Origin of the sequence: Rhodococcus sp. NPDC059968, assembly GCF_042738615.1 — a bacterium.
In the GTDB taxonomy this organism is placed as follows: Bacteria; Actinomycetota; Actinomycetes; order Mycobacteriales; family Mycobacteriaceae; genus Rhodococcus_F.
In genome coordinates this window covers 57,672-102,571 of sequence record NZ_JBHWUE010000034.1, presented here as the reverse complement: position 1 = coordinate 102,571, position 44,900 = coordinate 57,672, and the positions used below count along the sequence as shown (strand labels likewise).

Annotated in this window: 36 protein-coding genes and 1 pseudogene; 10 read left to right on the top strand and 27 right to left on the bottom strand. The window is 63.8% G+C overall.

From position 1 onward, the window contains the following. Positions 1 to 378: 378 nt before the first annotated feature. Positions 379 to 3,690 carry a protein kinase gene (locus ACFWAY_RS25535; RefSeq protein WP_378512626.1) on the top strand — a complete coding sequence of 1,104 codons (3,312 nt, stop codon included), beginning with the start codon at positions 379 to 381 and terminating at the stop codon, positions 3,688 to 3,690. A gap of 431 nt (positions 3,691 to 4,121) precedes the next feature. On the opposite strand, the pseudogene ACFWAY_RS25530 reads toward ACFWAY_RS25535, so the two are convergent. Together ACFWAY_RS25530 and ACFWAY_RS25525 are read right to left on the bottom strand one after the other, a co-directional pair. Further along, positions 4,122 to 4,806 (bottom strand): annotated as a pseudogene (locus tag ACFWAY_RS25530) (IS6 family transposase); the annotation flags it as partial. 269 nt (positions 4,807 to 5,075) lie between these two features. After that, on the bottom strand, positions 5,076 to 5,918 hold the full coding sequence (locus ACFWAY_RS25525; protein WP_378512625.1) for a hypothetical protein: 843 nt from the start codon (positions 5,916 to 5,918) through the stop codon (positions 5,076 to 5,078). 262 nt (positions 5,919 to 6,180) lie between these two features. On the opposite strand from ACFWAY_RS25525, the gene ACFWAY_RS25520 reads away from it, so the two are divergent. Further along, the gene (locus ACFWAY_RS25520) at positions 6,181 to 6,987 is read left to right on the top strand and encodes a crotonase/enoyl-CoA hydratase family protein (protein WP_378512624.1); all 807 of its coding nucleotides are present in this window, start codon (positions 6,181 to 6,183) and stop codon (positions 6,985 to 6,987) included. 389 nt (positions 6,988 to 7,376) lie between these two features. Here ACFWAY_RS25520 and ACFWAY_RS25515 read toward each other — a convergent pair whose 3' ends face one another. The 18 genes from ACFWAY_RS25515 to ACFWAY_RS25430 form a co-directional block, all read right to left on the bottom strand. Continuing rightward, positions 7,377 to 8,033: a TetR/AcrR family transcriptional regulator gene (locus tag ACFWAY_RS25515; RefSeq protein WP_378512623.1), complete on the bottom strand. Its 657-nt coding sequence runs from the start codon at positions 8,031 to 8,033 to the stop codon at positions 7,377 to 7,379. A 176-nt stretch (positions 8,034 to 8,209) separates the two neighbouring features. Then, positions 8,210 to 9,244 (bottom strand): ABC transporter ATP-binding protein, encoded by a 1,035-nt coding sequence (locus tag ACFWAY_RS25510; protein ID WP_378512622.1) that lies wholly within the window; start codon positions 9,242 to 9,244, stop codon positions 8,210 to 8,212. Between the two features lie 72 nt (positions 9,245 to 9,316). Beyond that, entirely contained in the window at positions 9,317 to 10,297 is a 981-nt protein-coding gene (locus ACFWAY_RS25505) for an RDD family protein (RefSeq protein ID WP_378512621.1), read from the bottom strand. Beyond that, positions 10,294 to 11,088, bottom strand: coding sequence for a hypothetical protein (locus ACFWAY_RS25500; RefSeq protein WP_378512620.1), 795 nt, complete (start codon positions 11,086 to 11,088; stop codon positions 10,294 to 10,296). The genes ACFWAY_RS25505 and ACFWAY_RS25500 overlap by 4 nt, the downstream gene beginning before the upstream one ends. Positions 11,089 to 11,122: 34 nt before the next feature. Further along, a complete protein-coding gene (locus ACFWAY_RS25495; RefSeq protein ID WP_378512619.1) occupies positions 11,123 to 11,872 on the bottom strand; it encodes a hypothetical protein in 750 nt (249 codons plus the stop codon). Next, positions 11,869 to 12,546 (bottom strand): hypothetical protein, encoded by a 678-nt coding sequence (locus ACFWAY_RS25490; protein WP_378512618.1) that lies wholly within the window; start codon positions 12,544 to 12,546, stop codon positions 11,869 to 11,871. The genes ACFWAY_RS25495 and ACFWAY_RS25490 overlap by 4 nt, the downstream gene beginning before the upstream one ends. Continuing rightward, positions 12,546 to 13,967: an MCE family protein gene (locus tag ACFWAY_RS25485; protein WP_378512617.1), complete on the bottom strand. Its 1,422-nt coding sequence runs from the start codon at positions 13,965 to 13,967 to the stop codon at positions 12,546 to 12,548. Before ACFWAY_RS25485 ends, ACFWAY_RS25490 begins: the two co-directional genes overlap by 1 nt. Then, positions 13,964 to 15,109 (bottom strand): MCE family protein, encoded by a 1,146-nt coding sequence (locus ACFWAY_RS25480; protein WP_378512616.1) that lies wholly within the window; start codon positions 15,107 to 15,109, stop codon positions 13,964 to 13,966. Before ACFWAY_RS25480 ends, ACFWAY_RS25485 begins: the two co-directional genes overlap by 4 nt. After that, positions 15,109 to 16,386: an MCE family protein gene (locus ACFWAY_RS25475; RefSeq protein WP_378512615.1), complete on the bottom strand. Its 1,278-nt coding sequence runs from the start codon at positions 16,384 to 16,386 to the stop codon at positions 15,109 to 15,111. The genes ACFWAY_RS25480 and ACFWAY_RS25475 overlap by 1 nt, the downstream gene beginning before the upstream one ends. 2 nt (positions 16,387 to 16,388) lie before the next feature. Next, the gene (locus tag ACFWAY_RS25470) at positions 16,389 to 17,636 is read right to left on the bottom strand and encodes an MCE family protein (protein WP_378512614.1); all 1,248 of its coding nucleotides are present in this window, start codon (positions 17,634 to 17,636) and stop codon (positions 16,389 to 16,391) included. After that, positions 17,633 to 18,655, bottom strand: a complete 1,023-nt coding sequence (locus tag ACFWAY_RS25465) for an MCE family protein (protein ID WP_378512613.1) — start codon at positions 18,653 to 18,655, stop codon at positions 17,633 to 17,635. Before ACFWAY_RS25465 ends, ACFWAY_RS25470 begins: the two co-directional genes overlap by 4 nt. After that, the gene (locus tag ACFWAY_RS25460; RefSeq protein WP_378512612.1) at positions 18,655 to 19,848 is read right to left on the bottom strand and encodes an MCE family protein; all 1,194 of its coding nucleotides are present in this window, start codon (positions 19,846 to 19,848) and stop codon (positions 18,655 to 18,657) included. The genes ACFWAY_RS25465 and ACFWAY_RS25460 overlap by 1 nt, the downstream gene beginning before the upstream one ends. Positions 19,849 to 19,863: 15 nt before the next feature. Next, a complete protein-coding gene (locus ACFWAY_RS25455) occupies positions 19,864 to 20,718 on the bottom strand; it encodes an MlaE family ABC transporter permease (protein ID WP_378512611.1) in 855 nt (284 codons plus the stop codon). Beyond that, on the bottom strand, positions 20,715 to 21,431 hold the full coding sequence (locus tag ACFWAY_RS25450) for an MlaE family ABC transporter permease (protein WP_378512628.1): 717 nt from the start codon (positions 21,429 to 21,431) through the stop codon (positions 20,715 to 20,717). The genes ACFWAY_RS25455 and ACFWAY_RS25450 overlap by 4 nt, the downstream gene beginning before the upstream one ends. A 581-nt stretch (positions 21,432 to 22,012) precedes the next feature. Beyond that, positions 22,013 to 23,251: an acyl-CoA dehydrogenase family protein gene (locus ACFWAY_RS25445; RefSeq protein WP_378512610.1), complete on the bottom strand. Its 1,239-nt coding sequence runs from the start codon at positions 23,249 to 23,251 to the stop codon at positions 22,013 to 22,015. A 45-nt stretch (positions 23,252 to 23,296) separates the two neighbouring features. Beyond that, entirely contained in the window at positions 23,297 to 23,710 is a 414-nt protein-coding gene (locus tag ACFWAY_RS25440) for an SCP2 sterol-binding domain-containing protein (RefSeq protein WP_005563683.1), read from the bottom strand. Positions 23,711 to 24,154: 444 nt separating this feature from the next. Further along, complete coding sequence (locus tag ACFWAY_RS25435; protein ID WP_378512609.1) at positions 24,155 to 24,742, bottom strand: hypothetical protein; 588 nt, start codon at positions 24,740 to 24,742, stop codon at positions 24,155 to 24,157. A 48-nt stretch (positions 24,743 to 24,790) separates the two neighbouring features. Continuing rightward, positions 24,791 to 25,351, bottom strand: a complete 561-nt coding sequence (locus ACFWAY_RS25430; protein ID WP_378512608.1) for a flavin reductase family protein — start codon at positions 25,349 to 25,351, stop codon at positions 24,791 to 24,793. Between the two features lie 227 nt (positions 25,352 to 25,578). Between ACFWAY_RS25430 and ACFWAY_RS25425 the strand changes: the two genes are divergently transcribed. From ACFWAY_RS25425 to ACFWAY_RS25390, 8 genes are read left to right on the top strand one after another with little or no spacing between them, the layout of a single operon-like run. Next, positions 25,579 to 27,177 (top strand): acyl-CoA carboxylase subunit beta, encoded by a 1,599-nt coding sequence (locus tag ACFWAY_RS25425; RefSeq protein ID WP_378512607.1) that lies wholly within the window; start codon positions 25,579 to 25,581, stop codon positions 27,175 to 27,177. An 8-nt stretch (positions 27,178 to 27,185) separates the two neighbouring features. Then, complete coding sequence (locus ACFWAY_RS25420; protein WP_378512606.1) at positions 27,186 to 29,189, top strand: biotin carboxylase N-terminal domain-containing protein; 2,004 nt, start codon at positions 27,186 to 27,188, stop codon at positions 29,187 to 29,189. After that, positions 29,190 to 29,969, top strand: a complete 780-nt coding sequence (locus ACFWAY_RS25415) for an enoyl-CoA hydratase/isomerase family protein (protein WP_378512605.1) — start codon at positions 29,190 to 29,192, stop codon at positions 29,967 to 29,969. It begins immediately after the preceding gene. After that, the gene (locus ACFWAY_RS25410; RefSeq protein ID WP_378512604.1) at positions 29,969 to 30,784 is read left to right on the top strand and encodes a TIGR03084 family metal-binding protein; all 816 of its coding nucleotides are present in this window, start codon (positions 29,969 to 29,971) and stop codon (positions 30,782 to 30,784) included. The genes ACFWAY_RS25415 and ACFWAY_RS25410 overlap by 1 nt, the downstream gene beginning before the upstream one ends. Beyond that, positions 30,781 to 32,571 (top strand): acyclic terpene utilization AtuA family protein, encoded by a 1,791-nt coding sequence (locus ACFWAY_RS25405; RefSeq protein ID WP_378512603.1) that lies wholly within the window; start codon positions 30,781 to 30,783, stop codon positions 32,569 to 32,571. Before ACFWAY_RS25410 ends, ACFWAY_RS25405 begins: the two co-directional genes overlap by 4 nt. Before the next feature lie 41 nt (positions 32,572 to 32,612). After that, positions 32,613 to 33,767, top strand: a complete 1,155-nt coding sequence (locus tag ACFWAY_RS25400; protein WP_378512602.1) for an acyl-CoA dehydrogenase family protein — start codon at positions 32,613 to 32,615, stop codon at positions 33,765 to 33,767. A gap of 29 nt (positions 33,768 to 33,796) precedes the next feature. Then, entirely contained in the window at positions 33,797 to 35,380 is a 1,584-nt protein-coding gene (locus tag ACFWAY_RS25395) for an AMP-binding protein (protein ID WP_378512601.1), read from the top strand. Between the two features lie 25 nt (positions 35,381 to 35,405). Beyond that, positions 35,406 to 36,008 (top strand): TetR/AcrR family transcriptional regulator, encoded by a 603-nt coding sequence (locus tag ACFWAY_RS25390; RefSeq protein ID WP_009472354.1) that lies wholly within the window; start codon positions 35,406 to 35,408, stop codon positions 36,006 to 36,008. 547 nt (positions 36,009 to 36,555) lie between these two features. On the opposite strand, the gene ACFWAY_RS25385 is transcribed toward ACFWAY_RS25390, so the two are convergent. The 7 genes from ACFWAY_RS25385 to ACFWAY_RS25355 all read right to left on the bottom strand — a co-directional run bounded on the left by ACFWAY_RS25385 (position 36,556) and on the right by ACFWAY_RS25355 (position 44,798). After that, complete coding sequence (locus tag ACFWAY_RS25385; protein WP_378512600.1) at positions 36,556 to 38,055, bottom strand: aldehyde dehydrogenase family protein; 1,500 nt, start codon at positions 38,053 to 38,055, stop codon at positions 36,556 to 36,558. A 63-nt stretch (positions 38,056 to 38,118) separates the two neighbouring features. Beyond that, the gene (locus tag ACFWAY_RS25380; protein ID WP_378512599.1) at positions 38,119 to 39,693 is read right to left on the bottom strand and encodes an AMP-binding protein; all 1,575 of its coding nucleotides are present in this window, start codon (positions 39,691 to 39,693) and stop codon (positions 38,119 to 38,121) included. A gap of 2 nt (positions 39,694 to 39,695) precedes the next feature. Next, complete coding sequence (locus ACFWAY_RS25375) at positions 39,696 to 40,199, bottom strand: ketosteroid isomerase-related protein (RefSeq protein ID WP_378512598.1); 504 nt, start codon at positions 40,197 to 40,199, stop codon at positions 39,696 to 39,698. Between the two features lie 33 nt (positions 40,200 to 40,232). Further along, a complete protein-coding gene (locus ACFWAY_RS25370) occupies positions 40,233 to 40,685 on the bottom strand; it encodes a ketosteroid isomerase-related protein (protein ID WP_378512597.1) in 453 nt (150 codons plus the stop codon). Between the two features lie 354 nt (positions 40,686 to 41,039). Then, on the bottom strand, positions 41,040 to 42,227 hold the full coding sequence (locus tag ACFWAY_RS25365; RefSeq protein WP_378512596.1) for a response regulator transcription factor: 1,188 nt from the start codon (positions 42,225 to 42,227) through the stop codon (positions 41,040 to 41,042). Further along, the gene (locus ACFWAY_RS25360) at positions 42,224 to 43,324 is read right to left on the bottom strand and encodes a LuxR C-terminal-related transcriptional regulator (RefSeq protein WP_378512595.1); all 1,101 of its coding nucleotides are present in this window, start codon (positions 43,322 to 43,324) and stop codon (positions 42,224 to 42,226) included. Before ACFWAY_RS25360 ends, ACFWAY_RS25365 begins: the two co-directional genes overlap by 4 nt. Before the next feature lie 262 nt (positions 43,325 to 43,586). Then, on the bottom strand, positions 43,587 to 44,798 hold the full coding sequence (locus ACFWAY_RS25355) for a TetR/AcrR family transcriptional regulator (protein WP_378512594.1): 1,212 nt from the start codon (positions 44,796 to 44,798) through the stop codon (positions 43,587 to 43,589). Positions 44,799 to 44,900: the final 102 nt, after the last annotated feature.

The following is a 44,900-nucleotide window of genomic DNA, read 5'->3' as shown; positions in this document are numbered from 1 at the left end:
GGGAGTTCATCACGGCTGCGATTCCAGGCTCTTCGCCGCTTCCATGGCCTTCGCCCTGACACTCCGGGCTCGGCTCTCCCTTGTCCCACCTCACGGTGGGGATTTTCACGACGCGGCAGGCTTCGCTTGATGCTACGGACCGCTCGGTTGCTCCCCCTTGAAGGGCTTTTGACGCTGGGCTTCGACACCGGGCGTTTCCACCCGATGCCGCCAGCCTGCTACCGGGCCTCCTGGCAGTTACCCGGACCGGACTTGCACCGGCAAGCGACGACGAGCTTACGACTGACGATCAATCACCTACATGACCAACCTCCGTCTTCTGGACGCACAGTGCTGCATCATCGAGTGCGCTGCGGACCGGATGAATCGAGCTGATCGGTGGCCGACGTCGATCCGTTCGCGACACAACGCGACGTGGGTGCTCCAGTCACGTCGGAGTTGAGCGCGGCCGGGTTCTCAGATATCGAAGAGATCGGGCGCGGCGGCTTCGGTGTCGTGTATCGATGTACCCAGCCCAACCTAGACCGCAGGGTAGCTGTGAAGGTACTCGCCGCAAGCCTGGACGAGGAAAACCTGGAGCGCTTTTTCCGGGAGCAGCGTGCGATGGGCCGCTTGAGCGGACACCCGAATATCGTCAACGTCCTTCAGGTGGATGCCACCGAGAGCGGTCGCCCGTACATCGTGATGCAGTACCACCCTCAGGATTCGCTCGAGGTTCGGATCCGCCGCCATGGTCCGCTTTCGCTGGCGGACGCGCTTCAAATCGGGGTGAAGATGGCGGGCGCGTTGGAGACCGCTCACCGCCTCGGAATCCTGCACCGCGACATCAAACCCGCGAACATCCTGCTCACCGACTACGGCGAGCCGGAAGTGACGGATTTCGGCATCGCGCACATCTCCGGAGGCTTCAAAACCGCTACCGGCGTGGTGACGGGCTCACCGGCTTTCACCGCACCGGAGGTCCTGGCGGGGGACTCCCCGAGCCCCGCCGCAGACGTCTACGGTCTTGGTGCGACACTGTTTGCTGCCATCACCGGTCACGCCGCCTTCGAGCGCCGCAGCGGGGAACAACTCATTGCCCAGTTCCTACGAATTACTACTTCGCCTGTTCCGAATCTCCATGACCAAGGCATCCCCGGTGACGTGAGCGCGGCGGTTGAGCGAGCAATGTCGAGTGACCCGCACGGTCGTCCATCGGCGGCGGAATTCGGGGACGAACTTCGTGAGATCCAGGTGCGGCACGGTCTCCCTGTCGACGAGATGGCGCTGCACTCGGAGTTGGGGTCTACGCGACGGCAGGGAGTTCCCGATGTGCATCCGGGTTCTCAAGCGGAAGGATCTGTGTCATCTGGGCGGGCCCGGGCTGCTCCCCCATCTGCTGAGGGCACGGGAAACCTCCCGTTCGAGCTGAGCAGTTTCGTCGGTCGCCGACGCGAGTTGACCGAAGCGAAGAACCTGTTGTCGACGTCCCGCCTGGTGACGTTGACGGGGATCGGTGGGGTCGGTAAGACGCGGCTGGCATTGCGGCTCGCAACGACCGTACAGCGGCGCTATAGCGACGGTGCGTGGCTGGTCGAATTGGGTGAGCTACGCGACGACACCTTATTGGTGGATGTGATAGCCGGTGTGCTGGGATTACGCGACCAATCGGCGAGACCGATATACGAGATCCTTGCGGAATTCCTGGCCGCGCGAGAGATATTGCTGGTCCTCGACAACTGCGAGCAACTGGTGGACGCAGTGGCTGAGTTATCGGAGATGCTGCTACGCACGTGTCCGCGGCTGCGCATTCTCGCGACGAGCCGCGAGCCCCTCGAGATCGACGGGGAAGTAGCGTTGCGGGTGCCTCCGCTCACGGTCCCCGATCCCGACCGCGAGCCCTCGTTACAGGGACTGCCGCGCTACGACGCGGTGACCTTGTTTACCGCTCGAGCCGCCGCCGCCGTTCCTAACTTCGAGCTCACTGAAGGCAACAAAGTCGCCGTGACCCGTATCTGTCACCGACTGGACGGTTTGCCCCTGCCGATCGAGTTGGCTGCGGCCAGGCTGCGGGCAATGTCGCCCGAGCAGATCCTTCTGCGACTAGCGGACCGCTACGCACTACTGACGCGGGGCAACAGGGGCGCACCGACCCGGCAACAAACACTGCGGTTGTGCATCGACTGGAGCTACGAACTCTGCACTGCACAGGAGCAACAGGTATGGGGTCGCCTATCGGTATTCGCCGGAAGCTTCGAACTGGACGCGGCGGAACAGATTTGCGGCTCCGACATGAAGCCAGGCGATCTGCTCGATGTCGTGACCTCGCTGGTCGACAAGTCGATCCTGATACGTGAGGAACCGAACGCCGTTGTGCGCTTCCGGCTACTCGAGACTCTGCGCGAGTACGGCCGAGAGAAGGCTCGGCAGAGTAACGCCTACGAAGGCCTATGCCGGCGGCACCGGGACTGGTTTCGGCAGTTCGTCGTGGACGCCGAAGCCGACTGGATCAGTTCACGACAACTTGAGTGGATTGCCCGGTACGACCGGGAGCAACCGAATCTGCGGGAGGCGATGGAGTTCTGTCTGTCGTCGGAACTCGACGATGATGCCGAGGCGGGTCTTCGCATCGCTTCGGGTATGTATTTACTCTGGGGCACGAGGGGTCTGCTCAGTGAGGGTCGGCGCTGGCTCGACCGATTCTTGGCCCGTCACACCGGCTCTCCGACCGTTGGAAGGGTCAAAGCACTGTATGTAAACAGCGTACTGGCCGAACAACAGGGCGACCTTCATAGGGGGGGTGTTCTGCTGCAGGAAGGACGTGCTGTCGCCGAGCATACGAGTGACCCAGAGGTCCACGCTCTCGTCGCCCACGCCGACGGCCTCCTCAGTCTGTTCAGCGGCGATCTCGGTCCTGCATGCTCACACATGGAAGATGCCCTCACGATGTTTCGAGCAACGGGCAATATCATGCTGCAGGTCGAAGCGCTGCTGCTGCTCGGTTTGGCATACGAGCTGCACGATGAAAGCACTGTGCGGGCAATCGAGTGCTACGAGGAGGTGCTGGCCATCACGGAATCGCAGGGCGAATCGGTGTATCGGTCATACACCCTGTGGGCCATGGCAGTTGCGCAGTGGCGCCAGGACAATCGCAGTAGAGCAAACGAACTTCTCGAGCAAGGGCTACGACTGGCGCGACTTGTCGACGACCCCGTCGGCTCCGCCAACTGTCTCGAGGCGCTCGCCTGGATCGCAGAGGGCAGCGGCGACCACAAGCGAGCCAGCGTACTCATGGGTGCCGCCGAAGCGCTCGGTCATGCTGCGGGAAGCTCTCCGGTGTTCGTTCCCAACCTGGACGTGTACCACGCCGAGTGTGAGCGAACCACACGCCAAGCGCTCGGTCAGCGAATGTTTGAATCGGCCCGCAGGGAAGGCCTGGCGCTGGGCTTGGACGCCGCCGTCGCCTACGCCCTCGGCGAGCAACCCCCGAAAGCACCGATCTCCCCGCGGCCATCGATGAACCTGACCAAACGCGAACGAGAAGTCGCCGAACTGATCGCAGAGGGCCTGACCAACAAGGCGATCGCCGCCCGCCTGGTGATCTCCCAACGCACCGCACAAGGACACGTCGAGCACGTACTCGCCAAACTCGGATTCACCTCACGCACACAAATCGCAGCCTGGATCGTAGAGGATAGGCAATCGTCATGAACTGCGTGATGGGGGCTCAGGCGCAGTGGGCGTCGCGATCTCGACAGAGTGCATCACGGAGCGAATGAAAACACCAGCAGTCACCACTCCGTTCGACGCCGCATCGCCGAGCATGGCTTCATCGAACGGCTGGGCACCTGCTCGGCAACGGACTTCCCGCCGTGGGTCAGTCGCCCCCGCATCGAAACGATCAGCTCGATCTTAACAAGCTCGCGAATGGCAGCCTCGACGGCTCGCCTCAGGGCTTCCAACTTCTTCTGAAACTCGCCCCTGGCGAAGAGACCATCCGCAGTCACTTCAGTTTGGCGGTTCGTAGCGATAACTATCGAATTTTTGAGTGATAGGCGCAGCGGTGCAGTCGGTGTGGTCCGTCTCGGACCGGACAGGTGTTGGCTGGGTGCGTGTTCAGGCGGCGTGGCAGTCGTGGTGATCTCGTTCCACACCGCGAAGCGGTCGGTCATCTCGCGTCGCCAGTCGGATGCCGACAGCATGTGTCGACGCAGCTGGAAGTGCCCCGTGATGCCGGAGAACGCGGACAGGAACCGTTGTGCCCGCCCGGGTGAGGCGAACCGCTTCATACGGCGCTCCCGTTGCCGCGTCGGCTGATGTGAGTTCTCGGCCCGATTGTTCAGATACTTCGACCGGCGAGGCTCCACTGAAGCCAGCATCTCGCGGTGCGCCACTTGGTAGCTGGCCAGCTTATCGGTCACAAGAACCCGCGGAACGTACCGCAGACCCTTGAGCAGCTTCCGGAAAGAACCGCTTGGCATTCTTGGCGTTTCGACGCGCCCGGACGAGAAAGTCGAGCACCACGCCGTCCTGGTCGACCGCACGCCGCAAATACCTCTGCTCGCCGTTGATCGGGATGAACACTTCATCGAGGTGTCACTTGTCGCCAGGGCGCGGCCGCCGGCGGCGCAGCTGGTTGGCATAGGACTGGCCGAACTTCGCGCACCACTGCCGGATCGTCTCGTGCGAGACCACGACGCCGCCTTCGAACATCAGTTCCTGCACGTCACGCAGGCTCAACGCGAAGCGGTGATACAGCCACACGCCGTGGCTGATGATCTCCTTCGGGTGGCGGAAGCCCTTGTACGACGAATCTGCGCTGGTCACGGTCGCCCATCCTCCCAGCGATCACCCACACAGCCAAGTTGACGATGCCCAGTGACCGGCACCTCGACATCGGCCCCGGTGGTCATATCGCTCAGCCTCAACCCGACTCACTGCAGATGATCCATTGAGCGCCTTGCCGTCCGAGATGTCATATGAACACCGAGATACTTACAGGTTGAAGGTCCGGGATCGGCGGTGCTCCTGGCCATCGTGTCGCGGACGCCCGGCCCGGCACAATGCAGTGCCGGGCTGGGCGTCATGTCCCGACCTCAGGCCGCCACGACTGAGTCCTTCCGAGGGGCGGCCGCGCCATCCGGCTCAGACGTACCGACCGGCCGCGGCATGAACTTGCTCGCGCCGTTCACCGCAAGAACACACAACACAATGGTGAGCAAGGTGGCGGCCCATACTAGTCCGCTGGAGAATTCGTCCTCGCCGAGGTGCAGCGCGATGATGATTGGCGCGCCGATACCGAAGTTCGCACCAAACATTGTGATCGGGAAGACCGCGAACAGACCGACTAGGCCCCACGCAGTGGATACCCGGCGCCAGAGCTGCACCGCCAGCACGGTGAACAGCACAACCTGGGTCCCCTCGAGCACGCCGATGACCAACGGGTAGTTCCAGATTCGCAATGCGTAGGGGCCGTAGTAGGTGTAGACATTTGTTCCGGTTCCGATGACCTCGAACACGCACGAGGTCATGATCTCGGCACCCCAGATCAAAAACAGATGCTTACGCCTCAGGCGCCCCTCGTACATGCGGCGGCCAGCGTAGAGACACGCGCTCGCGTACAGGATAATGTAGCCGCTATGCGTCCAGTTCGGCTGAACGACCCCGAACGCCGTGAAGTGAGAAAACATAGCCCCCGACTCACCGTTATGAACGTCGTAGAACCAGAGGTCAAAGGCTACGTCATAGAGCGGCTCCGCGAAGGCCGCGACACCGGCGGCCACGCATGCCAGCAGGTAGAAGGGGGTTCGCTGCTGGACGCACATGCGGAATGCGATGGCCAGCATCAAGGCGACAATCACCCAACTTGCCCAGGTAAAGATGCTCTGCCAGATCATGTCAAGTTCGTGCTGCATGACCTCGGATGGCATGCGCCCCATGGTGACTCCTAATCAAACAGGTGTGTTTCAGACCGCCACCGCTCGGGTACGGCTCAGACTCGCGACACCTTTCACATTAGGTCCGCTGTGTCATGCAGCACATCCCCCCACGGGGGCAGGGGCATGCCCATTTCGAGGTAGGTCGCGGACCAGGGCCAGGGACCACCGTGAGCAATGCACTCGCAATGTAGCTCATTGAACGCAAGCCGAAGCTGTCGCCGAGCCTTCATGACACCCGACCTCGGGGGTAAGCTCACATCTCATGAGCCATAGTAGAATTCGGACGAACATTAGCGATAGTGGCGTCGCGACGGTCGCCATGACTCGCAGCGACAAGCACAATGCTTTGGACAGATCGATGTTCGAGGGCCTGCTGGATGCCGCCAGTCAGCTAGCTGCTAATCGCAAGGTCAGAGCTGTCGTACTTCACGGCGAGGGAGAAAGCTTTTGCTCGGGAATCGACATCTCGAGCTTTCTTGCCGACTCCAAGGGAGGAGTCGATGCCCTGTTCGTCCGCGAGGATAATCGGCTTGCCAACTTCGCTCAGCGCGCGGCATATGACTGGTCCACTGTTCCCGTGCCGGTGATAGCCGCGATCACCGGCAATTGCTTCGGAGGGGGGATGCAGATCGCGCTCGGTGCGGACATCCGAATAGCGGCGCCCACTGCACGATTGTCACTCATGGAGGTGAAATGGGGACTGGTGCCGGACATGGCGATTACTCAGACGCTGCCGCGCGTTATGGGCATTGACGTAGCCAAGGATCTCACATTCACCGGACGTATCGTGTCGGGTCGCGAGGCGAGCGCCCTTGGGTTGGTCACTCGTACAGCGGAAGATCCACTCACCGAAGCACTTGCGTTAGCAGATGAAATCGCCAAGCAATCTCCCGATGCCGTCCGTGCCGCGAAACGCCTCTACGATGAGACCTGGACCGGAACACACCCCGCCCGTGCACTTGCCCTCGAGTCCGAACTCCAGAAGGGGCTTCTCGGCAGCCCGAATCAGACGGCTGCTGTCGCTGCTGGTGTCTCCGGGGAAGCCCCCTCGTTCGTCGACCCGTATTGAACCGGCTTCTCAGGTCTATACAAGCATAACGACGGGAGGGTCGCCGCCCGTAGTGCCCGATTGAAGCGTGCTCCGCACCGCCGCCCGGACCGGGGTGATCATCGTCGACCCGATCCCGAACCACCGCCAGCCGCGCCCTGCGTCGGAATTCGCAAGAGCAGGGGACCTGTCATGTCCGCAGCTTCGCACCCGCTTTTCGTATGGAGCAACCAATGATGGGGCTGCATCGCTCGACCCTGCCCCGAGCCAATAGGGGCGGGGCGCATCCACCCGTTCGGTGTATAGGGACAAGGTGGTGTTTCCAAATTCCAGCGTTCGCCGAGCCGTTTGAACCGAGTCGGTGATACAGCTTGGCCTGGGGCTGCACCATGGTTCGCCCTGGCCGGTGGCTATGTACCTGCGCGGAATCCCACTGTTTTCAGGGCGATGGCGCCGTACTTCCTCGCCACGGCATGGGGTTTCAGCGGGCATTCGTCGTACCAGCACTGGAGGGCATCACACATGGCGAGGAGGGCTCGTGCGGTCACGATCGGGTCTGAAGCGCTGAACAGTGCCCTCCTGTTTCCTTCTCGAATGATCCCACGGACCACGCCTTCGACTTCTGTTCGCACGGTTTCAAAGCGATCTCGGTTGGGGGGGCTGAGGTACCGAACATCCGCTTCCAGAGTTACCAGTCGTGGGAATGCAAGGGTCCTCAGAATCATGGATTCGACGACGTTGGCAAGCTTGCGCGCCGGATCATTGCCGCCATCATCGCGTGCGGCATACGCGCGGGCGAGAACGTCTTTGGTCCCACACTCGAGCAGTGCGGTGAAGATGCCTTCCTTGTTGCCGTGGTGGTAGTACAGCGTCGGCATCGTGACTCCTACGCGTTGCGAAATGTCTCGCACGGTCGTGCCACGAAAACCGTTTTTGTAAAAGGCATCCAGGGCTCCGCGGAGGATCGGTGACAGTTCTGGTTGTTCGAAGTGTCGCCAATCCGGTTCGTCGAGTACCGCTGTTGCCTCGTCGAATGTTGCGGACGGTACTCGCCGCCGTGAAGCCATGGGTCCTGCCTGCGTCGCTCGTCTTTCGTTTGGGGGTGTCGCGGCTTCCTACAGTGGGGGGAGGTGACCTCTGACGAGTAACCACGCAATCGCGGTCACGATGTTCTGGATCGGGTCTACCAGGTCGATGATCATGTGATCTCTCTTCTTCGTGGGTTGATCGGATTCGGCTCGCGCTAGTCGACGGCGTACATCTCGTCCGTCATGATGGCCGGAAATTCTTCGGTGAGTGCGGTGGAGTCGAAGCTCTCCTGGATCGCGAGTTGGGCACTGACGGGCAGGGTGTCCATGATCTCGCGCACCCGTTCTTGCCGGCGGGCGACGGCTTGGCGGAATGGCGTGCCGGGGGTGGCTTTCATCTGCGGGACGATGCCCTCGACGTCGTCGACACCGCCGGCGTGGTGACCGGCGTCGACCATGGCCTGCTCTGCTGCCATCTGCGCGTCGTCCTTCTCCTCGGACATCCCGATCGGGCCGATCATGGTGCCGTTGAGGAACTGTTTGACCACCGGCTCCTCGCTGGTGAGCAGCACCTCGCGGGGTCCGAACATCACCAGTTGTCGGCGGAAGAGCATGCCGATGTTGTCCGGCACTGTGCGGGCGAGGTTGATGTTGTGCGAGACGATCAGGATCGTCGCGTCGATCTCGGCGTTGATGTCGATCAGCGTCTGGCTGATGTAGGTAGTGCGGACCGGATCCAGGCCGGAGTCCGGCTCGTCGACGAGGATGATCTGTGGGTCCAGCACCAGCGCGCGGGCCAGGCCGGCGCGCTTGCGCATGCCGCCGGAGATTTCGCCGGGCAGTTTTGTTTCGGCACCGATCAGTCCGGTCAGTTCAAGCTTTTCCATGACGATCGTGCGGATCTCGGATTCGCTTTTCTTGGTGTGCTCGCGCAGTGGAAAGGCCACGTTGTCGTAGAGGTTCATCGACCCGAATAGGGCGCCGTCCTGGAACAGCACTCCGAACAGCTTGCGGATCTCGTAGAGCTCCTTGGTCGAGCACTCCAGGATGTCGGTGCCGTCGATTACGATCGATCCTTGTTCCGGGCGGAGCAGGCCGATCAGCGACTTCAGGAAGACCGACTTACCCGTACCCGACGGGCCCAGCAACGCGCTGACCTCACCGGGTGGAAGCGTCAGCGACACGTCCTGCCAAATCTTCTGCGATCCAAAGGACTTCGTCAGATTGGTGACCGCTACCTCGACACCCATTGTTTCCTCACTCTCACGGCCTAGGGATTGGTGTTTCGCAGCAGCGGTGGCCACTATCCCGCTGCAGTACTGTCAGAACAACGGTTCGAATTTGCTGATCAACCAGGTGTTGTCGACGCGGGTGAGGCCGACCCGAATGGCATTCTGCGACTGCGTAGTTTCAGGGCTGCTTGCCGTCGTCGTGCTCTGGTTGATGTAGACGAGTACTGATGCTTGGTCTGCGGACACCGATTCGACGGCAGAACCTGCCGCGGACGCTTGCATCGTTACCTGCTTGTCTTTTGCCGTCGGCGCGACCACATCTTTCGCGAGCTTTGTGTACGTTTCGAGGAAGTCTCCGGTCAGCACGCCGCGTGCGGCGTCCAGATCCTGATCGACGGTGTCGGGCTTGTACGACAGAAGCGCTACGGCGCCGTCGGAAGCAACCTGCGTCACGGACCCGTGCGCTGCCGCAATTTCCTGGTCGTCGGCGCGTTGGCCGAAGAATTGGACGAGGACGAGGAAAAGGACTGCACCGAGCGGGATCACCGCTGCGGCCGTCTTGCCGAGTCGGCGCCGACCGTCGGTTGGACCCTCCGTGTCGTACGTTCTGACCACTGATCCGGCGATGTTGTCGGCGAATGTGCGTCGCTGTCCCCGATGGAGGGGCCAGAACCGCCCGATGAGGAACAGGATCCCGTCGGCGGGCAGGCACCCTAGCCGGACGAGTGCACGGAAGGCGCCGATCGGAGCCCCCGTGGTGGTGGATACCGTGCGGAGGCCCTCGAGGTACTTGCCGGCGGTTCGTCCGGTTCGACCCTGGTAGATGATGCTGTTGGCGACGATGAAGAGTCCGGACACGGCCACGATGCCCCAACACAGGACGGCCCATACCTGCCCCGCCAGAATTTGGGACAGCGCCCCTGCGGAGGCCGCCGCGGCGAGGGGCGGGCACATGTCGATTGCCAGTGCCCGGGCGCGGCGGATGAGTGATGCGCCCTGCTCCCCCGCGCTGTCGCGATCGGGCTCTGCGCTCTCTTCTTTCACCTGGGTATCGATGTTCAGTGTCGTCATTGGACGAATCCCACCTTCGACAATTTGAGTTGCCCGTCGACGTCGACGACGTCCACGCGCAGCTGGTACTCCTGTGGCTCGATCGTCGCCGTCATACCGGGATCACCGCCCGATGGCGGGGCCGGATCTCCGGCCGCTCCAGTGGCGGGGTCAGCGGTGCCGGGCCCGGCGAGCGGTACGTTGCCGTCCGCCGAAGCGGCCACCAGAACAGTGGTGCTGCCGTCGTCATTTCGTCGCTCGATGCCGGATTCGACGGCATGGCCGACGGTGACGTTGCCCGCTGCTTTCATGGTGTCGAGAACGGTCTGTTTGCGGGCATCGAAGTCGTCATGCCACGGGCCGGCTGCGTTGTCGAGGATGCGTTGCACGTAGGCGTCGGGGTCTTCTTTGCTCGTCGAGATAAGCTGCACAACAGCGTCTTCGGCAAAATGCATCAGGGCCTGGTCGGCCGAATCTCGTTGTTCGACCGCACGGTGATCCCACCATGCCTTGACACCGGAGGCGGAGCCGGCGAGGGACGTCACGGCGAGGAGCACCACCGCGGCGCGGTACATTGCTGCCCCCCGACGCCCGCGCAACGCACCACCCAGTCTGGCCGGACGCTGTGGCTGCTCGTCGGCAGCCGGTGCGGGGGAATCGTCCGGCGCACGTGGTTCGGCGGCTTTCGCGGCGCGCTCGGCGGCCGCGAGTGCGGCCACCGCTGCGGCGCGGGCTTCGATTGCATGAGCGCGCAGGGTCGTGGTGTCGACGTCGATCCGCGATCGTGGCGTGTTGGTGGATGTCTTCGTCATCCCAGCCTCCTTGGACGTTTCGGGACGGGGTATTTCACAGGGGCTCGAGGTGGGAGATGAGCCACTGATCGCCGGACGCCTCCATGCGTACTCGTACACTGCTGAAGAGGTACGTCGGATCCGGTTTCGCGGCGCTGGCCGTGGTACCGCGGAGGAAGACGAGTACCACCGCGGAGTCGGGTTCGGCTGAAACCACCGACGTTCCGCTCGCTTCCCAATGCGTCTCGACCTGCCCTTGCTTCGCCTGCGGGACTATCGTCCCGGCGGTAAGAGTTGAGTACGAGTCCAAGAATTCGCCGGTCAGATGACTTTTGGCCTGAGCGACGTCGTCCTCGACGGTGGGTGCCTTGTAGGTCAGCACCCCTGCGGTCAGTTCACCGGCCTTCTCGGCAACAGCGGCCCGTGTCCGTTCGGTGCGTTCGCCGGAGACGGCGAGGTGCAGATGTGCCACGGCGGCGAAGGCCACCGCCGAAGAGGCCAGGAGCGCCACCGCAACCAGTGTTCGCGTGCGCCGCCCTCTGAGGGTGGCTGAGCGGGTGAACGCGATTTCACTGCGGTAGGTCAGAGCGCCGATGGCGAGGACACCGATTGCGCCCGAAAGGATGAACCAGAGGGGGAACTCGAGAACTGCCCCGGTGGCCACGAGGGCAGCGAGTGCGACCGCAGTGAGTCCGCATCTGAGGAAGACGGCCTGCCGGACGGTGGCCGGGTTCGGTTCGGCAGCGGCGTGCGGTTCCTGTGTCGGTTCCGCTGCGACATCCTTGTTCTCGAGTTCACAGGTCATGGCACGACCTCCACTTTTGACAGTTTGTAGGACCCGTCGACATCGACGATGCCGACTCGTAGACGCCAGGTTCGCGGCTCGTCCTTGGCGCCGGCGGCGTTGCTTACCTTCGACACCGCCGATACCAGGACGGTCGTGCTGCCGTCGTCGTTTCGGCCCTCGATGCCCGCACCGAGAATTTCGCCGCTCGACTCGGTCTTCGACTCCGCGATGGCGGAGACGAACTGATCCTTGGTGCCCTCGAATTCGGTGAGCCACGAGCCGGTCGCGTCGTTGATGATGCGATCCGCGCCGGCCGCGGGATCCTGCGAGCTCGGGGAGATCAGGTTGAGGACTGACTGCCGGGCAGCGCCGAGCATGGCCAGGTCCTGATCGCCGGCGTCCTGGCTGTTGCGGTGCGCGTGTGCGAGGGCCCCCGCGGCCACCAACAGGCCCACCAGAACGACCGCGAACAGCGCCGCGGCGAGGGTGTTCCATCGGCGGGCACCTGGTCTGGGGCGCCGCGGATCGTGGCGGACGGCTGGTATGTCGCCGGTATCGCCTGCTTCCTGTGCGGCGGCCGCGGCTTCCGCAGCCTCGGCCGCCTGGACGGCCGCCTCGGCGGCCTGCCGTGCGTCGAGTGCGGCGCGGACGGCGGCGACATCCGACACGGTGTCGGATTTACGTCGGAGCATCAGTGGCCTCCTGTCAGAATCGCCTGTACGGGCGATGTTTCACCGTGCGCAGATCCCGTGCGGTTGAGATCTGTTTGTGTGTATGTTCTGCCGTCGCTGCCCTGATACTGGCCGGACCGTGGGTTGTAGCTTGCCGTCCCGAGCTGAGGGGCGGCCGGCTCCTGGGTGTGGGACGCGGGGGCGGCGGAGTTGCCGGTGGTCGGTGTCGGGTCCCCTACCCAGGGATTGGTTCCCGACGGGGTGTACGGCTCGTCGCTCTTGCAGATCTCCACGGTGGGGGCGCGTTTGCCGGGTGTGTCCATGCACGGCAGATTCCGTGCGCCGCGCACGGCAACCGACGAGTCCTGCGGCACCGCGCAGAAGATCGGGTCGGATGTGCGCGTCGGAGCGTCGACGGCCGAGCCATCGCGCCGTTCGGAGGCCGGGAGGAACCCGGTCGTGCAGGGCGGCGGTGCGTTCAGATTCAGGTTGAAGTCGAGGAATGCGCCGTTGGAGGTTCCCTGATCGGGGACGTTGATCGTCTTGAGGGCGCTGACGCTGGCGGGCAGCAGTACCAGCAGCTGTTCCAGTGATTGATTGTAGGTGACCGCGACCTGACCGAGACTGGTCAGGTTGGCCGCCAGGAGCGGAGCGGTGGGGTGCAGTTGCTGGAAGAGTGCACTGGCCTCACTGGCCGCTGCGGGGCTGGTCTCCAGGATGTGCCGGACGTGCTGGTCATTTGCGTCGGCCTGTTGGACGGTGCCCGCCAGGTTCGCCACCCACTCGCGGATCGCGGGGCTGCTGACCTTCTGGGAGTCCAGAAATGGTGCCGCGTCGTTGATCAACGTGGTGGTGGCGTCGGCGTCGGTGTAGGCCTGATCCAGTACACGGTCGGACCCGTTGAGGATCCGTTGCAGCGAGGGGCCGGAGCCCTCGAACGCGGTGTGTGTCTCGTCGATCAGTGCGCTCAGCTGTTGCTGCGGGATCGATGTGAGGCTGGCGTTGAGGGTGTCGATCATCGGTCCGATGTCTTGCGGCACACTCGCTTGGCTCGTTGGTACGACCGCCCCATCCTCGAGGAACGGTCCCTCGAGCGAGCTGGGAACGAAGTCGAGGTACTGTTCGCCGATCGCGGACCTGCTGTGCACCTGTGCCTCGGCTGAGACCGGGATGCTGACCGAGCTATCGAGATTCAACGTTGCACGTGCCCCGCCGGCGGTGGGCGTGACATCGGTGACGGTACCGATGGTCGACCCGCGATAGGTGACGTTCGCGCTACTGTACAGCCCACCACTCGTCGGAAGTTCGACAGCGACCGAGTAGCGCCCGATGCCTACCAGCGCGGGCAACCGGATGTACACGACACCCATCGTGATCAAGGCAATCACGGTGAGGACGGCGAAGATGATCAGCTGAATCTTGACGAATTTCGACAGAATCATCGGGTACCCCTCATCGCAACGTTGTCGAGTCCCGCCGTCAGCGGGTTCTTCGTCGAGACCGCCGGAATTCGACCCTCCGTACGACCGAGGGCGGTTTCGGCATTCGTGAGCGACCCCTCGAGGGGTGTGCCCTGCAGCAACCCTCGGTCGAGGCGACCCATGGTGAGATCGACAGTGGCGGAGAGATTGCCGGCGTCACCCTTGAAGAACTTCGGAATGTTTTCCAGCGGCCATGGATACGTGGGAAGCAGACCCAATGCCTGGGTGAGGTCGGAACCGGAGTTGCCGAGCTCACGCAACACCGGCTCGAGCTCACGCAAGTTGGTCTGTACGTCCTGCGAGCTCGCCGTGACAACCCGGTTCGCCGAGTCGGCGAAGTTTCCGACGGAGGTCACCGTGTCGGTGAGCTTCCTCTGCTGTTCGTCAAGGATGACCAGCGCGGGCGGGATCCGTTCGAGCGCGCCGGCCAGTACGGCGTTCTGCTGGTCGACGGTCGAGGCAAGGCGATCGAGGCCTTCGGCGGCGGTGATGATGTCGTCGCGCTGTTCGTTCAGACTGCCGCTGAACGTATCCGCTTGATTGAGAAGGTCACGGACTTCTACCTCGTGCCCGGACAACCCGGCGTTGAGTTCACCACTGATCTCCTGGATCTGTGCGAGGCCTCCGCCGTTGAGCACGGTCGACACCGACGCCAGTGTCTGTTCCGTGGTCGGATAGGTGCTGGCGTTGTCGATCGGGATCGTGTCGCCGTCGCGGAGTTCGCCCGCGGGCGGTTCCGTCAATGGCGGTGCCAGTTCGATGTGCAGCGAACCGAGCAAACTGGTCTGCCCCACCTTCGCCGTCGCGTTGCCGGGGAGGTGGACGTCGGACTCGAGTGAGACCGTAACGACGGCGTGCCATCCGGCGAGCTGCACATCGTCGACGTTGCCTACCGTGACATCGCCGACGCGTACCCGACTGTTCCGTTGGATCGATGTCACGTTCGGCATCTCGATCTTGACGGTGTACGCGCCGTCTTCGGAACCGGCGGTTCCTGGCAGTGGCAGGGAATTGGCGCCTTGCCAATCGCACCCCGACACCGTGAGGGTGAATCCGCCGACCAGTGCCACGATGGCAACCCGGGTGAGTTTGTTGTTGGCCATTATCGCCCACCTCCAGCGGGTGCCGGTATTCCGAGTAGCCCTGCCAGCCCCGCAGGTGCGCCGACGGGCTCCACGGCGGCGGGAGCAGGGACCGTACCGCGCAGCCATTCTTCGCTGTAGTCGATCTGCTCGGGTCTGACCTGTTTGCCGGCCACCGGGTTGATTCCTACCGGTGGGTAGTTCATCTGCACGAACTGCAACACCGGTGCGAGCTGTTGGACACACAGTTTCGCCGCCTCGGCGGCACCCAGCTGACTTGCCGCCTGGATTGCACCGCAGATGAACTGCACCGGGTTCTGGAGCTGGGTGACAGCCAGCGCGCCGGTGAAGGACCCGTGCGCGGGTTCATAGATGTTGTAGAAGTTCTGGATCGCCGTCGGACCGACGTGCAAGAGTTGCTCGATGTCGGGCCGAATCTCGTTCAACGACGTTGTCACGGTGGCGAGGTCGCTCACCGATTTGCTGAGCCCATCGCGGTTGTCTTTCACAAACTGCCCCAGCCGGCTGGTCATCGCATCGATGTTCTGCAATGCGGTCGCCAGTTCTTGATCGGAGTTGTCGAGCACCGACGACACCGAGGCGACGTTCTGATTCAGCTCGACGATTTGATCGTCGCTGGCGGCGAGTGCGGTCATGAAGGCCTGCAGGTTGCGCACGGTGGCGAAGAGATCGTCGCGGCCGTCCGACATCGTCGACATGGCATCGGAGAGCTTGGTCAATGTCGAGTTGATGTCGTCACCCTTGCCGGCCAACGACTCGGCTGCCGTGTCGACGAACTCACCGAGAGACCCGGCCTTGTTTGCCTCGGTCGGGCCGATCGATTCGGCGAGATGTTGCAGCTGTTCCCGAAGGTCGTCCCATTCCACTGGTACAGCGGTGCGTTCGATCGGGATCTGTCCGCCGTCACTCAGTTCGGGGCCGCCGGTGTACGCGGGTGTCAGTTGGATCGCACGTGAGGAGATCAGACTCTGTGACAGTACCGCCGCCTTGGCCTGCTGAGGGACCTTGTAGTCGGCGTCGTAGTGGAACCCCACCCGCATCCGCTCGCCGTCCGGATCGATGGAATCGATCACCCCGACGTCGACGCCGAGGATCTTGACCTTGTCCCCGACGTACAGACCGTTGGTGTTCTCGAAGTACGCGACCGCGGACCTCGTGGTGACTCGGTCGTACGCGCGCCATGCGAGGCCGAGCGTTCCGGCCACGAGTAGGACGACGACGGTCAGGATTATGATTCGCCGTCGGGTCGATCCGCGTGCCATCAAAGACGCGAACATGGTCATCCTCCCAATCCGGGTAGCGGCGGAAGTCCAGGCAGCTGCGGTAGTGGCGGCAGCTGAGGCAGGCCGGGCAGTGCGGGCGGCCCGGGCTGGGCCGGAGCGGCTGCAGGAGCGGCGGGGTCGCCGGGTTGGACGGGGCAGGTGCTCGGATCGGGAAGCGGCGTGGTGTGGCCGGGCGGAGTCAGCCCCGGGGCGGCGTTGTGTCCACATGTCACCGGGAACTGGTTTTGCCCGTTGAGCGTGCCGGGGTTGACGCCTTGCTCCCGGAATGCGGCGTCGATGAAGGGCTGTAGGAACTGGCCGGGAAGCAGATTCATGATGTACGCCTTGAAGAACGGGCCGGAGGCCACCGATTCACCGAGCGAGGTGATGTATTGGCTTGCCGGCAGGATCGCCTTCTTCACGTCGTCCTTACGTTCGTTCAAAAGTGCTGTCACACCGTTGAGTTGATCGAGCACCGGCCGGAGTTGGGCTTCGTTGTCATCGACCAGCGACGCCACCTGCGCGGTGACGGCGGACAGGTTCACCAGGAGCGTGTCGATTGCCTGTCGGCGCTGATCGAGCGCGGTGAAGAGGGTGTTGCTGTCGAGGAGCAGCTTGTTGATCTGTTCGCTACGGCCGCCGAGGACCTTCGTCAGTGACTCCGCGTTGTGGAAGAGGTCCTTGACCATCTGATCGCGGGTGCCCACGGTGTCCGAGAGCCGGGAGACCCCGTCGAGCGCGGCACTGAGGTTCGGTGCGGTCTGATCAAGGGTTTGGCTCAGGGTGTCCAGTGCGTTGGTGACCTGGTCGGTGTCCAGATTGCTCACGGTGGTCGACAGGTCGCCGAGCGCATCGGTCAGGAGATAGGGGGTGGAGGTGTGCTCGAGCGGGATCGGCTGATCGGGTGAGAGCGCTTTGTCCCCCTTCGGCGTCACCTGCAGGAACTTTCGTCCCAGCACGGTCAGTGTCTTGATCGATACCTCGGAGTCCACGCCCAGACTCGGGCCGTCCACACTGAATGCGATCCGGACCTTGTCGCCGTCGAGGTCGATGTCCTCGACATCCCCGACGTGGACGCCCGAGAGGAACACCTTGTCTCCGGTCTCGAGCCCGCCTGTGTCACCGACATACGCGGTGTAGGTCACCGACGAGCTCAATGTGGAAGCGATACGGTCGAAGTTGACCGAGATCAGCACCAGGGCCGCGACCACCAGGACGCCGATCAGACCGGTGCGTACCGTGTTCGTTTTCTGTGTTCGACTCACTGTGCTGTACACCTTCCTGCCCGCTGTCCGATGATCGGGATGAGGGCGGGATTACCATCAGGGCCATTGACTTTCAATGTGACATCGCAGAGGTAGAACGTGAAGAAGTCGCCGTAGAGTCCGAGTCGGGCGAGGCGGCCGTACGCATCGGGAAGTGTGCTGAGCGCCCAGTTGGCGTAGTCCTTGTCGGCATTGATGTTGCCGGCGACTCGTCCGATCTCGGTGACGTCGTTCCTGATCGCCGGGCGGGCGTTCACCAGGAGGTCGGAGACGGAGGCGGACGCGTCGTTGACGCGGACGAGGGCATCGCCGATCGGGTCGGACTGCTCGGAGAGTCCACTGATGACCTGCTGCAGTTTGTCGATGCCTTCGTCGAACTGCTTGTTGTGTTCGTCGACCGTGCCGAGGACGCGGTTGAGGTTGTCGATCACCGACCCGATCAGCTGATCGCGGTCGGCCAGTGCGGAGGTCAGTTCGCCGGATTGTTTCAGGAAGTCCGATACCGTTCCGCCCTGTCCTTGCAGAACATTCACCAGTGAGGTCGAGAGCTTGTTAACCTGATCGGGGTCCAGTGCTTTGAACAGTGGCCGGAAGCCGTTGATCAGGGCATCGAGATCCAGCGCGGCCATCGTGCGATCTGCCGGGATGGTCGAGTCCTCGGGTTGTGTGGTGTTGGACCCGGGGCTGTCGAGCAGTTCGAGGTAGTGGGCTCCGATGAGGTTCTCGTACCGCACGGCGAGCTTGGTGGATTCGGTGAACGGCACGGCCTTGGTGAGCGAGAACTCGACCAGGGCGGTGGCCTCGTCGACGATCTCGACGGACTTCACCTTCCCGACTTCGACGCCGGCGACCCGCACGAACTCGTCCGACTTCAAACCGGATGCGTCCGCGAAGGCGGCCTTGTAGGTTCGTTCGCTGCCGAATCGCACCTGGGAGAAGACCACGACGACCGCGGCGGTGAAGAGCACCATGATCATCGCGAAGAGCGCCAAGCGTGCAATGGTTCCAGTGATTTTCATTAGCGTGCAGGCCCTCCCACGATATTCCCGAACAGATAGTCGACGAAGAATGGGGAACCCAGACGGGGGTTGGTCGAATCGGCGATCGATGCGCCGGTGTCGGTGACCAGCACCGGCGCCGGGTACATGTCTTTGGTGATCATTGGATAGCATCCCGGTTGCCCGCCCGGGCCGCCGGAGGCCTCGACCTTCGGTAGGTTCTTTGGGTAGCGATAGGGGTCGTCGCCAGGAAGGAACCCGACATCGAGGTCGAGAGAGTAGCCGGTATTGTCACCGAACGAGTTCGACAAGACGTCGCGGGTGTCGACCGATTGATGGAGTAGACAGGTGATTTCGGGGCTGTATTTGGACAGAAGGCCGGTGGTCGGCAGCAGTAGCCGCATGGAATCGACCAGCCCGCGCTCGAGGTCATTGGTCAGCGCCGCGCCGTCGTTGCCGAAGTTCACCGCTGCGGTCAGCGTCGAATCGAGCTGTTCCTCTCTCTCGACGACCGAATCCGACGTTGTGGAGGCGAATTTCAGCAGCTCCATCAGGGTCGGCGCGACATCGGCGTAGGTGTTGACGACGGTGGACGTGTCGCGGAGGTCGCTCTGCAGTTGCGGTAGGACCGGGTTGAGTCGGACGAGCACGGAATCGGCCTTGACCATGGTGTCGCCGAGCTGCTCCCCTCGGCCGCGCAGACCCTCGGCGACCGCGCCGAGTGCCGAGTTCAGCTTCGCCGGGTCGACGTGGTGCATCACCGACGTCAAGTTCTCGAATACGGTGTTGATCTCCGTCGTGACGTTGCCCGACCGGACTTCACTTCCCGCGGCGAGCTGCCCCTGCCCTGAGGCGCTGGTCAGCGCAACATACTTGGCGCCGAACGCCGTCGTCGCTTTGATCTCGGCGGTGGTGTCGGCCGAGAGCAGGTCGAAGCGTGCCGAATCGATATCGAGGCTCAGTCGCGAGGTACCGGCCACCTGCTGGACTTCCTTGACCCTGCCGATCTCGACTCCATTGAGTTGGACCTTGGCCCCGGGTTCCATCACCAGGCCGGACCTATCGGCGACGACGGTCAACGGAACGGTTTCCTCGAAGGCCCCGCGGAATGTCTGCATACACAGCACCAGGGCCGTGATGACGCCGACCAGCATCGCGGCGCCGGCGACCCGGAGCGGTGGCTGTTTGTAGTGTGATTTGTTGCGTGTTCCCATCAGCGCGTCCCCCGTCTAGCCGGCCAGGTTGAAATTGCCGGATGTTCCGTAAATGGCAAGTGAGGCAAACAGAACCACCATCACCACCGCGATCAGTGATGTGCGTACGGCCCGTCCGACCGCCTCGCCTACGCCGGCGGGGCCACCGGCGGCGTTGTAGCCGTAGTAGCAGTGGATCAACATGACCACGGTGGCCATCAGTAAGGCCTCCAGGAAGGACCACAACAGATCGCTCGTCCGCAAGAACGTGAAGAAGTAGTGGTTGTAGACGCCGGCGGATTGACCGTAGATCCCGGTGGTCGTCACCTGCGCAGCGAGGAACGACATGATGACGGCCATGGAGTAGAGCGGGATGATGGCGACGATGCCGGCGATGGCCCTGGTCGACACCAGGTAGGACATCGACCGGATGCCGGTCACTTCGAGTGCGTCGATTTCCTCGCTGATCCGCATCGCACCCAGTTGGGCGGTAGCGCCCGCACCGATCGTTGCTGCCAGCGCGATACCGGCGACCACGGGTGCCATGATCCGGACGTTGCAGAACGCTGCGAAGAACCCGGTCAGTGCCTCCACGCCGATGTTGCCGAGCGAGTTGAATCCTTGGATAGCGGCGAGGGTTCCGCCGGCGAAGGTCATGAATCCCACGATCGCCACGGTGCCGCCGATCACCGCCAAGGCCCCGGATCCCATGCCGATTTCGGCGATCAGCCGGAGGGTTTCGCGCGAGTACGTCTTCAGGGCGTGCGGGGTGAACCGGATGGTTCGCCAGAAGAAGACTGCCTGTTCACCGAGGGATTCGAGGAACCGCAGCGGCGCCGCTGCGACTTTCGACGCTCGTCGTTTGCCGCTCAGACTGTTGGTCACGGTCATCGCCCCGTTCCGTACTTCACGCCGATGGCGGTGACAATCACATTCACCGCGAACAAGGCCATGAAGGCGTACACGACCGTCTCGTTGACGGCGTCGCCGACGCTCTTCGGGCCGCCCTTCACCGTGAGACCACGATGGCACGCCACCAGACCCGCAATGAGTCCGAACAAGCACGCCTTCACCTCGGAGATGATGACCTCCGGCAAGCCGGTGACGAAGGTCAGAGACGACACGTATGCGCCCGGGGTGACGTTCTGGAAGACGACGGAGAAGAAGAAGCCTCCGACGATGCCGATGGTGATCACCAGCCCGTTCAGGAGCAGCGCCACGAGGGTGGAGCCGAGGACGCGCGGGACCACCAGACGCTGGATCGGGTCGATTCCCAGTACTTTCATGGCGTCGATCTCCTCGCGGATCGTCCGGGCTCCGAGGTCGGCGCAGATCGCGGTAGCGCCGGCGCCTGCCACGACCAGAACGGTGACGAGCGGGCCGATCTGGGTGACCGCGCCGAGTGCCGCACCGGCACCGGACAGGTCGGCAGCTCCGAATTCGACCAGGAGGATGTTGAGCGTAAAGACCACCAGAACGGTGAACGGCACCGCGACCAGCAGTGTGGGTAGCAACGCGACACGAACGATGAACCAGGACTGCAGAACGAACTCTCGCGATTGAAACGGGGGCGTGAACAGCGCCCGGAATGTCGCCGCGCACATCTCGAAGAATGCGCCCAGGGGCCGCAGTGCCGATTCGGCCCAGCTCCGAGCCTTCCCGGCCTTGCGGATAGGCGCGTCGCGGTCCGGTGCACGCGGATCTACAGCGAGCGGTGGGGAACCGGTCACCGGTTTCCTCCTCGTTTCAATGGAAAAATGAAGTGTCGAGCGACTGATCGGGCTACTCGGGCCCATTCACAACCAGATATGTTGTGCGCCGCATCACATTTGAATGGTAGGTCTACGCTAGATCACAACACAAGTAAATTTCGATTCACTTCCTCCGTTTGGGGGAGCAATCTCACCCCAAAGTGGCAGGAAACCGCGTCGGAGTTCCCCCCGAGGGGGGATATGGGGATGAGAAAGTGATCCGCAATGTACTTATTCCGATGGGAACGTCCCGTATCGGCGCACGGAACGGCCGACCGCCCAGCGGCAAGGAGACAACCGCCGGCGACGCGTCTACAGGCCCCTGTCGCCCCTGCTGTCGCCCCACGGGCGGATGGGGGGTTCTTGACGCCTACGCGAAAGCCCTCCGGCGTCCTGCTCAGGACAGGAAACCGGAGGGCTTTCGTGGAAGCCGATCAGTCGTTGAGCTGCTCGGGCTGCAGAAGATACTCGCCAATGTACGTGCGAGACTGGTCGGAATTGAGCGGCTGGAACATCGAAGCAGCCGAATCGCGGTACAGACGCTCGAAGATCGCCCCCTTACGGAACGACGACCCACCGGCCATGCTCATGGCGTGCCTGGTCATGTGCATGACGTTCTCGGCGATAAAGGTCTTGGCCAGGCCGATGTACGGGAAGCGGAGCTCCAACGGCCATTCGTCGTCCTTGCCGTCGATGAGTTCCTGGCAGGTCTGGTAGAGCACCCGGCGCGAGATTTCCACCCGTGAGGCCATGTCGCCGATACCGTCGATGATGTGCCCGACGCCGGAGACCTTGGTGTCTTCTGCGACGATGGCGCCGAAGGTGGCGCCGAGGGTCTTCTTCGACAGGGTGGTGCGTGATTCCTCGAGTACGCGGTACTGCATGCCCAGGTAGATGCTCGCGAACATCAGCGATGCCCACTCGAGGACGCCGAACGCGCCGGAGCGCCACTCACAGATGAACCCGTCTTCCGGGACGAAGTAGCCATCGAAGTGGATGGTCTGCGTACCGGTGGCATGCATACCGAGAGCGTCCCAGGTCTTTTCGATGCGGATGCCGTCACCCTGGCCGTTCTCGTCGACGTTGAAGTCGCCGATGAAGAAGCTCTCCGCGTTGACGCGCTCCTGGAAGTCCTCCGGTAGATTTCCCTCGGCATCGGTGATGGTCGCGTTGGTGGTGATGATATCCGCGGCCTCACAGAGTGTTCCCCATGTCTTCTTGCCGTGGAGCTTCCATCCGCCGTTGGGCTGGGGTATGGCCTTCATGTCGGCGAGGCCGCTGAATCCGGCTCGCTGCTCGGAGAACGGACCGAACATGATCTCGCCGTCGGCAACGCGCCCGAGCCAGTACTTGTTCTGCTCTTCGCTCATCAGGTTGCCGGCGATGCCGACCATGATGTAGTGCATGTTGTAGGCCAACGTGATTGCGGAGTCGCCTTTGGACAACTCGCTGATGACCTTCGATGCCTGCAGCAGGTTGCCGCCGGGGCCGCCGAACGCCTTCGGCACGGGAAGGGATCCGAGCCCGGATTCCTTGAACGCCTTGATCGACGGGTAAGCGAACGTGTTTTCCGCGTCGTATTTGGGGCCGATCTCGCGGAAGAACTTGGAAAGCTCTTCTGCCTTCTCGAAGTATGGCTGGAATTCTTCGTCGGTCAGGTCCTGCTCTAGCATGTGCACTCCAATTGCTGTGTCGTTAATGAGTTGTTCGAGCGTGGGTCAGTCGATCAAGAGGTCTTCGCGGCCGTTTTCCTTAAGAAGCTGCTTGTAGACGTCGAACAGGCCGCCGGTGAGCGGGAGAAGCTTGAGCGCTACCGAGCGTTTGCCGTCGAGTTTGACCTTCCGCTGTGCCATCGCGAGGGTGAAGTTGAGCTTGCCCTGCCAGAACTTGTTGCTGTTGTCCGACGACATCCGCAACTGCACGGTGGACGCCATCCCCTCGGTCGCATCGCCCGTGGTGACCTTCTGCCCCGGGAAGTCGATGATCATCACCGCGTCCGGATCTGTCTGGATCAGCTTGATCACCAGACCGGTCCCCGCGGTCGCGTCGATGAAGGTCTTTTCCTTCGTGGCTCTGTCGAAAATTCCACCGATATAGGTGTAGACCTCGTCGGCGTTGGCGAATGTACTCATGTCGACCCTTCGGTTCCGGTGCTGGATGAATAAAGTGTGGCAGCGGTCACTCCGTGTCCACACCCCTCTGAAGAGGGATTTCACCCCCACGTTGGGGAGATAAGTCGGCGACGCAGTTCGAGATGCCCGCACGGGCCTGAGGGTGCTTGTGCGCGCCGGCGACGAGCTCGCCGGTTCCCGAGATGGGCTATTTCGCAACAGTTTCAAGCGGAACGACGGGGAGAGTGCCGGCCGCTTGGACTTGGCAGGACCGGATCGAAGGGTTCGCGCCGGATCTGGCTCGGGGGTGGCAGACGGCGGAAGTGCAGGGTTGCCGGCGCGCCTCATCCGCTTCCGGCGTCCCACAGATCTTCAGGTCGGCGGATGGCAGCGCCCTCCCCGTCGAAACGCGGAAAGGCCGCGTCGTCTTCGACGCGGCCTTCGTGAGCGAGTTACAGCAACGATCTACCGGAGGGGTGTTCGTGCCAGGGCTGCCCCTCTAGGGGGCGGGTAGACGCCTCGCAGCGTTAACCACGGCAGTGACTCGTTTACAACGTGGTCCAGCACTGCGGGTTCCGACATTGGCAGAAGGGTGACGCCGTCGACGACACCGACGACGTACAGATCCGCGATCAGGCTGGCGAGTCCGATGGGCGTGCCGATGTATTCCAAGGACTCGCTCGGCCGTGGGCCCGGCAGCATGCTGTCGAGCGTCATCAGCTCCTTGCGCGCGGTCCGGGCCTCCGGGGCGATGAGCACCGCAATGTCGACGAGCACCGCGATATCGTCGGGATGGCCTCCCTTGGCCTGGATCTCCGCGCGCAGCGTCGCGCGTTCTCGATGAGCTTGGGCCATGTCTGCGGCCTGTATCCGCACGATCGTCGCGTGATCGTGCGGGAGACCGCCGTCGTCGTCGGCTCGGCGCAGGTCAACCCAGCGAGACTCTGGACGTCCCGCCCAGGGGTCGATGCTGAGCGCGGGGTGGTGGCCGTAGCCGTTGAGTTCCGCGGCGATCCTCAGGGCGGGTCGGGACGTTCCGTTCAGGCTTGTCATGGCACATTTTCTCCAGTTGGGGTGCGGGGAGGCAGTGGCCGTGGCGGTCTACGACCCGAACGGTACGGCCCGGTGGTAGCGGCCCTCGTGATACAGCAGTGGGGCCGCGTCCGAGGTTTGGTCGGCGTCAGCGATGTGGATCTCCTCGACCGCCCCGATGACCAAGGTGTGATCCCCGGCCTCGATCAGCTGGTGCACACCGGTCCGCAACCAGCACTGCGTGTCGCGCAGGAGGGGCTCTCCGGTGGACAATGTCACCCAGGCCGATTCGTCAGCGAATCGCTGATCGGCGCTCGCGGAAAAGCGTTGCGCGAGTGGGAGTTGGTGATCTCCGACCAGGTGGACGATCAACGATCGCGCCTGGTGTAGGGCCGCGATGCTCGACGAGGTGTGTGCGATATTGAAGGACACCAGCGGCGGGTTCAGTGACAGAGACGAGAACGAGGTGGCGGTAAACCCGACCGGTCCGTTCGCGGAGTCGAGGGTGATGATCGTGACGCCGGCGGGATGGCGACGAAGAGCCGTCCGGTAGAGATCGGCATCGATAGTGGTGGACGCTCCCGCCCTGTGGGCGGAGTTGTCGAGGGACTGGGACAACGGATTCTCCATTCAAGCGGGAAGGGTTCTCTGCAGCCGACGGCGATCTTCCTCGGCATTTAGTGAAGCTCGATGTACATGAGCTGAGATTGCCGCTGCGTTACCACCTACGATAGCGCCGAGTCGGGGTGATCTCAAGATGTAAGTGTACGGCGATTCACTTTTGGGTTACTCTGGTCACAGCTTCGATGCTCGCCCTCGTCGGTGAGAGTCCCCAGATCTGACAGAAAGGCGTACGGATGCCCGTACTCGACTCGGTGATCGACACGTCATCGGATACCTATCAGGAGAACCGCAGAGTTCAGCTCGCCGCGGTCGACGCGCTCAATGAGCAACTCGAACTCGTCATCGCAGGTGGTGGCCAGCGATACACCCAACGCCACCACGATCGCGGACGCCTACTCGTCCGCGAACGGATCGAGCTTCTCATCGACCGCGATGCCCCGTTCATGGAGTTGTCACCGTTGGCGGCGTGGGGAACTCAGTTCAACGTCGGGGCAGCCATCGTCACGGGCGTGGGCGTCGTCTCCGGCGTCGAAACCATGATCATCGCCCACGACCCCACGGTGCGGGGCGGAACGATGAATCCCTTCACGTTGAAGAAGAATCTGCGCGCGTTGGAGATCGCTCGCGTGAACCGGCTGCCAGTGGTCTACCTGGTGGAGTCGGGCGGCGCGGACCTGCCGACGCAATCAGAACTCTTCGTGTTCGCCGGCAAGATCTTCCACGACCTGAGCGAGCTGTCGTCGATGGGAATTCCGACCATCGCGCTGGTCTTCGGCAATGCCACCGCCGGCGGCGCGTACGTCCCCGGAATGTGCGACTACGCCGTGTTGGTCGACAAACAGGCCAAGGTGTTCCTCGGTGGTCCCCCGCTGGTGAAGATGGCCACCGGAGAGGACGCCAACGACGAGGACCTCGGGGGCGCCGACATGCACTCGCGCGTTTCCGGTGTGGCCGACCAGTTCGCCGTCGACGAGAACGACTGCATCAGAATCGGCCGCGACATCGTCAGCCACCTCAACTGGCGCAAGTTCGGACCCGCCCCGTCCGCGACCGCCGACGACCCGCTGTACGACCCCGAGGAACTCCTCGGCATCGCCTCCGGGGACCCGCGGGTCCCGTTCGATCCCCGGGATGTCATCGCCCGCGTCGCCGACGGCTCGAGGTTCTCCGAGTACAAACCGCGCTACGGGTCGAGTCTGGTGACCGGTTGGGCGTCGATCCACGGCTTTCCGGTCGGAATCCTCGCCAATCACCGCGGCGTCCTCTTCAGCGAAGAGGCCAAGAAGGCCACCGAATTCATCCTGTTGGCGAACCAGACCGACACCCCGTTGATCTTCCTGCACAACACCACCGGCTACATGGTCGGAACCGAGTACGAGCAGGGCGGCATCATCAAGGACGGTTCCAAGATGATCAATGCGGTCACCAACAGCAAGGTCCCGCACATCACGATCAACGTGGGCGGTTCCTTCGGTGCCGGAAACTACGGGATGTCCGGCCGGGCCTACGACCCCCGCTTCATGTTCACGTGGGCCAACGCCAAGCTCGCGGTGATGGGTGCCCAGCAACTCGCCGGTGTGATGTCGATTGTCGGCAAGTCCGCCGCAGAGTCCGCAGGTCGTGAATTCGACGTGGAGGCCGATGCCGCGCGCACCGCCGCGATCGAGCAGCAGATCGAAGCCGAGTCACATCCCTTCTTCATCTCCGGACGCCTCTACGACGACGGCGTCATCGATCCGCGTGACACCCGTGCGATCCTCGCGATCGCCTTGTCCGCCGCCCATTCCAACCACATTGCCGGCCAGCGTGGCTACGGCGTCTTCAGAATGTGAGTACCGCAGTGTCAACGATCACCAAGCTGCTGATCGCCAACCGAGGCGAAATCGCGTCGCGCATCATCAAGACGGCGCGCGAAATGGACATCTCGACGGTGGCGCTCTATTCCGACGCCGATCGGCACTCGCCGTACGTGCTCGAGGCCGACGAATCCATCCACCTCCCGGGCACCACCCCCACCGACACCTACCTGCGGGTCGATCTGGTAATCGCCGCCGCGCACCGAACCGGCGCGAACGCCATCCACCCCGGCTACGGATTCCTCTCGGAGAACGAGGACTTCGCACGACGATGCAAAGCCGAGGGCATCATCTTCGTCGGTCCCTCACCCGAGGCGATCGCCGCGATGGGATCGAAGATCGAGGCCAAACGCATCATGGCGGATGCGGGAGTCCCCGTGCTGCCGGGAATGGTGATCGAGAACGAATCCGACGAAGATCCGGAGCGGCTGCGGGCGGCAGCGGACGACATCGGATTGCCGGTCCTGGTCAAGGCCGCGTTCGGCGGCGGCGGCCGCGGGATGCGGATCGTCACCGACCGCGACGAGATCGCCGAAGCGGTCCGCAGCGCCCGCCGCGAGGCACAGTCGGCGTTCGGCAACGGCACCGTCTTCCTGGAGAAGTTCGTCCAGTCGCCGCGGCACATCGAAGTGCAGATCTTCGGTGACAGCTTCGGCAACGTCGTCCATCTGGGCGAACGAGAGTGCTCCATTCAGCGTCGCTACCAGAAGATTGTCGAGGAGTCGCCCTCGACGGCGGTCGACCGCGAGTTGCGTGAAGAACTCGGCAGCGCCGCGGTCTCGGCGGGTAAGGCGCTCAACTACGAGGGCGCCGGCACCGTCGAATTCGTGATGGCACCCGACGGCGCCTTCTATTTCCTCGAGGTCAACACCCGACTGCAGGTGGAACATCCGGTCACCGAACTCGTCACCGGAACAGACCTGGTGCGCGGGCAGCTCCTCGTCGCCGCCGGCCAGAAGCTGCCGCCCGAGATCGAATCACCGGAGTTCAACGGGCACGCGGTCGAGGTTCGGCTCTACGCCGAGGACGTACCGGCCGGATTCGTGCCGGTGTCCGGGAAGCTGACCACCTTCGAGATCGCCGACCTTCCCGGCATCCGCGTCGACGCCGGATTCGCCTCGGGGTCCACCGTCAGTACCTTCTACGATCCGATGCTGGCGAAGGTGATCGGATTCGGCAGTACCCGGGACGAAGCCTGCGACCGGGTCGCCCGGGCCCTGGACGAATCACTCATCCACGGAGTGACCACCAACCGCGATCTCCTGATCGGTATTCTCCGTGAACCCGAGTTCCGCAACGGGCAGACCGACACCGGCTACCTCGACCGGCACTCGGTCGCCGATCTGACCGCCAGCCGCGTCAACGGCGATGCCACTACCGCGACCCATGCGCTCGTCGCCGCACTTGCCGCTCAGACCGAGCGGCGGGCGACGACGGCGACGCTGCCGGGACTGCCCTCCGGCTTCCGCACCGTCCGCAGCGCACCGCAGGCAGTGCTGTTCCGCAACGGTGACAACGAGATCGAGATCGCATACGAGTTTCTCCGCGACCGGATCAACGCGGCCGCCGACGGCCGCGACATCGAAGACATCGAGCTGATCGTGGCCTCCCCCACTCTCGTCGACGCGGTCATCGAGGGGGTGCGCCGACGCTACTCGATCGTCCGAGACGGTGCCGCGCACTTCGTCAACAGCGCCCTCGGTGCCACCGAACTGCACGAGGTGGAGCGATTCCCCGACCCGAGCGACGTGCAGGAGTCCGGCTCCCTGCTCGCGCCGATGCCCGGCTCGGTCGTGCGGATCGAGGTCTCCGAGGGAGACGAAGTCACGGCCGGGTCTGCCGTCGTCGTGCTCGAGGCCATGAAGATGGAGCACACGGTCAAGGCCCCCATCGATGGAGTGGTGACGAAGATTCCCGTCACCGTCGGCCAGCAGGTCGACTCCGGCACCGTGCTCGCCGTGGTGCACGACGGGCAGGGGGACGCATAGATGGCCCACGACATCTCCACCGCGGCGGTCACCTACGAGGTGCGCAATTCCATCGCCTGGCTCACGATCAACCGTCCCGATGCCCGCAACAGTCTCAACCGCGCGGTCCGAGAGGGCCTGTTCGCCGGCGTCCGGCGCTTCAACGACGACGAATCCGCCAAGGTCCTCGTCCTCACCGGCAGCGGCGACAAGGCGTTTTGCGCCGGCGGGGATCTCAAGGAGATGAGCCAGGAACAACTCACCGTCCCGCCCGTGGACTTCGTCCCCCAGTTCGGGCGGAACATCGAGGTCGACAAGCCGACCATCGCGGCGGTCAACGGCGCCGCCTTCGCCGGCGGCTTCCTCCTGGCCCAGACCTGCGACCTCTGCATCGCCTCGAGTACGGCAACCTTCGCCATTTCCGAGGTGAAGATCGGCCGCGGCTCGCCCTGGGCGGCTCCGCTGCCGCTGATGATCCCGCCGCGGATCGCGATGGAAATCGTGCTCACCGGCGCGGCCCTGACCGCCCAGCGCGCCTACGAGATCGGCTTCGTCAACCAGGTCGTCGAGCCCGGCGAATTGGCCGACGCAACACAACGATTCGCCGAACTGATCGCGGCGAATGCCCCGTTGTCGGTGAGTGCGGGAAAGAAGACGGCCAAGCTGACCGCCGAGCATCCACTGTCCGGCGCGTTCGAGATGGCCGAAAAGATCTGGGAACCCGTGTACCTCAGCGACGACGCACAAGAGGGAATGCTCGCCTTCAGCGAAAAACGGCGCCCCCACTGGAAGGGGCACTGATGGCACTGGACTATGAGGCACTTCTCGACGACCTCGACGTCGAGACCGTACGGCTGATCCTCGTTCTTCGCGACCTCACACCGGATCAATGGGAGATCGATACCCCAGCCGAGGGCTGGGCCCTGCGCGATCAGGTCTCGCATCTGGCCTTCTTCGACGACGCCGCACGAACTGCGATGGAAGATCCCCAGCGATTCCGCGAAGAATCCGCCGCCCTGATTGCCGGCGGAATGGATTTTCCGGACCGGATTGCTCGTGACCTGCGAACGATGTCCCACCAGGACCTGATCGACTGGTTCGTGCACTCTCGAAGCGAGTTGCTCAAGACGCTGCGACGGACCGAGCCGAAGGCACGGATGCCCTGGTACGGACCCGATATGAGTGCCGCCTCGTCGGCAACCGCACGGTTGATGGAGACGTGGGCCCACGGCCGGGATATCTACGATGCCCTCGGCGTACGACATCAGGCCAGTCCGGGTTTGCGCAGCATCGCGCACCTGGGGGTGAGTACCTTCGCCTTCGCCCATCAGCTCAATGGGCTACCGGTGCCCGAGCAGCCTGTCCGGGTGGTGCTGCAAGCCCCGGACCCCGACGCCAATGCGTGGACGTGGGGGCCCGCTGACGCCGAGAACGCCGTCGTGGGTTCGGCCGAGGACTTCGTCCTCGTCGTCACGCAACGACGCCACGTGGCCGACACTCGCCTCGTCGTCACCGGCCCCGTCGCCCGCACCTGGATGGGCATCGCCCAAGCCTTCGCCGGGGCCCCCGGCCGACCCAGTCTCGCCGCCCCGTCAACCACTGGAGGAACCCGATGAGAGAGTCTGACGCTCCGCGTCGGCCGATCCGTATCGGCAACGCATCGGGATTCTACGGCGACCGGCTCTCGGCCTTCCGCGACATGGTGGACGGCAGCCCGGTCGATGTGATCACCGGTGACTACCTGGCCGAACTGACCATGCTCATCCTCTGGAAGGCCCGCAAGAAGGACCCCGCCACCGGCTACGCGAAAACGTTCCTCACCCAGGCCCGTCAATCACTCGCCGATTGCGCCGCCAAGGGAATCAAGATCGTCGTGAATGCGGGCGGCCTCAATCCTGCCGGTCTCGCCGACGAGGTCCGCAAGCTCATCGACGATCAGGGGCTCGATCTGTCCGTCGCGCATCTCGAGGGCGATGACATCCGGCCCCGGCTCGAATCACTTCTGGCCGACGGGCACGAGTTCCGGCACCTCGACAAGGGGCTCACGCTGGCGGAGGCCGGGGTGAGCCCGGTGTCGGCGAACGCGTACCTCGGTGGCTGGGGTATCGCCGCAGCGCTGAGGAACGGTGCCGACGTGGTGATCTGTCCACGCGTCACCGACGCGGCACTCGTTGTCGGCACCAGCGCGTGGTGGCACGGCTGGGGGCGCACCGACTTCGACGCCCTTGCCGGGGCGGTGGCAGCCGGACACATCATCGAGTGCGGCCCGCAGGCAACGGGGGGCAACTATTCACAAATCCGGGAAGTGCACGATCGTCGGTATCCGGGCTCCCCGATCGCCGAAATTGCGCACGACGGGAGCTTTGTCATCACCAAGGACCCCGGAACCGGGGGCCTGGTGTCCGTGGGAACCGTCACGGCCCAGTTGTTGTATGAGATCGATGGCCCCCTCTATCTGAACCCGGACGTCGCCGCGCACTTCGAGACCATCGAGATCACCCAAGAAGGACCCGACCGAGTCCGGGTGGCCGGAACCACGGGAAGCCCCCCGCCGCCCGACCTGAAGGTGGCGATGAACTACATCGGCGGCTTCCGCAACACGATGACCCTGGTCCTCACCGGACTCGACATCGAAGAAAAGGCCACCTGGGCGGTCGACGAGCTGTTCGAGATCCTGGGTGGGAAAGAAAAGTTCGACGACGTCGATATCCAACTGCTCCGCTACGACATTCCCGACCCGCCCACCGCCGCTCAATCGACAGCGCACTTGCGGGTAACTGTCAAAGACGCCGATCGCACCAAGGTCGACCGCGCGTTCTCCAACTCGGTCACCGAGATCGCCGTCGCCGGCTATGCGGGTTTCCACACCACCACTCCGCCGTCTTCGGCATCGGAGTTCGGTGTCTACTGGCCCTCGCTCATCCCGGCGAACGAAATCGAACATGTGGTCCTCCATGCTGACGGAACCAAGGAACTCATCGACCACTGCCCGCGGACCCAGAGACCGGCACTGACGCCGGCACCGTCGACGCCGCACACGGACGTGGCCGACGCGGTATCCACCGCTCGTCTGCCCTTGGGGTCCGTCGTTGCCGCCCGCTCCGGCGACAAGGGCGGCAAGGCGAATGTCGGTGTGTGGACCGATACCCCGGAGCGGTGGGACTGGCTGCGCCGGCACCTGACCGTCGAGAAGTTCATCGACCTGGTCCCCGAGGCGGCGTCCTTGCCCGTACACCGCTACGAGCTCCCGAACCTTCGGGCACTGAATTTCGTCATCGTCGGGTTCCTGGGCGACGGCGTGGCGTCCTCGACCCGCACCGACGCACAGGCCAAGAGTCTCGGTGAGTACCTGCGAGCCCGGCACACCGACATCCCGACGACATTGCTCCCCGAGACCAACTGACGCCACCGGCGGCGACCGCCGCCCCCCACGGAGGAACCACCATGGAGTTCATCGAATCCGACGAGCACGCCGCGATCCGCGAGGCAGTCGCCGCCATCACCACCAAGTTCGGTCCCGACTACTACACCCGCCACGCCTTGGCCCACGAACCGACCACGGATCTCTGGAAGGCACTGGGTCACAGCGGTTTCATCGGCATCAACCTCCCGGAAGAGTACGGCGGGGGCGGCGCAGGCATGACGGAGCTGGCGCTGGTGTGCGAGGAGACCGCCGCCCACGGCTGTCCGCTTCTGCTCCTGCTGGTCTCGAGCGCCATCTCCGGGGAATTGATCGCCAAGTACGGTAGCGACGACCAACGGAAGCGATGGCTTCCGGGCATGGCGTCGGGAGAGACCAAGGTGGTCTTCGCGATCACCGAGCCCGACGCCGGTTCGAATACGCACCAACTGTCCACGCACGCCGTTCGCGACGGCGACGACTACGTTCTGAACGGCACGAAGTACTACATCTCGGGTGTCGATGAGGCGGAGGCGCTCGTGGTCGTCGCCCGTACCGGGCACGACGAGGTGACCGGGCGGGCTCAACTGTCGTTGTTCCTGATCCCCACTGATGCCCCGGGGCTGGTCAAAAACGTGCTCCCGGTCGGGGTCGCGCTCCCCGAAAGGCAGTTCACCCTGCACTTCGACGACGTACGCGTTCCGGCCGACAGCCTGCTGGGAGTCGAACACGACGGCTTTTCCCAAGTCTTCGACGGCCTGAACCCCGAGCGAATTACCGGCGCCGCGATCTGCGTCGGAGTCGGCCGGTTCACCCTGGGCCGCGCAGCCGAATACGCCCGAACACGCACGGTCTGGGGCCAGCCCATCGGAATGCATCAAGGACTGTCCCACCCGCTGGCAAAGGCGCAGATCGAAGTGCAACTGGCCGCTCTGGCCACTGCGAAGGCCGCATGGTTGTACGAGCACGGAAAACCCGCAGCCGAGGCATCGAACGTGGCGAAGTACGCCGCCGCCGAGGCGGCGGTCGCTGCGGCGGATGCCGCCATCCAGACGCACGGCGGCAACGGACTGAGCAACGACTACGGGCTTCTCCCGCAGTGGGGGCTTGCCCGGCTTCTCCGGATCGCCCCCGTGAGCCGCGAGATGATCCTCAACTACGTAGCCCAACACAGCTTGCAACTGCCCCGGTCCTACTGACAGCGCCCTTCCACGAACTGAGGAACACGATGTCCACCACCGAAATCGGTCGCAATCTGATCCACCGGATCAACGTCGGTGACAGCCTCACCCGGTCGGCCTGGCGCAGACCCGAGGCACTGGCGCTGGTCGACGGGGACCGCCGATTCACCTACCGCGAGTTCAACAGCTGGGTCAACCGTGTCTCACACGGGCTGCACCGTCACGGTCTTCGCAGCGGCGACGCGCTCGCCCTCGCGTCTGGCAATTGCGCGGAGTTCCTCGTCACCTACTACGCCTGCGCGAAACTGGGGCTCGTGTGCGTTCCGATCAATCTTGGCTGGGGCACAAGCGAAATCTCCTATGTACTCGACCATTCGGCGGCCAGAGCGGTCGTCGTCGAGAACGAATTCCTGCCGCGAGTCCAAGACGCTCTCGCCGCTACAGTCGGCGTCGTTGACATCTTTCTCGTCGACGGCGAGGCCACCACAGGGGATCCCACACTCGCCGCCTTCGCGGAGCTGGACAGTGGTTCACCGGATTCCGAACCTGAGCATGCGATCGCCGACCGCGCCCCGCTGTCGTACCTGTACACCAGTGGCACCACCTCGTTCCCGAAAGGGGTGGTCGGAAACCACGCCGCCATCTACCTCGAGTCGATGACCATGGCGCTCGAGGCGCAGTTCCGTGAGGACGACCGGTTCGTGGCAATGATGCCGATGTTCCACACCGCGCAACTCAACACCCACTGCACCGCCGCGATCCTCGTCGGAGCGACGATCTTCATCGAACGACGCTTCGACGCTCGCCGCCTGTTGGCCCTGATCGAATCCGAACGAATCACCCAGATCTTCGCCCTCCCGATGATGTACAGCGAAATGCTCGAGCATTCGGACGTCGGCTCCCGCAATCTCGCCTCGCTTCGCCGCGCGCTGTACGCCATGGCCCCCATGCCGCGGCATCTCATCGAACGCTGCATCGAGGTCTTTGCATGCGATTTCTACCTGTTGTTCGGCCAGACGGAGATGAGTCCGACGACCACGCTGTTCCGTCCCGAACACCAGTTGACCCACACCGGCGCTGTCGGAACGCCGGTGATCGGGGTACAAGCGGCGATCATGGGACAGGACGGCGGACTCCTGCCCACGGGGGACGAGGGAGAGATCGTCTACCGAAGCCCGCACACCATGACCGAATACCTGGACAACCCCGAGGCCACCGCCGAGGCCTTCGACCACGGGTGGTTCCATTCCGGCGACATCGGACGGTTCGACGACGACGGCATCCTCTGGTTCACCGACCGGTTCAAGGACGTCATCAAGACCGGCGGCGAGAACGTCTCCTCCCTCGAAGTGGAGCGCGCCATCTATCAGGCCGATCCGCGCATCGCGGAAGCAACTGTCGTCGGGCTCCCCCACCACCGATGGAGCGAGGCGATCACCGCGGTCGTGGTGCCGGCATCCGGCGCCATGGTCGATCCCGCGACGCTGATCGACAAGATCAAACGGTTGATCGATCCGTACAAGACCCCCAAAGCAATCATCGTGGTCGATGCGCTCCCCCGAACCTCGACTGGCAAGATCCAGAAGAACGTGGTTCGCGAGCGCTTTGCCGAGCACTATGAAAGAAGGTGAGACGACGATGGTGGAGAGTAGTGGGATGATCGACGACAGAACCGAGCCGGTACGCACACGGGACCCGGCGCGCCGCTACAGGATCTTGACCGCCACGGCGGACCTTGTGGCGCGAAACGGTTTCAATTCCGTGTCGATGGCCGACATCGGTGCGGCGTCCGGTATCACCGGCTCAGCGATCTACCGGCACTTCGACAGCAAGTCCGCCGTTCTCGTCGAACTCTTCGACATCGCGATAGATCGCCTGCTCGCAGACGCTGAACGAACCCTGGATAGCGGGATCGGACTCGAGCAGGCGCTGCGTGAGCTGGTCGATGGACAGATCGAATTCGTCGTCGGAAAACGCGAGGTCGCGCAGGTCTACCACAACGAGATTCACAACCTCCCCGAAGACGACCGCCGACGCCTGCGGCGCAAGCAGCGGCTCTACATCGAGGAATGGGTACATCTGGTCGACGAACTGCGCACAGACCTCGACGACGGGGAAGCCAGGGCAGTCGTGCACGCCGCCATCGGTGCACTTCAATCGACGCTGTTTCACAGCGTCGGGCTTCCAGTCGAACGTTTACGGCAGATCCTCGCTGACTCGGCACTCGCGGTCCTCGGCGTGAGTTCGACAACGACCTAGCACCACAACGAATCCTGCGGCGGTATAAGGATGACCGCTGCAGGATTCGTTGTTGGATCCGCAGAGTCGGGGCCGCCGCCGCTGTCTCCGACTCGACATCGTCTGCCGCCGTGCGCTTCGGAACGAAACTGCCGCACCGCGGATGACGCCAAGAGGGCCCCCCGAGATCGGCAATCGAACCGGTCGCCACGAGCCGGGTCGACGGGGTCGCGTCGTGCAGTGCAATGATCATTGGCCAGTCGGCGCCGACTTTTCACTCCCATGAAAGTGCCTGAGAACGAAGGTGCCGGACAGTCCGGCCGGGGGCGACATGAGCGCTGACGCGGCACGGTGGCGCCGACCGTGAAGGCGACAACCCGGGGTCCCGCGAGAGACCTGAGGGCGGGGTGGTCGAAGATCCGAAATACGTGCGCCAACTTTCGGCGGTTCACTATCCCGCAATTGCACGGTGGCGATACCACTTGCGCTGCGGTCCCAGATATCGACGCGGAACGGACGGCGGCCCCTGCACGATCCCGAGGGATGAATCGTGCAGGGGCCGTGTCTATCAGACCGGGTCGATCACGATCGCGAAGGCACGCGCCTCCGGACCCGGGGAGCGATTCAACGAGATGAACTTCGCCTCGGTGTACTCGTCGAGTGCGTGGGGGCCGCCTTCACGGCCCAGACCGCTCTGCTTGAATCCACCGAACGGGTAGGCGGGATGAATGACGTGCCAGTCATTGATCCACACCATGCCGGCATCGAGTTCGCGGGCGATCTCGATCGCCTGTTCCTCGTCGCCCCATACCCCGGCGGACAGTCCGTAATCGGTGTCGTTGGCGATCTTGATCGCCTCCTCGATCGAGTCGTAGGTGAGCACGACCAGGACCGGTCCGAACACCTCTTCACGTGCGATCCTGGCATCGTTGGTCACACCGACGAAGATCGTCGGCTCGATCCAGTAGCCCTTGTCGAACCCGGGACCGCTGGGAACGCCGCCGCCGATCACGGCCTTGGCGCCCTCGGTTTCGGCGATCGCGAAGTAGTCGAGGATCCGCTGATGCTGGACCTTGGAGATGATCGGCCCGACTCCGGTCGCGGGGTCGAGTGGATCACCGACCTTCAGTGTGCGGGCGCGCTCGACCAGCCGCGAGACGATCTCGTCGCGTTTGCTCGAAGGAATCAGCAGTCGGGTGCCGGCTTCACAGGCCTGGCCGTTGTTGGCCAGGGCCGCGAACAGCGAGCCGTCGATCGCGGTGTCGAGGTCGGCGCTGTCGAGAATGATGTTCGGTCCCTTGCCGCCGAGTTCGAGGGTCACTCGCTTCACGGTGTCGGCCGACTGGCGCAGGATGCTCTTGCCGACCGCGGTGGAACCGGTGAAGGCCACCTTGCGCACGTCGGGGTGTCCGCTGAGGTGCGCGCCGACGGGTTCTCCGTCGCCGGTCACCACGTTGAGCACGCCGGGCGGCAGTCCCGCCGCCTCGAACTCCTTCGCCAGCTCGAGCGCCACCAGGGGTGCATGCTCGTCGGGCTTGAGGACGACCGTGTTGCCCGCTGCGAGGGCAGGGGCGATCTTCCACACGATGACCAGCAGCGGAATGTTCCACGGCACGATCGCCCCCACCACACCCAGCGGCTCGCGCCGGACGAGGCCTTCGGCCGGCACCGGACCGATCTCGGGGCCCGCCGTCTCGAACTCGTACGTGGCGGCCTGGTCGGCCAGGTACTGCATCTGAGCGATCGACAACCCGATATGCAGGGCCCCGGTGATCCGGATGGTGGCGCCGTTCTCCCGTGTCTGGAGCGCGGCGAGCTCGTCGATACGGCCGCCGAGCCTGCCTGCGACATCGTTGAGCAGGGCCGCGCGTTGCGCGGGCGGGGTACGCCGCCAGGTGCCCTCTTCGTGCGCCGCCTTGGCCGCGGCGACGGCCTGGTCGACCTGTGTCACGCCGCCCTTGGCGACGGTGGCGACGAGCTCTTCGGTTGCAGGGCTGCGAATTTCGTAGTTCTCGCCGGTATCAACCCATTCGCCGTTGATATAGAGCGAGTAGTGCGGGACGCTCATCGGCGTGCTCCTCTTTCTCTGATGTGACTAGCGACAGCAGTGCGGTGTCGAAGGTTGCGATGGTCAGCTGATCTGGCGGGCCCGCCCTTCCCAGAACGGGGCACGGATCGATTTCTTGTCGATCTTTCCGGCCGGATTGACCGGGAGGGTGTCGACGAATGCCACCGTCTTGGGCGCGTGGACGCTGCCCATCTCCCGTTTGACGTGATCGATCAGTTCCTGCTCGGTTGCCGTGACACCGCTCTTGAGAGCGATGACCGCGTGTACCGCTTCGCCCCACTTCTCGTGGGGGACTCCGATCACTGCTGCCTGCGCAACTGCGGCGTGGCCGGCCAGGGCGTCCTCAACCTGCCGCGGAAACACGTTGAACCCGCCGGTGACCACCAGGTCCTTCTTGCGGTCCACGATGTAGAGGAACCCGTCCTCGTCGAGGCGACCGATATCGCCGGTGTGCACCCAGCCGTCACGCAGCGCCTCGGCGTTGCGTGAGACGTCGACGTAGCTGAGCATCTGCCCGAGCTGGCGGGACACGATCTCGCCGGGTTCGCCGAGCGGCAACACCTGATCCGTTTCGTCCTGGATTGTCACGTCGACGTGGAACAGGGGCCGTCCGGCCGAGGCGAGCCGTTTGATCCACACCTCGCTGTCCACCCGGTGCTCGTTTTTGCGCAGACAGGAGACGTACCCGGGTTCGGTCCCGGCGTAGGCCTGGATGAAGATCGGGCCGAACACGTCCAACGCCTGACGCAGCCGGTCGGGTGCGATGGGAGATCCCGCGTAAACCATAGTCCGCAGCGAAGACAGGTCATGCGCTTCGCGGCGCGGATGGTCGAGCAGCAGGTAGATGATGGTGGGAACGACGGCGGTCGCGGTCACCTTCTCCTGCTCGATGGTGCTGAGCAGTTTGTCCACGTCCAACCCGGGCAGCATCACGTTGGTGCCGCCCCGCAGGAACGTCGGCATGACGAAGATCTGCGTGTAGTGGGTCAGCGGCGCACCGTGCGCGAAGACCTCACCCCAGGCGATGTCGCCGATCTCGAGACCCGCGGTGATGCTGTAGTGGCCCCAGGTGAAGTGCGAGTTGACCACACCCTTGGGGTCCCCGGTGCTCCCCGAGGTGAACAGGACGTACGCCTCGTCGTGGACGTCGACCTCCACCTCGGGACGAACCGTCGGCTGCGATCGGAAGAGTCCGTCGTAGCCGAACACTTCGCCGATCTCGGGGGGCGCCGAAGCCGGACTGCTCCCGATCCGGATCACGGTCTGCAGCTTCGGCAGGTCACCTCTGATCTCGGCGACGACTGCGTCGAACTGGGCGTGATAGATCAGCGTGGTGGCATCGGTCTGGGAGAGACTCGACCGGAATGCGTTGGCAGCATTACGCGTAGGCATCTGCACCAACACCCCGCCGGCAGCCCAGATTCCGTGCTGCGTGGGAATGAATTCCAAGCAGTTCGGCATCAGCAGGCCGACGCGCTCGCCCTTCTGCAGCCCCAGAGAGACGAGTCCGTTCGCTACCTGGTTGCGCCAGTCGAGAAGCTCGCGATAGGTCACCCGACGATCACCATCGACGATCGCGACGTTGTCCTTGTAGTAGGTACATGCCCGATCGAGCACGTCCGGCAACGGCCCCCACATGGTCAGGATCCAACGAGAACGGACGGGTCGAATCCTTCGACCCAGTACTCCGGCGTCACGATCGGGATTCCGAGTTCCTGCAGCACAGGGGTGTCGTTCCAGTACGTCGTTTCGCGGACGATCTGTCCGTCGCTGTCGAGCTGGTGCCAGGTGATGCCGCGGGTGGACAGCGTCTTGCCCTGGGTCCGGACTCCCTTGTAGGTCTCGAGACCGGTGCCCGTCCAGTTCCACAGGATCACCACGGCCGGGTTTCCGGCCACGCCCGCCACCGGGAACGAGTCGGTGATCTCGAAGGAGTGCAGGCCGACACCATTGGCCGTGTCGGTGTTCGCGTACGGGGCGAGCTTCGGCGCCAGCTCATCCTTGGTGATGGCGGTGTCGGTGACGTGGTCGGAATCGGCGTGGTCGTCGTAGACCAGGTCGTCGGCGTACAGGGCGACCGCCGCCGCGGTGTCGGAGGTCAACGCGGTGATCCAGCGCCGGGCGTGCTCTTCGTGCTTACTCATGGTGCTCGTAGTTCCTTTCGCAGGGGTTCGGTGTCAGACGAGAACAGCGGACTTGGTCACGCTGGACGGGTCGACGGGCTGTCCCAGGTCCGCCGCTGCCGTCGCGATGTCCCACAGGCTCGCTTCCCGGGTGATGAGGCCGGCTTCGTTGTAGATGTGGAACGTCAGTCCCCGCGCTCCGGGCACCTTCCCGTTGGTCGGGACGCCGACGAAAGCGGTCGCCGTGGGCGCCTTCCAGGTCCACCGGTAGATCGCCGACTTCTCGTCGCCGACAACCTCATCGATCCGAAAGTTGTTGATGCCGATCCCGTTTTCGGTGTCCTTGTTGGCGTACGGCCCGAAGACACGGAGGAGCTCGTCCCTGTCGGTGATCTTCTGGCCGAGGATGGGATCCTCGAAGAGGAAGCCGTCGGCGTACAACGCAACGACCGCTTCGGGGCTCTCACGGAAGGCCTTCAGCCACTTGACAGCAAAGGAATGACTCATGAATATCGCTCTCCTCGGTGGTTGTCATAGTCCCCGCGGATACTCGAATATCGATGTGCTCCGCTCACTTCAGGAACACCTTCAAGGTATTGCGTAGGTCACACCGGCGGCGACTTACTTGGGGAGGAAACCCACCCCTCAACAGGGGGATACTCCGACGAGGAGGCGCTGGGGATCGGGACAACGATCACCGAGCCGGCAGGTCCGGTCCGGTCCGGGAATGCCGACACGGCTGCGAGCGGTCGTCAGTACCGAAACGGGGCGTACCCGGGGAACATGGTTTGGCACCGGAATAGAACCGCCGCCCGGCAGAGTGCCGGGCGGCGTGACGCTGAGCAGATGGTGCCGAATCGACTACGCGATGCGGTTGCCGATCGACCAGGCAATGGCCTGTGAACGGTTGGTCGCACCGAGCTTCCGCAGGATGTGCTTGACGTGCGATTTCACCGTCCCCTCCGTGATGACGAGGGACTCGGCGATGTCGTTGTTGGTCGCCCCCGCCGCCATCAATGTGAACACCTCTTGTTCGCGGGAGGTGAATTCGGCGAGCGGGACCAAGCTGGGACGCGAGGCGAAGTCCGCCGCCGAGTCGACTCCGGCAGGATCGGAGTCTGCCCGGCCGGCCGAGGCCATCCCCGATTCGCACAGCTCGTCCATCGTCGCCACCGTCGACGAGAGGATTTCCCTGATCTGGTCGCGTTGGCTCCGCAACCGCTCCATCAGCGACGTCCGCTCGTAGATGTAGCCGACACCTTCGGTGAAGGCCCACAGGACGTCGCGGTCGATCTCGTCGATCCGGCTCGGAACCGGGAAGTGGTCGGCATGAAGCAAACCGACAACGTTGTTGTCGAGAACCAGGGCGGAGACCACGTACGAGCGTGAGCGACCCGACTCGACGATGATCGGCCGGTATACCGGCGCGTTTTCCGTGTCGTAGACGATCGCCGGCCGATGATCGGTCAGCAGCCGCGCTTCAGGAGCCCGCTCATCGAGCGGTATCCCGCGATCGATCCAGTCGGTGAACCATGAGTCCGATTCATCGCCCTCGCCCAGGTACGCCTTCCACGGTTTCCACGTTCCCGCCTCAACTCGCGACAACACCACCCGCCGGAATCCGCAACGAACGGCCACGTCCTCGCAGAGGCGGTCGAGGAGGTCGGAGGTGCTCGGGACGGTCCGTAATCGGTGGAGTCCCGCCGAACACTCGGCCAGACGTTCGGTTCTGCGGCCCATTTCGTTCAGGTACAGATCCATCGCCACCTGCTGCAGGTCGAGCACAGTCTTGGTGAGTCGCTCCACCTTGGCGGTGTCGGCTGCCGCGGCCCGTCGCAGCTCGTCGACGCAGTGATGCGTCAGGACTGAGATCGCCTCTGCGGAATGGGCGGGACGTTCGTGCCGGATCCCCGGAAGGGTGGTCGAACCGACATCAGCGAAGACCTCGTCCCGGATGGCCTCCAGCCGAGTGATCAGCTCGATGTCTTTGCGTCGCCACCCCTGCAAGGACCCCCGTGCCGGCGTCGTTGCGATCAATACCCGTGTCATAGCGTCCGTCCCATCGAACGTTTCATCTTCCCGTATCGCGCGATGGCGCTGGCCCTGTTGGTGGCACCCAACTTGCGGAAGATGTGTTTCACGTGGGATTTCACCGTGCTCTCGGACACGGTCAGCTGAGCGGCGATTTCCGCGTTCGACGCGCCTTTCGACAGCAGTTCCACCACATCGACCTCGCGTGCGGTCAAGTGCCGTTCGGGCCGCCCTGCGACTGGCACCTCCGACGATCTGCGATCTCGGCGAGAAGGATCGACAGCCGCCGGCGGCAACATCTCGACGGGGGCGTCGAGGGTCAGCGGGCCACCGTGAACGTCGTCGATCATCGCTTCCGTGGCGCTGAAGACCATGCCGAGCCGGTCACGCTGCTCACGCAGTCGCTCGGTGAGCACCATCCGTTCGTAGATCGGTCCCAGCCCGTCGGCGAAGAGCCGAACGATGTCACGGTCCGCGGACGTCAGCACCCGCCCGGAGATATTGGTGTCGGCATGAAGCAGGGCGACGACCGTTCCGTCGACCACCACCGGCGTAACGACATAGCTGGTGGTCCTCGACAACCTGATGAGCGGACGATACGTGCGGGTTTCCGTACCGGCATCGCTCACCAGCATCGGGATCCGGCGCCGTACGACATCGGCCTCGAGCGGCGACGCGCTCAAGGGGATCTCGAGATCGCTCAGATAGTTGCGCAGCGCGGCGGAGATGGCCTCGGAGACCAGGTGCAGGGTGTGCGGAATCCACATCGAACCCTGGATGCGAGAGACCAGAACCCGGTCGAATCTTCCTGCGGTACACAGTTCTTCGGCCGAACTACTGAAGAACTGGGCGGGCCCGGCCGCCGCCGAGCGCAGGCGGGCCAGCGAACCGAGCACGCGTTCCAGACCGTGCTGGGGAGTCAGGCAGGCCTGCTCGTAGAGGACGCCCTGCGCTCGGTGGAGCTCCTCGAGAATGGCGGACAACGTACCGGTCTCATCGATCGTGTCATCCTCGTTTCGGGTCGCGGTGAACTCCACCCCCGCCATTTCTCGCATCGCGGCGGCCATCTCGCTCAGCCGGTGGGCGGCGGACGGCTGGGCGGCGGAAGTATTCACTGTTCCTCCATGTCGAGGTGCGGGGCATCCATTGCCGCCATATCGGCGACGTTCATCCTCGAGATGCTGCGGCACTGCACCTGCCTTCAATTCACCTTGTCGTGGCTCACCATTTACTTATGTCTGCCATTGTGGTGACCCGCATCACTATTGTCAACGCGGCGACTTTGAATACCCCCTTGTCAGGGGGTTTGTGCCGGAATCGCGCAGGGTTGACCCGCGGTCGGTAGTGAATTGTCCTTAACTATGGAGCCAGGGAGCGTCAGCCATACAATGCGCGGCGGGCGGCCAGGCGCACACGTTCCTGCACGTTGGGCATGCAGCGCAACCGTACCGTCCTGGATACGTCGTTGACGATTGTCAGAGCAGCGTGGACACGAAATCGCACCTCGGTGTCGTCGAGTTCGGGCCGGGATTCTTCCAGCAGTTGGAACCACTGCCCGACGTAGTCGTGCTGCGCGCTGCGCGCTGCGTGTCGTCGGGTGGGTGGAAGGCTGAGTACTTCGGAGGTCAGCACGGCCAGCAGGTCGTAGTGGATCATCGCGAACTCAATGTACGCATCGACCGCGGCGTCCAGAGCCTCCTGGGAGGTGTCCGCGGAGAACAGTGCCTGCGACAGCCCCAACTGGAGCGGTTCCGCGCCCCGGTCGATCACCGCGGCCAGGAGATCGGCCTTCGTATCGAAGTGTCGGTAGACGCTGGCGCTGTGGACCTGCACAGCGGCTGCGATCTCGTCCATCGTGACTGCCTGGTATCCCTTCGCGCCGAACAGTCTGGTGGCCGCGCCCAGGAGTGCCTCGCGGCGCGATGCCGGCGCCATGCCGGTCCGTCCGGGAAGATCGGCGGCCGGTTCGACGGCACTGTCCAACGGCGCCGCGCTCACAGCCACGGCCATGGTGGCGAGCAGCTCGATCAAACGGCCCGGCAGGATCTCGGTGCGGTGATAGCCCGGGCTGGTCAGAACCGCAAGAATGCACCACGCCAGCAGTTCCGCGTCAACGCCGCTCACCCCCGGCACGGAATGGCCGAGCACCGCGGAGAGACGCGACACCACATCATGCAATCGGTCACGCAGGCCCGCCTGCTGCTCCGGTGGCAGGTGTCGAATCTCGCGATTCCACAGAACTCCGAGGTCACGTCGAGTGCCGGCCGTTTCCGCCAGCCCGTGCAGCAGTGCCGTGAGGTCATCGATTCCGTGCGAGACCAGCAGCTCACCCGCCTGATCGAAGCTCTCGGCCACCGTGCAGGCGAGCAATTCCTGTTTACTCCGAAAGTGCCGGTACAGGGCCCCGGCGGTGATCCCGACGGACGAGGCGATGTCCTCGGTGCCCACATTGGGGTAGCCGCGTTCGGAGAACAGGACGCTCGCGGCGGCCAGGATCTGGGCCCTGCGGTTACGGGGACGCGGAGTGCTCGTGAGCCGAGCCCGCCTCGGGCGAACTAGTTCGTCGATGCTGCCCGCCCCCTTCGACACATTCGATGTGGCTTGAGATTTACTTACCGGGGTTGTAGCTTGTTTTTCAACCTAGCATGCGCCACCGACGCTTTCTCAGCATTTACTTAGGCGCCCACCCTG

Bases quoted from the DNA above. Each gene is read 5' to 3' on its own strand.
- ACFWAY_RS25400 (WP_378512602.1), top strand. From the start codon at position 32,613: ATGGAGTTCATCGAATCCGACGAGCACGCCGCGATCCGCGAGGCAGTC.
- ACFWAY_RS25505 (WP_378512621.1), bottom strand. From the start codon at position 10,297: ATGACGACACTGAACATCGATACCCAGGTGAAAGAAGAGAGCGCAGAG.
- ACFWAY_RS25455 (WP_378512611.1), bottom strand. From the start codon at position 20,718: ATGACCGTGACCAACAGTCTGAGCGGCAAACGACGAGCGTCGAAAGTC.
- ACFWAY_RS25415 (WP_378512605.1), top strand. From the start codon at position 29,190: ATGGCCCACGACATCTCCACCGCGGCGGTCACCTACGAGGTGCGCAAT.
- ACFWAY_RS25405 (WP_378512603.1), top strand. From the start codon at position 30,781: ATGAGAGAGTCTGACGCTCCGCGTCGGCCGATCCGTATCGGCAACGCA.
- ACFWAY_RS25495 (WP_378512619.1), bottom strand. From the start codon at position 11,872: ATGACCTGTGAACTCGAGAACAAGGATGTCGCAGCGGAACCGACACAG.
- ACFWAY_RS25480 (WP_378512616.1), bottom strand. From the start codon at position 15,109: ATGGCCAACAACAAACTCACCCGGGTTGCCATCGTGGCACTGGTCGGC.
- ACFWAY_RS25370 (WP_378512597.1), bottom strand. From the start codon at position 40,685: ATGAGTCATTCCTTTGCTGTCAAGTGGCTGAAGGCCTTCCGTGAGAGC.
- ACFWAY_RS25445 (WP_378512610.1), bottom strand. From the start codon at position 23,251: ATGCTAGAGCAGGACCTGACCGACGAAGAATTCCAGCCATACTTCGAG.
- ACFWAY_RS25440 (WP_005563683.1), bottom strand. From the start codon at position 23,710: ATGAGTACATTCGCCAACGCCGACGAGGTCTACACCTATATCGGTGGA.
- ACFWAY_RS25515 (WP_378512623.1), bottom strand. From the start codon at position 8,033: ATGGCTTCACGGCGGCGAGTACCGTCCGCAACATTCGACGAGGCAACA.
- ACFWAY_RS25395 (WP_378512601.1), top strand. From the start codon at position 33,797: ATGTCCACCACCGAAATCGGTCGCAATCTGATCCACCGGATCAACGTC.
- ACFWAY_RS25465 (WP_378512613.1), bottom strand. From the start codon at position 18,655: ATGAAAATCACTGGAACCATTGCACGCTTGGCGCTCTTCGCGATGATC.
- ACFWAY_RS25490 (WP_378512618.1), bottom strand. From the start codon at position 12,546: ATGCTCCGACGTAAATCCGACACCGTGTCGGATGTCGCCGCCGTCCGC.
- ACFWAY_RS25485 (WP_378512617.1), bottom strand. From the start codon at position 13,967: ATGATTCTGTCGAAATTCGTCAAGATTCAGCTGATCATCTTCGCCGTC.
- ACFWAY_RS25375 (WP_378512598.1), bottom strand. From the start codon at position 40,199: ATGAGTAAGCACGAAGAGCACGCCCGGCGCTGGATCACCGCGTTGACC.
- ACFWAY_RS25385 (WP_378512600.1), bottom strand. From the start codon at position 38,055: ATGAGCGTCCCGCACTACTCGCTCTATATCAACGGCGAATGGGTTGAT.
- ACFWAY_RS25510 (WP_378512622.1), bottom strand. From the start codon at position 9,244: ATGGGTGTCGAGGTAGCGGTCACCAATCTGACGAAGTCCTTTGGATCG.
- ACFWAY_RS25425 (WP_378512607.1), top strand. From the start codon at position 25,579: ATGCCCGTACTCGACTCGGTGATCGACACGTCATCGGATACCTATCAG.
- ACFWAY_RS25475 (WP_378512615.1), bottom strand. From the start codon at position 16,386: ATGTTCGCGTCTTTGATGGCACGCGGATCGACCCGACGGCGAATCATA.
- ACFWAY_RS25500 (WP_378512620.1), bottom strand. From the start codon at position 11,088: ATGACGAAGACATCCACCAACACGCCACGATCGCGGATCGACGTCGAC.
- ACFWAY_RS25460 (WP_378512612.1), bottom strand. From the start codon at position 19,848: ATGGGAACACGCAACAAATCACACTACAAACAGCCACCGCTCCGGGTC.
- ACFWAY_RS25390 (WP_009472354.1), top strand. From the start codon at position 35,406: ATGATCGACGACAGAACCGAGCCGGTACGCACACGGGACCCGGCGCGC.
- ACFWAY_RS25410 (WP_378512604.1), top strand. From the start codon at position 29,969: ATGGCACTGGACTATGAGGCACTTCTCGACGACCTCGACGTCGAGACC.
- ACFWAY_RS25450 (WP_378512628.1), bottom strand. From the start codon at position 21,431: ATGTGCGCGGCGACATTCCGGGCGCTGTTCACGCCCCCGTTTCAATCG.
- ACFWAY_RS25365 (WP_378512596.1), bottom strand. From the start codon at position 42,227: ATGACACGGGTATTGATCGCAACGACGCCGGCACGGGGGTCCTTGCAG.
- ACFWAY_RS25380 (WP_378512599.1), bottom strand. From the start codon at position 39,693: ATGTGGGGGCCGTTGCCGGACGTGCTCGATCGGGCATGTACCTACTAC.
- ACFWAY_RS25430 (WP_378512608.1), bottom strand. From the start codon at position 25,351: ATGGAGAATCCGTTGTCCCAGTCCCTCGACAACTCCGCCCACAGGGCG.
- ACFWAY_RS25435 (WP_378512609.1), bottom strand. From the start codon at position 24,742: ATGACAAGCCTGAACGGAACGTCCCGACCCGCCCTGAGGATCGCCGCG.
- ACFWAY_RS25520 (WP_378512624.1), top strand. From the start codon at position 6,181: ATGAGCCATAGTAGAATTCGGACGAACATTAGCGATAGTGGCGTCGCG.
- ACFWAY_RS25525 (WP_378512625.1), bottom strand. From the start codon at position 5,918: ATGGGGCGCATGCCATCCGAGGTCATGCAGCACGAACTTGACATGATC.